Annotated in this window: 51 protein-coding genes, 2 tRNA genes and 1 pseudogene (2 of these 54 cut by a window edge); 25 read left to right on the plus strand and 29 right to left on the minus strand. The window is 61.8% G+C overall.

The genetic code is table 11. The features are described from left to right. The 8 genes from DJFAAGMI_RS14765 to DJFAAGMI_RS14800 form a co-directional block, all read right to left on the minus strand. Positions 1–995: the 5' portion of a high affinity choline transporter 1 gene (locus tag DJFAAGMI_RS14765; RefSeq protein WP_211457698.1), read on the minus strand. The gene continues 457 nt to the left of window position 1, outside the view; the window shows 995 of its 1452 coding nt (coding positions 1–995); the start codon lies at positions 993–995; its stop codon lies beyond the left edge, outside the window. Between the two features lie 35 nt (positions 996–1030). Beyond that, positions 1031–2599 (minus strand): ubiquinone biosynthesis regulatory protein kinase UbiB, encoded by a 1569-nt coding sequence (ubiB, locus tag DJFAAGMI_RS14770; RefSeq protein WP_211457699.1) that lies wholly within the window; start codon positions 2597–2599, stop codon positions 1031–1033. Further along, the gene (locus DJFAAGMI_RS14775) at positions 2596–3207 is read right to left on the minus strand and encodes a ubiquinone biosynthesis accessory factor UbiJ (RefSeq protein WP_003058478.1); all 612 of its coding nucleotides are present in this window, start codon (positions 3205–3207) and stop codon (positions 2596–2598) included. Before DJFAAGMI_RS14775 ends, ubiB begins: the two co-directional genes overlap by 4 nt. A 147-nt stretch (positions 3208–3354) precedes the next feature. After that, positions 3355–4353: a Tim44 domain-containing protein gene (locus tag DJFAAGMI_RS14780; RefSeq protein WP_211457700.1), complete on the minus strand. Its 999-nt coding sequence runs from the start codon at positions 4351–4353 to the stop codon at positions 3355–3357. A gap of 51 nt (positions 4354–4404) precedes the next feature. After that, positions 4405–5136, minus strand: coding sequence for a bifunctional demethylmenaquinone methyltransferase/2-methoxy-6-polyprenyl-1,4-benzoquinol methylase UbiE (gene ubiE / locus DJFAAGMI_RS14785; protein ID WP_043003481.1), 732 nt, complete (start codon positions 5134–5136; stop codon positions 4405–4407). 243 nt (positions 5137–5379) lie between these two features. Continuing rightward, the gene (locus tag DJFAAGMI_RS14790) at positions 5380–5799 is read right to left on the minus strand and encodes a gamma-butyrobetaine hydroxylase family protein (protein WP_211457701.1); all 420 of its coding nucleotides are present in this window, start codon (positions 5797–5799) and stop codon (positions 5380–5382) included. Positions 5800–5872: 73 nt separating this feature from the next. Further along, positions 5873–6310 carry an HIT family protein gene (locus DJFAAGMI_RS14795; RefSeq protein WP_211457702.1) on the minus strand — a complete coding sequence of 146 codons (438 nt, stop codon included), beginning with the start codon at positions 6308–6310 and terminating at the stop codon, positions 5873–5875. Between the two features lie 139 nt (positions 6311–6449). Then, on the minus strand, positions 6450–10367 hold the full coding sequence (locus tag DJFAAGMI_RS14800; RefSeq protein WP_211457703.1) for a DUF3683 domain-containing protein: 3918 nt from the start codon (positions 10365–10367) through the stop codon (positions 6450–6452). Between the two features lie 495 nt (positions 10368–10862). Here DJFAAGMI_RS14800 and ugpB point away from each other — a divergent pair, with 495 nt between their 5' ends. The 5 genes from ugpB (at position 10863) to ugpQ (ending at position 15975) form a co-directional block, all read left to right on the plus strand. Beyond that, complete coding sequence (ugpB, locus tag DJFAAGMI_RS14805; protein ID WP_003058490.1) at positions 10863–12176, plus strand: sn-glycerol-3-phosphate ABC transporter substrate-binding protein UgpB; 1314 nt, start codon at positions 10863–10865, stop codon at positions 12174–12176. 117 nt (positions 12177–12293) lie between these two features. Then, positions 12294–13175, plus strand: a complete 882-nt coding sequence (gene ugpA, locus DJFAAGMI_RS14810) for a sn-glycerol-3-phosphate ABC transporter permease UgpA (protein ID WP_043003485.1) — start codon at positions 12294–12296, stop codon at positions 13173–13175. A 2-nt stretch (positions 13176–13177) separates the two neighbouring features. Then, positions 13178–14029 carry a sn-glycerol-3-phosphate ABC transporter permease UgpE gene (ugpE, locus tag DJFAAGMI_RS14815; protein ID WP_003058493.1) on the plus strand — a complete coding sequence of 284 codons (852 nt, stop codon included), beginning with the start codon at positions 13178–13180 and terminating at the stop codon, positions 14027–14029. 65 nt (positions 14030–14094) lie between these two features. Next, complete coding sequence (locus DJFAAGMI_RS14820) at positions 14095–15102, plus strand: sn-glycerol-3-phosphate import ATP-binding protein UgpC (protein WP_167006237.1); 1008 nt, start codon at positions 14095–14097, stop codon at positions 15100–15102. Positions 15103–15198: 96 nt separating this feature from the next. Further along, on the plus strand, positions 15199–15975 hold the full coding sequence (gene ugpQ, locus DJFAAGMI_RS14825; protein WP_211457704.1) for a glycerophosphodiester phosphodiesterase: 777 nt from the start codon (positions 15199–15201) through the stop codon (positions 15973–15975). A 303-nt stretch (positions 15976–16278) separates the two neighbouring features. On the opposite strand, the gene DJFAAGMI_RS14830 is transcribed toward ugpQ, so the two are convergent. From DJFAAGMI_RS14830 to DJFAAGMI_RS14845, 4 genes are all read right to left on the minus strand, one after another. Next, entirely contained in the window at positions 16279–17262 is a 984-nt protein-coding gene (locus tag DJFAAGMI_RS14830) for a Bug family tripartite tricarboxylate transporter substrate binding protein (protein WP_230629883.1), read from the minus strand. A 181-nt stretch (positions 17263–17443) separates the two neighbouring features. Continuing rightward, complete coding sequence (locus tag DJFAAGMI_RS14835) at positions 17444–19072, minus strand: SEL1-like repeat protein (protein ID WP_211457705.1); 1629 nt, start codon at positions 19070–19072, stop codon at positions 17444–17446. A gap of 190 nt (positions 19073–19262) precedes the next feature. Then, positions 19263–20156, minus strand: a complete 894-nt coding sequence (locus tag DJFAAGMI_RS14840) for an N-formylglutamate amidohydrolase (RefSeq protein WP_211457706.1) — start codon at positions 20154–20156, stop codon at positions 19263–19265. An 11-nt stretch (positions 20157–20167) separates the two neighbouring features. Then, on the minus strand, positions 20168–21157 hold the full coding sequence (locus DJFAAGMI_RS14845) for a tripartite tricarboxylate transporter substrate binding protein BugE (protein WP_211457707.1): 990 nt from the start codon (positions 21155–21157) through the stop codon (positions 20168–20170). Between the two features lie 146 nt (positions 21158–21303). Between DJFAAGMI_RS14845 and DJFAAGMI_RS14850 the strand changes: the two genes are divergently transcribed. Next, a complete protein-coding gene (locus DJFAAGMI_RS14850; protein ID WP_211457708.1) occupies positions 21304–22209 on the plus strand; it encodes a LysR substrate-binding domain-containing protein in 906 nt (301 codons plus the stop codon). Positions 22210–22298: 89 nt separating this feature from the next. Here DJFAAGMI_RS14850 and DJFAAGMI_RS14855 read toward each other — a convergent pair whose 3' ends face one another. Continuing rightward, entirely contained in the window at positions 22299–22574 is a 276-nt protein-coding gene (locus DJFAAGMI_RS14855; RefSeq protein WP_211457709.1) for a hypothetical protein, read from the minus strand. Between the two features lie 72 nt (positions 22575–22646). Between DJFAAGMI_RS14855 and hemA the strand changes: the two genes are divergently transcribed. The 8 genes and pseudogenes from hemA (at position 22647) to paeA (ending at position 31069) form a co-directional block, all read left to right on the plus strand. Then, complete coding sequence (gene hemA / locus DJFAAGMI_RS14860) at positions 22647–23951, plus strand: glutamyl-tRNA reductase (protein ID WP_034364512.1); 1305 nt, start codon at positions 22647–22649, stop codon at positions 23949–23951. Between the two features lie 126 nt (positions 23952–24077). Beyond that, positions 24078–25157: a peptide chain release factor 1 gene (gene prfA, locus DJFAAGMI_RS14865; protein ID WP_003058512.1), complete on the plus strand. Its 1080-nt coding sequence runs from the start codon at positions 24078–24080 to the stop codon at positions 25155–25157. Positions 25158–25238: 81 nt separating this feature from the next. Further along, entirely contained in the window at positions 25239–27215 is a 1977-nt protein-coding gene (locus tag DJFAAGMI_RS14870) for a PEP/pyruvate-binding domain-containing protein (RefSeq protein ID WP_211457710.1), read from the plus strand. Between the two features lie 9 nt (positions 27216–27224). Continuing rightward, positions 27225–27602: pseudogene (locus DJFAAGMI_RS14875) on the plus strand (SUKH-3 domain-containing protein); the annotation flags it as partial. A 171-nt stretch (positions 27603–27773) separates the two neighbouring features. Then, a complete protein-coding gene (gene prmC, locus DJFAAGMI_RS14880; protein WP_211457711.1) occupies positions 27774–28649 on the plus strand; it encodes a peptide chain release factor N(5)-glutamine methyltransferase in 876 nt (291 codons plus the stop codon). 127 nt (positions 28650–28776) lie between these two features. Continuing rightward, positions 28777–29097, plus strand: a complete 321-nt coding sequence (gene grxD / locus DJFAAGMI_RS14885; protein ID WP_003058519.1) for a Grx4 family monothiol glutaredoxin — start codon at positions 28777–28779, stop codon at positions 29095–29097. A gap of 33 nt (positions 29098–29130) precedes the next feature. Next, a complete protein-coding gene (locus tag DJFAAGMI_RS14890) occupies positions 29131–29589 on the plus strand; it encodes a ribonuclease HI family protein (protein WP_211457712.1) in 459 nt (152 codons plus the stop codon). Positions 29590–29686: 97 nt separating this feature from the next. Then, complete coding sequence (paeA, locus tag DJFAAGMI_RS14895; RefSeq protein WP_211457713.1) at positions 29687–31069, plus strand: polyamine export protein PaeA; 1383 nt, start codon at positions 29687–29689, stop codon at positions 31067–31069. Positions 31070–31174: 105 nt separating this feature from the next. Here paeA and DJFAAGMI_RS14900 read toward each other — a convergent pair whose 3' ends face one another. Then, positions 31175–31828 carry a lytic transglycosylase domain-containing protein gene (locus DJFAAGMI_RS14900; protein WP_211457714.1) on the minus strand — a complete coding sequence of 218 codons (654 nt, stop codon included), beginning with the start codon at positions 31826–31828 and terminating at the stop codon, positions 31175–31177. A 12-nt stretch (positions 31829–31840) separates the two neighbouring features. Beyond that, on the minus strand, positions 31841–33583 hold the full coding sequence (locus DJFAAGMI_RS14905; protein WP_211457715.1) for a proline--tRNA ligase: 1743 nt from the start codon (positions 33581–33583) through the stop codon (positions 31841–31843). Positions 33584–33677: 94 nt separating this feature from the next. Between DJFAAGMI_RS14905 and DJFAAGMI_RS14910 the strand changes: the two genes are divergently transcribed. Then, positions 33678–34382 (plus strand): RNA pyrophosphohydrolase, encoded by a 705-nt coding sequence (locus DJFAAGMI_RS14910; protein ID WP_211457716.1) that lies wholly within the window; start codon positions 33678–33680, stop codon positions 34380–34382. 52 nt (positions 34383–34434) lie between these two features. On the opposite strand, the gene proB is transcribed toward DJFAAGMI_RS14910, so the two are convergent. The 4 genes from proB to rplU all read right to left on the minus strand — a co-directional run bounded on the left by proB (position 34435) and on the right by rplU (position 37542). Continuing rightward, positions 34435–35574 (minus strand): glutamate 5-kinase, encoded by a 1140-nt coding sequence (gene proB / locus DJFAAGMI_RS14915; RefSeq protein ID WP_167006277.1) that lies wholly within the window; start codon positions 35572–35574, stop codon positions 34435–34437. A gap of 110 nt (positions 35575–35684) precedes the next feature. Beyond that, positions 35685–36800 carry an Obg family GTPase CgtA gene (cgtA, locus tag DJFAAGMI_RS14920; protein WP_043003501.1) on the minus strand — a complete coding sequence of 372 codons (1116 nt, stop codon included), beginning with the start codon at positions 36798–36800 and terminating at the stop codon, positions 35685–35687. A 156-nt stretch (positions 36801–36956) separates the two neighbouring features. After that, a complete protein-coding gene (gene rpmA, locus DJFAAGMI_RS14925; protein ID WP_003058534.1) occupies positions 36957–37214 on the minus strand; it encodes a 50S ribosomal protein L27 in 258 nt (85 codons plus the stop codon). 16 nt (positions 37215–37230) lie between these two features. Beyond that, positions 37231–37542, minus strand: a complete 312-nt coding sequence (gene rplU / locus DJFAAGMI_RS14930) for a 50S ribosomal protein L21 (protein ID WP_003058536.1) — start codon at positions 37540–37542, stop codon at positions 37231–37233. A 342-nt stretch (positions 37543–37884) separates the two neighbouring features. Here rplU and DJFAAGMI_RS14935 point away from each other — a divergent pair, with 342 nt between their 5' ends. The 8 genes from DJFAAGMI_RS14935 (at position 37885) to DJFAAGMI_RS14970 (ending at position 44710) form a co-directional block, all read left to right on the plus strand. After that, the gene (locus tag DJFAAGMI_RS14935; RefSeq protein ID WP_211457717.1) at positions 37885–38814 is read left to right on the plus strand and encodes a polyprenyl synthetase family protein; all 930 of its coding nucleotides are present in this window, start codon (positions 37885–37887) and stop codon (positions 38812–38814) included. Positions 38815–38853: 39 nt separating this feature from the next. Continuing rightward, positions 38854–38930: transfer RNA gene (locus DJFAAGMI_RS14940), tRNA-Pro, on the plus strand. A gap of 138 nt (positions 38931–39068) precedes the next feature. Then, entirely contained in the window at positions 39069–40811 is a 1743-nt protein-coding gene (gene pilB, locus DJFAAGMI_RS14945) for a type IV-A pilus assembly ATPase PilB (protein WP_211457718.1), read from the plus strand. Positions 40812–40835: 24 nt separating this feature from the next. Beyond that, positions 40836–42053, plus strand: coding sequence for a type II secretion system F family protein (locus tag DJFAAGMI_RS14950; protein WP_167006283.1), 1218 nt, complete (start codon positions 40836–40838; stop codon positions 42051–42053). After that, the gene (locus DJFAAGMI_RS14955) at positions 42053–42928 is read left to right on the plus strand and encodes a prepilin peptidase (protein ID WP_211457719.1); all 876 of its coding nucleotides are present in this window, start codon (positions 42053–42055) and stop codon (positions 42926–42928) included. Before DJFAAGMI_RS14950 ends, DJFAAGMI_RS14955 begins: the two co-directional genes overlap by 1 nt. Positions 42929–42931: 3 nt before the next feature. Further along, the gene (gene coaE, locus DJFAAGMI_RS14960; RefSeq protein WP_211457720.1) at positions 42932–43558 is read left to right on the plus strand and encodes a dephospho-CoA kinase; all 627 of its coding nucleotides are present in this window, start codon (positions 42932–42934) and stop codon (positions 43556–43558) included. 87 nt (positions 43559–43645) lie between these two features. Then, positions 43646–44401, plus strand: coding sequence for a cell division protein ZapD (zapD, locus tag DJFAAGMI_RS14965; RefSeq protein ID WP_211457721.1), 756 nt, complete (start codon positions 43646–43648; stop codon positions 44399–44401). Between the two features lie 99 nt (positions 44402–44500). Continuing rightward, positions 44501–44710: a DNA gyrase inhibitor YacG gene (locus tag DJFAAGMI_RS14970; protein ID WP_034357520.1), complete on the plus strand. Its 210-nt coding sequence runs from the start codon at positions 44501–44503 to the stop codon at positions 44708–44710. Between the two features lie 117 nt (positions 44711–44827). Here the strand turns inward: DJFAAGMI_RS14970 and DJFAAGMI_RS14975 are convergent, their stop codons facing one another. From DJFAAGMI_RS14975 to secA, 4 genes are all read right to left on the minus strand, one after another. Next, complete coding sequence (locus tag DJFAAGMI_RS14975; RefSeq protein ID WP_052084630.1) at positions 44828–45298, minus strand: NUDIX domain-containing protein; 471 nt, start codon at positions 45296–45298, stop codon at positions 44828–44830. A gap of 12 nt (positions 45299–45310) precedes the next feature. Then, on the minus strand, positions 45311–46246 hold the full coding sequence (locus tag DJFAAGMI_RS14980) for an ATP-binding protein (protein ID WP_034348267.1): 936 nt from the start codon (positions 46244–46246) through the stop codon (positions 45311–45313). 294 nt (positions 46247–46540) lie between these two features. Then, the gene (gene argJ / locus DJFAAGMI_RS14985; RefSeq protein ID WP_211457722.1) at positions 46541–47770 is read right to left on the minus strand and encodes a bifunctional glutamate N-acetyltransferase/amino-acid acetyltransferase ArgJ; all 1230 of its coding nucleotides are present in this window, start codon (positions 47768–47770) and stop codon (positions 46541–46543) included. 346 nt (positions 47771–48116) lie between these two features. Beyond that, positions 48117–50876, minus strand: a complete 2760-nt coding sequence (secA, locus tag DJFAAGMI_RS14990; protein WP_211457723.1) for a preprotein translocase subunit SecA — start codon at positions 50874–50876, stop codon at positions 48117–48119. 329 nt (positions 50877–51205) lie between these two features. Between secA and DJFAAGMI_RS14995 the strand changes: the two genes are divergently transcribed. After that, on the plus strand, positions 51206–51511 hold the full coding sequence (locus DJFAAGMI_RS14995) for a hypothetical protein (RefSeq protein WP_043003510.1): 306 nt from the start codon (positions 51206–51208) through the stop codon (positions 51509–51511). A gap of 55 nt (positions 51512–51566) precedes the next feature. Here the strand turns inward: DJFAAGMI_RS14995 and DJFAAGMI_RS15000 are convergent. From DJFAAGMI_RS15000 to petA, 6 genes are all read right to left on the minus strand, one after another. After that, positions 51567–51642: transfer RNA gene (locus tag DJFAAGMI_RS15000), tRNA-Thr, on the minus strand. 97 nt (positions 51643–51739) lie between these two features. Further along, the gene (locus DJFAAGMI_RS15005; RefSeq protein WP_211457724.1) at positions 51740–52258 is read right to left on the minus strand and encodes a ClpXP protease specificity-enhancing factor; all 519 of its coding nucleotides are present in this window, start codon (positions 52256–52258) and stop codon (positions 51740–51742) included. 99 nt (positions 52259–52357) lie between these two features. After that, positions 52358–52969 (minus strand): glutathione S-transferase N-terminal domain-containing protein, encoded by a 612-nt coding sequence (locus DJFAAGMI_RS15010; RefSeq protein WP_003058564.1) that lies wholly within the window; start codon positions 52967–52969, stop codon positions 52358–52360. A 100-nt stretch (positions 52970–53069) separates the two neighbouring features. Next, entirely contained in the window at positions 53070–53825 is a 756-nt protein-coding gene (locus DJFAAGMI_RS15015) for a cytochrome c1 (protein WP_003058566.1), read from the minus strand. 17 nt (positions 53826–53842) lie between these two features. Continuing rightward, positions 53843–55258: a cytochrome b gene (locus DJFAAGMI_RS15020; protein WP_003074023.1), complete on the minus strand. Its 1416-nt coding sequence runs from the start codon at positions 55256–55258 to the stop codon at positions 53843–53845. Between the two features lie 14 nt (positions 55259–55272). Then, positions 55273–55875, minus strand: coding sequence for a ubiquinol-cytochrome c reductase iron-sulfur subunit (gene petA, locus DJFAAGMI_RS15025; RefSeq protein ID WP_034364476.1), 603 nt, complete (start codon positions 55873–55875; stop codon positions 55273–55275). A gap of 149 nt (positions 55876–56024) precedes the next feature. On the opposite strand from petA, the gene mscL reads away from it, so the two are divergent. Further along, positions 56025–56350 carry the 5' portion of a large conductance mechanosensitive channel protein MscL gene (gene mscL / locus DJFAAGMI_RS15030; protein ID WP_003058572.1) on the plus strand. It continues 109 nt past the right edge of the window, so only the first 326 of its 435 coding nucleotides appear in the window; its start codon is at positions 56025–56027; its stop codon lies beyond the right edge, outside the window.

The raw sequence follows: 56350 nt of genomic DNA on the forward strand, positions 1-56350 counted from the left end.
GCGCAGGACTTGATGGCCGAGAGCAGCGCACCGAAGAACAGCACCTGCATGGCAAACGGCATCTTGTCCATCACCAGGGTGGGCAGCACCTTCTGCGGATCATCGGCCAGCAGGGCCGTGGCTTCGGTGGGCATGATGATGAGCGCACTGGCCACCAGAAACATGGGCACGAAGGCAAAAATCACATAGCAGGCACCGCCGATGATGGTGCCGCGCACGGCCGACTTCTCGGTGTCTGCCGACATCACGCGCTGAAAGATGTCCTGCTGTGGAATCGAGCCCAGCATCATGGTCACGGCAGCGCCGATGAAGAAAACGATTTCGTGCAGCGAAGGCTCGGGCAGAAACTTGAAGAGATCGCGGCTGGTGGCCAGATCGACCACCTTGCCCGCACCGCCCGCCATGTCACCGGCAAAAAATGCCAGGATCAGCAGGCCGGCGACCAGAATGATCATCTGCACGAAATCTGTCACGGCCACCGACCACATGCCGCCGAACAGGGTGTAGACCAGCACGGAGAGCACGCCGATCGTCATGCCCATGGGAATGCTGACGACACCGCCCGAGAGCAGGTTGAAGACCAGACCCAGCGCCGTGACCTGGGCCGAGACCCAGCCCAGATAGCTGAGCATGATGATCAGCGAGCAGACCACCTCGATAGCCCGGCCATAGCGCGAGCGGTAGTAGTCGCTGATGGTCAGCAGATTCATGCGGTAGAGCTTGGCCGCAAAGAACACGCCCACCAGGATCAGGCACATGCCCGCGCCAAATGGATCTTCCACCAGCGCATGCAGTCCGCCTTCGATGAACTTGGCAGGCACGCCCAGCACCAGCTCGGACCCGAACCAGGTCGCAAAGGTGGTGGTGATGATCATGTAGAGCGGCAGATGACGGCCGGCAATGGCGAAATCCGCCGTGTTCTTCACGCGTCTGGCGGCCCACAGACCAATGCCGATGGTCACTAACAGGTAGACGATCACCAATGAGAGCAGCACGCTGGCACTCCTCGAACTCTAAAGAAGGGGAAAGCTCAGAAGCGGATGCGCAGCAGAACCTGCAGCACCACCAGACCGATGACGAAACCAATACCGCCGCAGAGGATAGCCTGCAGCAGACGGTTGGTCGTTTTCTGCTGCTGCAGCAGTTCCTTGAGCAGGGTCTCGCTGTCATTGCCGGAGCCATGCCTGGACAGATACTGGTGCAGCACCCGTGGAATGTCGGGCAGGATCTTGGCGTAGCGCGGGGCCTGAGCCTGCAGCTCATGCCACAGACGCTGCGGCCCCATCTGATCCAGCATCCATTTCTCGAGGAACGGCTTGGCCGTGCTCCAGAGGTCGAGGTTGGGGTCGAGCTGGCGCCCCAGGCCTTCGATATTGAGCAAGGTCTTTTGCAGCAGCACCAGTTGGGGCTGGATCTCGACCTGGAAACGGCGCGAGGTCTGGAACAGGCGCATCAGCACCATGCCCAGCGAGATTTCAGCGAGAGGCCGGTCGAAATAAGGCTCGCAGACGGCGCGGATGGCCGCCTCCAGCTCCTCAACGCGTGTCGTGGCCGGCACCCAGCCGCTTTCCACGTGCAGGGCGGCAACGCGCTTGTAGTCGCGGCGGAAGAAGGCCAGGAAGTTCTGCGCCAGATATTCCTTGTCGAACTCGGTCAGCGTGCCGACGATGCCGAAGTCCAGCGAGATGTAGCGTCCGAAGGTATCGGGCTCCAGGCTGACCATGATGTTGCCCGGGTGCATGTCGGCATGGAAGAAACCGTCACGGAACACCTGGGTAAAGAAGATGGTCACGCCGTCGCGCGCCAGCTTGGGGATGTCCACGCCGGCCTCGCGCAGGCGCTCGACCTGGCTGATGGGTACGCCCTTCATGCGCTCCATCACCATCACGTCGGTATGGCAGTAATCCCAGTGGATCTCGGGGATCAGCACCAGATCCAGCCCCTCCATATTGCGGCGCAGCTGCGCGGCATTGGAGGCTTCGCGGATCAGATCCAGCTCGTCGTGCAGATAGTTGTCGAACTCGGCAACCACTTCCTTGGGCTTGAGACGCTTGCCGTCGTGGGAGAGCTTTTCCAGCCAGCTCGCCATCATGTGCATCAGCGCCAGATCCTTGTCGATCACGGACTTCATGCCCGGGCGCAGCACCTTGACGGCGACGTCGTGCTCGATGCCGTCCTTGTCGCGGATCCGGGCAAAGTGCACCTGGGCAATCGATGCGCTGGCCACGGGCTCGCGCTCGAAGCTGATGAAGATCTGCTCCAGCGGCTTGCGAAAGGAACGCTCGATAGTGTCCACCGCGATCTGGGAATCGAACGGTGGCACGCGATCCTGCAGCTTGGCCAGTTCCTCGGCCACATCGGGCGGCATCAGGTCGCTGCGTGTGGATAGCACCTGACCGAACTTCACGAAGATCGGGCCCAGCTCTTCCAGCGCTTCGCGCAGGCGTACGCCACGTGGCTTGTCCAGCTTGCGGCCGAAGGTCAGCACGCCACGCAGGCTACGCAGTCGCGGATGCGGGATCCCGGAGAGCACCAGCTCGTCGAGCCCATAACGAAACACCACCCAGAGGATGGCCCAGCCTCGCAGAAAACGGCTCATGGCTGTGTGTAATCGGCGCCTGGCATGGCTGCCACGGGGGCCGTGCTGGCAGGATGAGCCGCATCGGCAGCAGAGGCGGACTTGCCGCCCATGCGTGCGCCGACGAACTGACGCAGCCCCTGAGCAGCGGTACGAGCCACCTTGGCGATGGTGTGGGCCGGCACGTCACCGATCAGGCGGGCCAGGTCTTCCTCCACATCCCACTTGACGTTATCCACCAGCCAGTTGATTTCGGCGGCAAACTGCACGTCGCCTTCGATGCGAATGCTGGGCTTGTCGCCACGCAAGGCCGTCTGGGCCAGCGACAGTGGAGAGGTTTCCGTGACTTCCAGCATCAGATCGGGCGCCGCCTCCGCAGGAGCCAGATCGAACAGGCCGGCAGGGGTGACCAGCAATGCGACCGAGTACTGGCGCCATTGCACGCGCGCAATACGGCCTTTCTGGCGCACGAGGCGATCCCTGGCCTCTTTTTCCTGCATCAGCACATGGTTGAGGAAAAGCACCAGACGCTGATGCATTTCACTCACCAGCCATTCGGGAGCTTGGGGGCCGGCCATCACGCGTTCGACGAGACCGCCCAGAAAAGAAAAAGGGGACTGTGTTGCCATAGTCCCCGATTATTCATGAAATTGATTCCCCCCTGTGGCGCTTTGCGCCTTCGCCCTGAGGGGACGGCGGCTTCGCTGCGAGGCGAAGGGCCGGCCAGGCTCTCGCTGGGTGTCCCGGGTCGGGACATGCCAGTTCGAGCCATGGCTTTATTGCAGCGCCTGCACGCCTGCCACCAGCCAGCCGCTGGTGCCGCTCTTGGGCTTGGTCATGTTCCAGACTTCGCGGAAGGGGCTGGGGCCTGCCGAGGCCTCTTCGCGGATCATGCCGGAGAACTCGACGCTGGCCATGTAGCCATTGCCCAGGTCCTCGATGCCCAGCAACTGCGCATCGATCATCAGCACATCGGTGTGGTTGGGTTCACCGGCACGCTGGCTCTCGCGTTCGGACAGCTGGCTGCGGATTTCCGAGAGCATCTCGTCGGTCATCATCGAGCGCAGGGTTGTGATGTCGGACTTGTCCCAGGCCGATTGCAGCGTCACGAAGTTACGCTTGGCTGCAGTGAGAAAGCCTTCGGCATCGAAGTCTGCGGGCACGCCCCAGTTCTGCGAACCCGACAATGCAGAGCCGATCATGGAGCCACCGGCTGCTGCTGCGGCTTCGGGAATATGGTTCTGTTCCCAGGGACGAGCCGACGCATCGTTGCCCACTTTTTCAGGGTTGTACTGGCGAGCCTGGGGAGCGTTGGCATCACCGCCCAGATTGCCTGCGCCCTGAAAGGCGAAGGGGCTGTGATTGCTCTGCATGGCAGGCGCGGGCTTGCGACGGCGCATGATCATGCCGACCACCACCATGATCACCATGGCCAGCAGACCGAACATCAGCATATTGGCAAAGGCTTCGCCCATGCCCAGCGAGTTGGCCAGCCAGGCCAGGCCCAGGCCTGCGGCCAGGCCGCCCAACATGGCGCCCCAGGGCTTCTTGGGTGCAGCGGCCGGAGTTGCGGGCGGAGCCGCGCGGTTTTGCTGCGCCGCGTTCTGCTGCCCAGCCTGCTGGGGATTCTGAGCGGGAGCACGAGAAGCTTCACGCTGAGTGACGTTGCCCGACTGTTTGCCGAGCGATGAGCCGCCGCCCATGCGCTTGGCGTCGGCCTGACCATGTGCCACCACCAGCATTGCCACCAAGGCGATTGACCAAAGTTTCTTCATCTCATCTCCCTTCTTCTAGAAAGTCGCTACAAATCTGCGCACCAGGCGCACTTAACACTTGATTCCCACATGCAAGGCACAGACGCCTCCCGTCATGTTGTGATAGTCCACATGACCAAAGCCGCATTGCTGCATCAAGGCCTTGAGCTCCTTCTGCCCCGGATGCATGCGAATGGATTCGGCCAGATAGCGATAGCTTTCGGCATCGCCGGCAATCATCTTGCCCATGGCCGGCAAAACCTTGAACGAATACCAGTCATAGGCCTTCTCCAGAGGCTTGGCCACCTTGGAGAATTCCAGCACCAGCAGCTTGCCGCCAGGACGCAGCACGCGGTTCATTTCCTTGAGCGCGGCATCCTTGTGCGTCATATTGCGCAGGCCGAAGGCCACGCTGACCAGATCGAAATAGTTGTCGGGAAAGGGCAGCTTTTCCGCATCGCAGACCAGCGTGGGCAGGATCACGCCCTTATCGGTCAGACGGTCGCGCCCCACACGCAGCATGGCTTCGTTGATGTCGGTGTGCACCACCTGACCGCTGGCCCCGACCTTCTTGGAAAAAGCCAGGGACAGATCCCCTGTGCCGCCCGCGATGTCCAGCGCCTTGTCGCCTTCCTTGAGGTTGGCCACCATCAGCGCGTAAGCCTTCCAGGCACGGTGCAGACCGCCCGACATCACGTCGTTCATGACGTCGTACTTGGAAGCCACGGAGTCGAACACACCGCGTACGCGCGATGCCTTCTCGCTTTCATCAACAGTCTGGAATCCGAAGTGTGTGGAGCTCATAACAAAGAATGCTAAGCAGGCAGTGCTTGCGCGTACAGCGACAACCCCGTATAGCTACAGGCTTTGAAGCACTATGGTTTTTGGAAAGAATTCGCCTTGAGCGCTTATTTCACATGCGCTGCCAGCTATTGGAAATATAGCACCAGCCTCAATAACCCTGTGCTGCACGCATGGGCGCTGTGGCGTGTGTGGGACGTTGCTGCCGGCTTTTTGGCCGACATGCAAGCCCCAGGGAGTCAAAGCTCAATGCACGCTGCAGCCATGGCCGCCGGCACCTTTCTCGGGCATGGGCGTGTCGCGCTCCAGTCCGGCCTCCTGCAGACGCTGCAGATATTGCTGCCACAGAGCATCCTGCTGGCTACCCAGCTGGTAGAGGTATTCCCAGGTGTAGAGGCCGCTTTCGTGCCCGTCGCTGAAGAAGGGCTTGATGGCGTAGTTACCCACCGGCTCGACGGTGTTGATGCCCACATTGCGCTTACCGGTCTGCAGCACTTCCTGGCCAGGGCCATGACCTTGCACCTCGGCCGAGGGCGAGTACACGCGCAGCAGCTCGAACGGAATGCGGAAAGTCTTGCCGTCCGAATAAGAGACCTCCAGCACGCGCGATGCACCATGCACGGTCAGCGACTGAGGGGTGGGAGTGTTGGCTTGCAGTCCTGCCATGGTTTTCTCCTAATCAATGCATAAAAGGGCAGCCTGGAGCTGCCCTTTGAATCTCCCGATGGAGACGAAAACATCACGCAGCCCAGAGGGTCAGTGCCTTTTGCAGCATCTCGTCCACCTGCGGCAGCTGGCGGGCAATCGCAGCTTCTCGGGCTTCATCGCGCTCGCGCTGGGCTCCAGCCCAGACCGAAGCGGGAAAGTGGCTATCCCATTCATAGCGCGCAATCACATGCCAGTGCAGATGCGCCACCATATTACCGAGCGCCGCCAGATTGATCTTGGTCGGAGCCAGCTGCTCGCGCAGCACGCGCTCCACCAGGGCCACCGCATCCATGCAGACAATGCGATCCACCGCGCTCAGATCCGAGAACTCGGCCGCATGATCATTCCAGACCACGCGATAAAAGGCCGGAAAGCCCTGCTCGGCGGCCCGGATCACACGCAGCTTGTCGCCGCGCCAGACCAGCGTACCGCCGTCGGCAGTGCACAGAGGACAATTTTCAACCAACATCTGAAATCTCCATTGGAATGCTTCTTGCCCACATCACTGCGATGTAACCCCAGCGCAGGCCGGAGACACCGAGGAAGGGCCTATGCGGCCCTGCCGCCCCGCGCCAAGGGTGGTAAGGCGCGAAGCGACTCAGGGGACATCACACCAGCACGCGTTCAATACCGCCCTGGTTGGCGCGATTCACATACTCGGCCATCCAGTTCTCGCCCAAAATGTCCTTCGCCATCTCGACCACGATGTAGTCGGCTTCGAGCAGACCGTTGTTCAGGTCGTTGCCGTAGCGGCTCAGGCCCTGCAGGCAGCTGGGGCAGCTGGTCAGGATCTTGACGTTGTCCTGGGCGCCGAGCTGACCGTTGTCGCGCAGCGCGGCCTCGCCCTTGCGGATCTCTTCGGTCTTGCGGAAGCGGATCTGCGTGGAGATGTCGGGACGCGTCACCCCCAGCGTGCCGGACTCGCCGCAGCAGCGCTCGCTCTTGAGCACGTTGTCGCCCATCAAGGCCTTGACGGTCTTCATCGGGTCCTGCTGCTTCATGGGCGTGTGGCAGGGGTCGTGGTACAGGTACGAGCCCTTGTTCTGCAACGTAATGCCTTTTTCGAGCAGATATTCGTGGATGTCGATGATGCGGCAGCCGGGGAAGATCTTGTCGAACTGGTAGCCCTGCAGCTGGTCATAGCAGGTACCACAGCTCACCACCACGGTCTTGATGTCCAGATAGTTGAGCGTGGTCGCCACACGGTGGAAGAGCACACGGTTGTCCGTGATCATCTTCTCGGCTTTGTCGAACTGGCCCGAGCCGCGCTGGGGATAGCCGCAGCACAGATAGCCGGGCGGCAGCACGGTCTGCACGCCGGCATGCCAGAGCATGGCCTGCGTGGCCAGACCCACCTGGCTGAACAGGCGCTCGGAGCCGCAACCTGGGAAGTAGAACACCGCCTCGGTGTCCGACTTGGTGGCCTGCGGGTCGCGGATGATGGGCACGTAATCCTTGTCCTCGATGTCCAGCAAGGCGCGCGCCGTCTTGGTCGGCAGACCGCCGGGCAGCTTCTTGTTGATGAAGTGGATCACCTGCTCCTTGATGGGAGCCGTGCCCACCGATGCGGGCGGGTGCGCGGTCTGCTTCTTGGCAACCGCTCCCAGCACGTCGGCCGCCAGGCGCTGGGCCTTGAAGCCCACGCCCACCATGGCCGTGCGCATGAACTTGATGGTGTCGGGGTTTGTGGCATTGAGCATGGCCATAGCCAGCTTGTTGCCGGGGCGGAAGCTCTTCTTGTCCATCTTGCGCAGCAGATTGCGCATATTCATGGTCACGTCGCCGAAGTCGATCTTGACCGGGCAGGGGTTGAAGCACTTGTGGCAGACCGTGCAGTGGTCGGCCACGTCCTCGAATTCCTGCCAGTGCTTGATGGACACGCCACGGCGTGTCTGCTCTTCGTAGAGGAAGGCCTCCACCAGCAGCGAGGTGGCCAGAATCTTGTTGCGTGGCGAGTACAGCAGATTGGCGCGCGGCACATGGGTGGCGCACACGGGCTTGCACTTGCCGCAGCGCAGGCAGTCCTTGACGGAATTGGCGATGGCGCCGATGTCCGACTGCTGCATGATGATGGATTCGTAACCCATCAGACCAAAGCTGGGCGTATAGGCATTGGTCAGGTCGGCAAACATCAGCGACTCGCGCGGCGAGCGGCCGTCGTGACTCTGGTGCGCCAGGGCATCCCACTCTTCGTTGCGGATCAGCTTGCCCTTGTTGAAGCGGCCTTCGGGGTCCACACGCTTCTTGTAATCGGCAAACGGCGCCAGCTCGGCATCCGAGAGGAATTCCAGCTTGGTGATGCCGATGCCGTGCTCGCCCGAGATCACGCCGTCCAGACTGCGCGCCAGCTCCATGATGCGGGCCACGGCTTCGTGCGCGGTCTGCAGCATTTCATAGTCATCGGAGTTGACGGGAATATTGGTGTGCACATTGCCGTCGCCGGCGTGCATGTGCAGCGCCACCCAGACACGGCCCTTGAGCACCTTCTGGTGAATCTCGTTGACGGACTCGCGCAGCGGCTGGAAGGCAGCGCCCGCGAAAATCTTGGACAGCGGCTCCTTGAGCTGGGTCTTCCAGCTCGCACGCAGGCGGTGATCCTGCAGCTCGGGGAACAGCGTGGCCACACCGTCCAGCCAGCCTTGCCAGAGCTCGCGCACCTCGGCCACCAGCGCCAGAGCCTGCTGCACGCGGTCTTCCAGCAGCTCGGCACTGGGAATGTCGCCGGCATCGTCGCTCTTGCCCAGGGGCAGGTCGGAATGCTTGAAAAAGCCGCTCAGCTCGTCGCAGAGCTTGAGCTTGTTGCGCAGCGACAGCTCGATATTGATGCGCTCGATGCCATCGGTGTACTCGGCCATGCGCGGCAGAGGAATCACCACGTCTTCATTGATCTTGAAGGCGTTGGTATGGCGCGAGATCGCTGCCGTGCGCTTGCGGTCCAGCCAGAACTTCTTGCGCGCCTCGGCGCTGACGGCGGTAAAGCCTTCGCCGTTGCGCGAATTGGCGATGCGCACCACCTCGGCCGCCACGCGGGCCACTTCGTCGGCGTCGTCACCGGCGATATCGCCCAGCAGCACCATCTTGGGCAGACGACCGTTGCCCTTCTTGCTCTTGGTCGCGTAGCCCACGGCCTTGAGGTAGCGGTCATCCAGGTGTTCGAGACCAGCCAGCAGCACGCCCGAGCGCTTTTGCTCGGCGAACATGTAGTCCTTGATCTCGACGATGGAGGGCACGGCATCCTTGGCATTGCCGAAGAACTCCATGCACACGGTACGCGTGTGCGCCGGCATGCGGTGCACCACCCAGCGTGCGCTGGTGATCAGGCCGTCCGTGCCTTCCTTCTGAATGCCGGGCAGACCCGAGAGGAATTTGTCGGTCACGTCCTTGCCCAGGCCTTCCTTGCGGAAGGTGTGGCCGGGAATGTCCAGGCGCTCGGTGCGCACAGGGGTCTTGCCGTCCGCCTCGAAGTACTTCAGCTCGAAGCAGGCCATCTCGGCGTCGTGAATCTTGCCGAGGTTGTGGTCCAGGCGCGTGACTTCCAGCCACTGCGCATCCGGGGTGACCATGCGCCAGGACACCAGATTGTCCAGGGCCGTGCCCCAGAGCACCGCCTTTTTGCCGCCCGCGTTCATGGCGATATTGCCGCCGATGCAGGATGCCTCGATGGAGGTCGGGTCCACGGCAAACACAAAGCCGCCGCGCTCGGCCGCATCGGCCACGCGCTGGGTCACCACACCGGCTTCGGAGTAGATGGTGGGAACTTCGTGGTCCACGCCGGGAATCATGCGCATCTCGACTTCGGTCAGCGCCTCCAGCTTTTCGGTGTTGATGACCACCGAACGCCATGTCAAAGGAATGGCACCACCCGTATAGCCGGTACCGCCTCCGCGCGGAATGATCGTCAGGCCCAGTTCGATACAGCCCTTGACCAGGCCGGCCATCTCGGCTTCGGTATCGGGCGTCAGCACCACAAACGGGTACTCGACGCGCCAGTCGGTCGCGTCGGTCACATGGGCCACGCGCGACAGGCCGTCAAACTTGATGTTGTCCTTGGCGGTATAGCGGCGCAGTGTCTTCTGCGCGCGACGGCGCAGCTGCTCGGCTTCGACAAACGTGGCATTGAATTCATGCACTGCGCGATGGGCAGCCTCCACCAGCTGACCCACCAGCTGATCGCGCACGGCATCCTCGTTGGGCTCGCGGCGCTTGTCGATCTCGGCCAGACGATGCTCCAGCGCCTCGACCAGTGACTTGCGGCGGTCGGGGTTGTGGATCAGATCGTCCTGAAGATAGGGATTGCGCTGCACAACCCAGATATCCCCCAGCACTTCGTAGAGCATGCGGGCGGATCGGCCGGTGCGGCGTTCCTGACGCAGCTGATTGAGCACATCCCACATGGATGAGCCCAGCAGACGAATCACGATCTCACGGTCAGAGAACGATGTGTAGTTATAGGGAATCTCGCGCAGTCGTGCGGGTTCGGCAGCCTGGGCCTGGAGGGCGGCAGCCAACGCAATCGGTACATTCATGGGGTAGACCGTATCGGGCGCCCTCTGTGTGGCGCCCCTAAGCCAGTGGGATGGCGATTTTAAGCGACGGCGGCTCAGCCATGCTTTGCTATGGGTTCTGAGTGGTCAGCCCTGCTATCGCCAAAGCAGCAGCAAGCCCCGGGCAGCTTCGCTGCATGACACAACACCGCGCGGCACTGCGAATTCGTTCACGGCACGCGCCTCCCAATCATCGATGAATCTTCCATAGGCTATTTAGACAAAAATCATACATTTCCGAATCAAAAACAACTCAATACGAAAGACTACCAACAACAAACGAAATGCCGTTGACCTAGAATGGCGCAGCTTCGCGCACCATCAATTGTCACCAGATCGTCATGCAACGGCTTTTGACTGCGGGTTCTGCCCATGGTGAAGCGCACAAGCCCATGCAAACAATGACATCCATATGTCATACGAATGACTTAATGTGCATCACCGCATATTTCGTCAACGAAAGTTAGAGGAGCCTTCATGCAATTCAAGCAACTGGCCATGGCCGCCGCCGTCGCCGCAACTGCCTTCTCGGCACAAGCCACCACCGAAATCCAATGGTGGCACTCGATGACTGCCGTGAACAACGAGTGGGTCAATGACCTGGCCAAGCAGTTCAACGAGAGCCAGAAGGACTTCAAGATCGTCCCCACCTACAAGGGTGCCTACGACGAGTCCATGACAGCCGCGATTGCAGCCTTCCGCTCGGGCAATGCACCGGACATCCTGCAGGTGTTCGAAGTGGGCACTGCCACCATGATGGCTTCCAAGGGCGCGACCGTGCCCGTGGGCAAGGTGATGCAGGACGCCGGTGTCGCTTTCGACCCCAAGGCCTACATCCCCGCCGTGGCCGGTTACTACACCGCCCCCAACGGCCAGATGCTGAGCTTCCCCTTCAACAGCTCGACAACCATCTTCTATTACAACAAGGACGCCTTCAAGAAGGCCGGCCTGAACCCCGACAAGGCCCCCACCACCTGGCCCGAAGTCTTTGCTGCCGCCAAGAAGCTCAAGGAAAGCGGCCACAGCTGCCCCATGACCCTGGCCTGGCAAGGCTGGACCCAGCTGGAATCCTTCTCCACCTGGCACAACGTTGAGTTCGCCACCGAGCAGAACGGCCTGAGCGCCAACGGCTACAAGGCACGCATGAAGGTGAACTCGCCTCTGCACGTCAAGCACATCGACAATCTGGCCGCAGCTGCCAAGGCTGGCGAATTTGTCTACAAGGGCCGCGGCTCCATTCCCCAGGCTTCGTTCACCGCCGGTGAATGCGCCATGATCCAGACTTCGTCCGGCTTCTACGGCGATGTGGCCAAGAACGCCAAGTTCGCCTACGGCCTGGCTGCCCTGCCCTACTACCCCGATGTCAAGGGCGCTCCCCAGAACACCGTGATCGGTGGCGCTTCGCTGTGGGTGATGTCCGGCAAGAATGCCGAGCACTACAAGGGCGTGGCCAAGTTCTTCGAATTCCTGTCGCAGACCAAGGTGCAGGCCGCTTCGCACCAGCGCACCGGCTACCTGCCCGTGACCATGGCCGCCTATGACCTGACCGACAAGTCCGGCTTCTACGCCAAGAACCCCGGCACCGACACCGCTGTGACGCAGATGATCCGCAAGGTGACCAACAACTCGCGCGGTATCCGTCTGGGCAACTATGTGCAGATCCGTACCATCGAGGACGAAGAACTCGAACAGGTGTGGGCTGGCAAGAAGACCGGCAAGCAGGCTCTGGACGCTATCGTGACCCGTGGCGACGAGCTGCTGGCCCGTTTCGAGCGTTCCTACAAGAAGTAATCCTGAGGGTGCCGCAGGGCACCCCCAGGCCCGCTGTGCCTTCACCCAAGGCACAGCCCTTTGAATGCCACGTTGACTGAACCCAGGCTCCGGTGGTTTTTTTATTTGTGACTCCTCATGGAAAAACGCGTTCTTTTCCGATCCAGGTGGCTGCCCTGGGTGCTTATCGCACCCCAGCTCCTCATCATCGGCATCTTCTTTTTCTGGCCCGCTGGTCAGGCGGTACTCCAGTCATTCCAGATGGAAGACGCGTTCGGCATGAGCACCGAATGGGTGGGCCTGGACAACTTCCGCCAGTTGTTCGCCGACCCCACCTATCTGGACTCCTTCTACCGCACCGCGCTGTTCTCGGTGCTGGTGGCGGGCGTAGGCATTGCCACATCGCTGGCCCTGGCCATTTTTGCGGACCGCATCGTGCGCTTCGCCATGGTCTACAAGACCCTACTGATCATTCCCTATGCCGTGGCACCCGTGATTGCCGGCGTGCTGTGGATTTTCATGTTCTCGCCGTCCATCGGCGTGGTGGCTTATTTCCTGGGCAAGCTCGGCTATGACTGGAACCACCTGATGAACGAGAACCAGGCCATGGCACTGATTGTTCTGGCCGCCGTGTGGAAGCAGATTTCCTACAACTTCCTGTTCTTCCTCGCCGGACTGCAGTCCATCCCCAAGGCCCTGATCGAAGCGGCCTCGATTGATGGTGCCGGCCCCTGGCGCCGCTTCTGGAACATCCAGCTGCCGCTGCTCTCGCCCACCACCTTCTTCCTGCTGGTGATCAATATCGTTTACGCCTTCTTCGACACCTTCGGCATCATCGATGCGGCCACCCACGGTGGTCCCGGCCAGTCCACGTCGATCCTGGTCTATAAGGTGTATCTGGACGGCTTCAAGGCGCTGGACCTGGGCGGCTCGGCTGCGCAGTCCGTGATCCTGATGCTGATTGTTGTTGTGCTGACTGTGATCCAGTTCCGCTATGTTGAAAAGAAAGTGCAGTACTGATCATGGTTGACCGCAACCCCTGGCTCAATTTCTTCTCGCACCTGGTGCTTGTCGTCGGCGTGGCCATCGTGGCCTTCCCGCTGTATCTGGCACTGGTGGCCTCCACCCACACGGCCAGCGAGATCGTGCAGGCGCCCATGCCTCTGCTGCCCGGCACCCACCTGTGGGAAAACTACAAGGAAGCACTGCTGGGCTCCGGCAAGCTGGGCTCCAACACCAGCGTCGTCCACATGATGTGGGTGAGCTTTGTCGTGGCCATGATCATCACCGTGGGCAAGATCGCCATCTCGCTGCTGTCGGCCTTCGCCATCGTGTACTTCCGCTTCCCGTTCAAGATGATCTGCTTCTGGGCGATTTTCCTGACCCTGATGCTGCCCGTGGAAGTGCGCATTCTGCCCACCTACAAGGTCGTGGCCGAACTGGGCCTGCTGAACAGCTACGCCGGTCTGTCGCTGCCCCTGATTGCCTCGGCAACCGCCACCTTCCTGTTCCGCCAGTTCTTCCTGACGGTGCCCGATGAGCTGGTGGAAGCCGCCCGCATCGACGGCGCCGGCGCCATGCGCTTTTTCAAGGACATCCTGGTGCCCTTGTCCAAGACCTCGATTGCTGCGCTGTTCGTGATCCAGTTCATCTACGGCTGGAACCAGTACCTCTGGCCCCTGCTGATGACCACCTCGGAAGACATGTATCCCGTGGTCGTGGGCATCAAGCGGATGGTCGCTGGCGGTGGCGAAGCCGCCATCGACTGGAACATCGTGATGGCGACCGCCATCCTGGCCATGCTGCCACCCACACTGGTGGTCATGCTGATGCAAAAGTGGTTTGTCAAAGGCCTGGTGGATACCGAGAAGTAATGCTCTCGACCACTACCTCCACCACCTTCTTTTGACCCATTGAACGAATACCTGGAATACCTCCCATGGCATCCATCTCCCTGAAGAACATCGTCAAGCGCTATGGCACGGGCAAGTCCGCCGTGCCCGTCATTCACGGCATCAACGTCGAGATCAACGACGGCGAATTCATCGTGCTGGTCGGCCCCTCGGGCTGCGGCAAGTCCACCCTGCTGCGCATGATCGCCGGCCTGGAAGAAATCACCGATGGCGACCTGCTGATCGGCTCCAACAAGGTCAACGACCTGGAGCCCGCCAAGCGCAATATCGCCATGGTGTTCCAGAACTATGCGCTCTACCCCCACATGAGCAACTACGAGAACATGGCCTATGGCCTGAAGCTCGCCAAGGTGCCCGAAGACGAGATCAAGCGTCGTGTGGACAAGGCCGCCAAGATTCTGGAACTGAGCCATCTGCTGGATCGCAAGCCGCGCCAGCTGTCGGGCGGCCAGCGTCAGCGCGTGGCCATGGGCCGCGCCATCGTGCGTCAGCCCCAGGTGTTCCTGTTTGACGAACCCCTGTCCAATCTGGACGCCAAGCTGCGCGGCCAGACCCGTCTGGAAATCCAGAAGCTGCATGCCGAGCTGGGCATCACCAGCCTGTTCGTGACCCACGACCAGGTCGAGGCCATGACCCTGGCCCAACGCATGGTCGTGATGAACGGCGGCAATGTGGAGCAGTTCGGCACACCCGAAGAGGTCTACCACACACCGGCCTCCACCTTTGTGGCGGGCTTCATCGGCTCCCCTCCCATGAACCTGCTCAAGCACTCGCCCAATGGCAAGCCCGGCCTGATCCTGGGCATCCGCCCCGAGCACATCGACCTGGTGGAAGCCGGTGGCGTGGAGTTCAAGGTACAGACCGTGGAATTGCTGGGCGCCGAACGCCTGCTGCACGGCAAGGTGGGCGATGAAGACGTCACCGTGCGCGTGGAAGAAGGCAAGCCCTATCCCAAGCCCGGCGAAACCGCCCGCATCTCGGCGCGCGAAGACCGCCTGCACTGGTTCAACGCCGAAACCGGCAAACGTGCCTGAGCCGGCACAGAGGTCGCACTAGACTGACGACTTTTCAGAGAGCACCCCAAGCCCCGCTTGCGGTGCTCTTGTCACGTAAAGGCTACGAAGAAAGTTATGACAACTGCATTGAAACCCTGGCCCTACCCACGTTGGGTCGCCCACCGCGGCGCCGGCAAGCTGGCACCGGAGAACACCATGAGCGCCTTCCGCCTGGGCGCGCAGCATGGCTACCGATTCTTTGAATGCGATGCCAAGCTCAGCCAGGACGGCGTGCTGTTTCTGATGCATGACGCCACGCTGGAGCGCACCACCAACGGCCACGGCATTGGCGGCGAACTCGGCATGGGCGAGATCGCCCAGCTCGACGCCGGCAGCTGGCACTCTCGCGCCTATGCGGGCGAGGCCCTGCCCACGCTGGAAGCCCTGGCGCGCTGGTGCCTGGCCAACCATCTGCATCTGAATGTGGAAATCAAGCCGACCCCGGGCCAGGAACTGGAAACCGGCCGTGCCTGCGGCGAGCTGATGAACCGCATCTGGCCGAAGACCGAGGTGCAGCCGCTGTTCACCTCGTTCAAGCCCGACTCGCTCAAGGGCGCCCGCGAGACCGCAGCCCATATTCCACGCGGACTGCTGGTGGACAAGCTGGCCGACGGCAACGGTGATGCCGACCTGAAGCTGGCCCTGGAGCTGGACTGCAGCGCCATGGTGCTCAACCACGCCCTGTGGACGCCCGAGCTGGTGGCCAAGGTGCATGGCGCAGGCCTGCGCTGCAGCAGCTACACCGTCAACGACCAATGGGCCGCACAACGCCTGATCGACCTGGGTACGGACGGCATCATCACCGACCGCGTGGATATGTTCAGCCCGGCACAGAGCGGCGAGCACCTCTAAAACATGAGCTGCTAACGAACGCTCACAAAGGATTTCAGCATCAATCAATGCTGAAATCCTTTCAAATCAGGCGCAAACAGCTTCTATATCAATAGCAAGACAAAAGCCCGGCCACTACAAAGTGACCGGGCTTTTTTGCGTTCACCACCTCCAATACTGGCACTGACAAATCAGGGCAGCCGCGCAAGGGCCTAGGCGGCCCCGCCGCCCCGCCGCGCTGGCTGCGTCCCCTGCCCGCAGTGTGCAGCACTGCGAGAGCGAGGGAAGGCGCAGGGCCGCCTAGGCACTGCGCCTCAGGGGGTGTCAATCCAGTTTGGTGCCCGAGGCCTTGACGGCTGCCGCCCAGCGCGGCGTCTCGCCGGCCAGGAACTTGCCGAAGGCTTCGGAGCCGAGGAAGGCCGGATCGGCGCCCTGCTCCACCATGCGGCTCTTCACGTCGGGCATGTTCATCACCTGCTGGAAGGCATTGCTGAGCTTGGCCGTCACCTCCTTGGGCAGACCGGCAGGCGCCAGGAAGCCATAGAAGCCCACCACCTCGAAGCCCTTGAGGCCGGACTCGATGGCGGTCGGCACTTCGGGCAGCGCGGGGTTGCGCTCCTTGCTGGTCACGGCCAGGGCGCGCACCTTGCCCTGCTTGTGATAGGCGGCCGCCTGAGGAATGCTCTCGGCCATGAACTGCACCTGGCCGCCGATCAGATCGGTGAACGCAGGCGCGCTGCCCTTGTAGGGAATGTGCACCAGATCCACGCCTGCAGCGCTCTTGAACATTTCGGGCACCAGATGGCTGATGCCGCCGTTGCCGGCCGAGCCGAAGTTGATCTTGCCGGGGTTGGCCTTGGCATAGGTCGTGAACTCGGTCAGCGTCTTGGCCGGCACCTTGTTGTTGACCAGCAGCGCCAGCGGCTGCATGGCGGTGCGGGCAATCGGCGTGAAGTCCTTGAGCGTGTTGTAGGGCAGCTTGCTGTAGAGCGCAGGGTTGATGACCATCACGCCGGTATTGGCCAGCATCAGCGTGTAGCCGTCCGCGGGCGAGCGCATCACGTCCTGCGCTCCCACCGAGCCGCCCGCTCCGGGCTTGTAATCCACCACCAGCGGCTGACCGAGCACGCCCTGCAGCTTGTCGGTCAGCAGACGAGCATGCTGGTCCAGCGGGCCGCCGGCAGGGAAGCCCAGCACGATGCGGATGGGCTTGGTCGGAAAGGCGTCCTGAGCCTGTGCGCCCGCGGACAAAAGCAGGCCTGCGCCAGCCATCAGGCCGGCCAGCATATTCATTGAAATCTTGTTCATTGTTGTCTCCTTGGTTTTAAAAATCGTCGGCAGCGCCAGGTACGGCCCAGGCAAACCCGGCTCGGCCAGCCTGCACCGGGCAGCGGCATTCGAGCCTTGCTCTGAACCATGACGGGAACCAGCCGGCATAAAAAAGCGCTTCTCGAGGGAAGCGCTTGCTTGCCAGAGTGCCAGGCGGCAATCAGCGCTTGGGCTGCCAGGCCAAGGCCTTGTTCTGCTGCTCGGCCACCTGGGCAATGGTGAGCTTGTTGGCCGTTTCGTCGCGGCGCTTGGCGGCGTCGCCACCCAGCTCCATGGCTGCCAGGTTGTACCAGAAGTAGGCCCTGGCATTGTCACGCGCCACACCCTGGCCCTGTGCATAGACCATGCCCAGGTTGTACTGGGCGGCGGCATCACCCTGTTCGGCCGCACGCTGATACCACTGCACGGCCTTGCCGTAGTCGCGCGCAGCGCCCTGACCTTCGGCGTACATCACGCCCAGGCGATTCTGCGCACCGGAATGACCTTGCTCGGCTGCCGCGGCATACCACTTCATCGCCTGAGCAGGGCTTGCGGCACCGCCCTGGCCATCGGCATACAGACGCGCCAGGTTGAACTGTGCCGAGGCATCGCCCTTGTCGGCCGCGCGGCGGAACCACTGCATGGCCGTCGCATAGTTCTGCGGCACGCCACGGCCTTCGGCGTACAAGGTGCCCACGTTGTTGATGGCGGCCGCATGGCCTTGCTCGGCCGCCTTCTGATACCACTGCAGGGCCGTGCCGTAGTTCTGGGGCGTGCCCAGACCTTCGGCATAGATGGTGCCCAGGTTGTACTGGGCATCGGCATGATTCTGGTCGGCCGCGCGCTGGAACCATTGCGCCGCATAGGCAGGGCTTTGCTCCACACCCAGACCGTAGAGATACAGACGACCCAGATGGTTCTGGCCGTCGGCATTCCATTGCTCGGCGCTCTTCTGGAACCAGGAAGCCGCCAGCTTGTAGTCGCGCGGGACGCCCACGCCATCCATATACATGCGACCCAGGCTGTTCTGGGCCCTGGCGTCGCCCTGCTCGGCAGCGCGCTGCAGCCACTGGGCAGCCTGCACGGGATCCAGCTTCACGCCCACACCGTCAGACAGCATGGAGCCCAGCTGGTTCTGCGCTTCCGCATGGCCTTGATCGGCCGCCTTCTTGAACCAGTCGGCGGCCGTCATGTAGTTCACGGCCACGCCATTGCCCTTGAGGTAGCGCTGGCCGAGCTCGAACTGGGCCGTCACATGGCCTTGCGCAGCGGATTTCTCCAGCCACTGGGCTGCGGTGCTGAAGCTCTGGGGCACGCCCAGACCTTCCTGATAGAGGTGGGACAGGTTGTACTGCGCCACGGCATTGTTCTGTTGCGCCGCGCGGCCGTACCACTGGGCAGCCTCGCGGTAGTTCTGCGGCAGGCCCTGGCCGTTGGCGTACAGCGCACCCAGACTGTTCTGGGCACCCGCATGTCCCTGGGCCGCGGCCTTGCGGAACCATTGCGCGGCCGTGGCGGCATTCTGGGGCACGCCCTGACCGTGCACATACATTTCGCCCAGCTGGTTCTGTGCCTTGGCATCGCCGCGCTCGGCCGCCTGCAGCGGACCGGCCGTGGAGGCCACACGCGAGCCTGCAATCGGCAGCGGGCCATATTGCAGACGACTGAATTCAAACTGGGGACCCGATGTGGCGGCTCTGGAATCGCGCAAAAAATTCATGCGACCTTCCGCACCGGTTTGCGCTGATGCGCTCTGGGCAAAGGCCGCCAGACTCGACATGACCAGCGCTGCGATGGGAGTGAACTTCATTCCGGTACGATTCCTAGACGCGTGTTGTTACATCAGACATACGATGACACCAACCTGCGAGCGTAACTGATTCTGATAGCAGCTTCGATAAGGAATCCCTCAATCGCGGCATCCTCGCCACAGTTTTTTGACATTTGGCCGTGACATGAAAAAAGCCCGGCAATGCCGGGCCTCGCAGGACGCAAAGGTTTCAGCCCCTGCTCATCTGCTGGCGCACATAGTCCGCCAGCACCTGCATGAGCTCGGCAAAATGCGCGCGCAGCGGCTCGAAGCCGGCATTCGGTTCACGCGTGTCCTCGTCCATATAGACGGGACGACGGATCTCGATCTGCATGGAGTGGCGATTGAGCTGCGGCTGGCCGATGCGCCCGATCAGTTCCACACCTTTGTAGGGCTCGTTATAGGCCACGCTGTAGCCAAAGCCCTTGAGCGTATCGCCCACCAGATGGATGAACTCGGGCGAGCAGGTCGTGCCGTCGCGGTCGCCCAGCACGAAGTCGGCCAGCGGCGGCGCATCGCTGCGTCCCAGTCGCTGGTACACATCGTTGGGCATGGAGTGCAGATTCAGATGCCACACGGCCCCGAAGCGGGACACGCTGTCGTCGATGGCCTGCGCCAGCGCCGCGTGATAGGGGCGCCAGTAGCGGGCGATACGGTGCTGGACCTCGGCCACGGTGCGCTTGCGCTCATACAGGGGAGTGGCCACGCCGGCTTTGCTGATGCGCTGCCAGATCAGGCCCAGCCCCTGCTGGGTCTTGATGCTGGGCGACAGTGGCACCGGCCATTCGCCCTCGATCTGCGCGGGGTCCAGATCGGACTCGTTGCGGTTCGGATCGACATAAGTGCGCGGGAAAGTCGCTTCCAGCAATGTGGCGCCGAACTCGGGCCAACGGTCCCAGAGCGCTGCCACATGCGTGTCCTCGCCGCGGCGCAGCAGGCTCATGGGCAAGACGGCGCCGAAATCCTCGGGATAGGCCGTGCCGCTGTGCGGCGAGTCGCAGACTATGGGCAGAACCTCGCCCCGGGCCGGGTGCACCAGCACCGGCTCGGCCGGTCTGGCTTGCAGAAAATCAGGCACAGACATTGAAGCCTTCATCAGTCCAGCTTGATATTGGCGCGCTTGGCCACGGCCGTGTAGCGCTCGATCGCAGTCTTGATCTGCTTGGCAAACTGCTCGGGCGTGTTGCCCATGGACTCGCCGGAGATGGACTTCTGCTTTTCCAGATAGTCGGACGAAGCCATGACCTTGTGGGCCGCAGCATTGAGCTTGTCGATGATGGGCTTGGGTGTGCCCGCAGGCGCCACCAGGCCAAACCAGCCGCCGTCACCCATCTGGGGGTAACCCAGCTCGGTATAGGTGGGCACATCGGGCAGCACATCGCTGCGCTTGAGGGCCAGCACGGCCAGGGGACGCAGCTGGCCGGCCTTGATATGCGGCAGGGTCGAAGGCAGGTTGTCCGTCATGGCATTGACCTGTCCGCCCAGTGCATCGGTAATGGCCTGGCCCGCACCCTTGTAAGGAATGTGCAGCAGCTGGATACCAGCCAGATTCATGAAGTTCTCGATATTGGCATGACCCAGCGAACCCGTGCCCGGCGAGGCAAAGGTGTACTTGTCGGGGTTGGCCTTGGCCAGCGCGATGAATTCCTTCATGGTCTTGGCAGGCACGCTGGCGTTCACGACGAACACGCTGGGCACGCTCATCACATTGGTGATGGGAGCAAAGTCCTTGATCGCGTCATAGGGCAGCTTACGGAAGATGGCCGGGTTGGAGCCATGGGTGGACACCGTGGCCATGCCGATGGTGTACCCGTCGGGAGCGGCCTTGGCGATTTCCGAAGCGCCGATGGAGCCGCCGGCTCCGCCACGGTTGTCCACCACCACGGCCTTGCCCAGTATCTGGCCCATCTTGTCGGCCAGCAGGCGCGCCACCATGTCGGTGGAGCCACCGGCACCAAAGGGCACGATCAGGCGGATGGGGCGATTGGGGTAGTCTGCTGCTGCATTCGCAGCGAACGCAGGGGACAGCGCAGCGGCTGCGGCGCAGGCGGCAATGGATGACAGAACGGTACGACGAATAGCCATGCGGCTTCTCCTTGACTGGTTATGAGTCGATCGAAGGGCGCAGGACCTGGCACTCCAACCTTTTTTTCATTCTGTGCCGCGGGCCGCGCCACGAAAAGCGACAAGACGGCACGCAAGTATTACCAGCCGTCATAATTCAAGCCGTCATGCGCATGCACTCCCCGTCCCTGTCCGAACTTCACGCCTTTGCCGCAGCCGCCCGCCTGGGCAGTTACTCGCTCGCCGCCCAGGAGCTGTATGTGACGCAGGGCGGCATCAGCCGGGCCATTGCCAGGCTTGAGGAGCATCTGGGCTTTGCCCTGTTCGAGCGCCTGGGCAGACGCAACGCGCTCACTGCGGCAGGACAGGACTATCTGCAGGCGATTGAGCCCGCCGTGATGGCGATCGAATCCGCATCGGCCGCCGCACGCAGGCGCCGCCATGGGCCCCAGCTGCGCCTGTCGGTCATTCCCACGCTGTTCAGCCACTGGCTGATTCCGCGTCTGCCCGACTTCAACCGCCGTCACCCTCAAATCATGCTCTCCTTCGCGCCCTACCGGCGTGACGATCCGCTCAATGCGCCGGAGATCGATGCCTGGATTCGCGTCGGCAGCCAGCAATGGCCGGCGGGCGTGGAAGCCGAGTATGTGATCGGCCGCGACCTCATCCCCATCTGCCACCCGCGTGAGCTGCAGGGGCCGAACCCCATCCGCAGCGAGCAGGATTTGCTGAACCGCCCGCTGCTGTTCCACACCAACTACCCGGGCAACTGGGCCAGCTGGATGCAGGCCCGGGACCTGAGCCAGCCTTGTCCCGCCCCGGTCGCGGACTTTGAGACCGTGGCCCTGCTGGTGCAGGCCGTGGCAGCCGGCATGGGTGTGGCCATGGTGCAGCGTTGCCTGGTGGAAGAGGATCTGGCATCGGGCCGCGTGGCTCTGGCGCTGGATGCGCCGGTGCATATCGAGCGCGGCTACTTTCTGTGCCAGCAAGGCAACCGGCCTCCCACGGAGGCCCTAAGGCAGTTTCGCAGCTGGATACTGGAGCAGGCCGAACCCCGGGCCGTCAGTGACTGAGGCGAGGCCGGACACTGGCGCGAATACAACAAACACTCTTGAGTCAGATCAAGATTTCACGCAAAACAGCTTTCCAGCCAATGCGCCAATCAGCGCCAGGCTCTGGAAAGCACCCACTGGCAGCAGGCACTTGCGCAGACCAGCGCGGCATAGCCGAGCATCTTGCCATCGCGTGAAAACAGCCAGAGACTGGCCAGCAAAACCGCTACACCCAATATGAAATTGATAGCTACTTGCGCAGTGAAGGATTGCGCTCCAGCCTTGTTTTGCTTGAACCATCGAGCGCAGATCGCCAGGCCCAGAGCGAGAAAAAAAGCCGGGGCGACGAAGTTGAGTAAATGATTAACGCTCGCAACAAGATCCATGGCAACAATCGATTCCAAGGCTTTGAGACCGGGGGGTGCCCAATCCGGTTCTAAATTTTATAATCCCCTGTTATGGCAGTCTGGGCTTTAGGTATCAATCACCACACGGCTCCGCTCGATATGCGGGGCCGTTTTGCGTTCGCGCTCGATCAGATCGCGCCGACGCTGCAAGGCCTGCGCGCATCCCTGTCCCACGCGGGCCGGGCTCACAGCGCCGTGGAAACCGCCATCCTCTCCACCTGCAACCGCACCGAGATCTACTGCGCTGCCGACGCCCCCGCCATGGATCACACCATGCACTGGCTGGCCAACAGCGGCGGCGTGGCGCCTGAGCTGCTGCGCCAGCACTCGTATCTGCTGCAGGATGGCTCGGTCGCCCGCCACGCCTTCCGCGTGGCCTCGGGGCTGGACTCCATGGTGCTGGGTGAAGCACAGATCCTCGGCCAGATGAAGAACGCCGTGCGTGCGGCCGAGACTGCAGGTGCCCTGGGCACCACGCTCAACCAGCTGTTTCAACGCAGCTTTGCCGTGGCCAAGGAGGTGCGCAGCTCCACCGAGATCGGTGCGCACAGCATCTCCATGGCTGCCGCTGCCGTGCGTCTGGCCGGCCAGCTGTTCGAAGACCTGAGCAAGATTCGCGTGCTGTTCGTGGGCGCGGGCGAGATGATCGAGCTGGTCTCCACCCACTTTGCTGCCCGCAATCCCAGGCAGATCACCATCGCCAATCGCACCATGGAGCGTGGCGAGAAGCTGGCGGCCCAGTTCGGCGCCGGCACCATGCGTCTGGCCGACCTGCCCGAGCATCTGCACGAATACGACGCCATCATCAGCTGCACGGCATCCACCCTGCCCATCATCGGCCTGGGTGCCGTGGAGTCCGCTCTCAAGAAGCGCAAGCGCCGCCCCATCTTCATGGTGGACCTGGCCGTTCCGCGCGATATCGAATCCGAGGTCAAGAACCTCAACGACGTCTATCTCTATACCGTGGATGATCTGGCAACCGTCGTGCGCACCGGTCAGGCCCAGCGTCAGGCCGCCGTGCAACAGGCCGAGGTCATCATCGACACCGGCGTGCAAAGCTTTATGCAGTGGATGGACCAGCGCAACCCCGTGGGCGGCGCGGTCTCGCTGATCCAGCAGGTCAACGCCCAGGCCGACGAATGGCGCGCGCTGGAGATTGCCCGTGCCAAAAAGCTGCTGGCCAAGGGTGAAGACATCGACACCGTGCTGGAAGCGCTCTCGCGCGGTCTCACACAGAAAATGCTGCACGGCACCATGGCCGAGCTGCACAAGGGCGACGCCGAAGAACGCGCCCAGACCGCAGACACCGTCTCCCGTCTGTTCCTGCGCGCCAGCCGCAACCCCAGCAAGCTTTAGCGGCGCTCGCCCGCTTCGGCGCTGCCCTCCTCGTGCAGCGCATGGCCCGACCGTGGCCCGCCCTCCCTCTTCTCTGACTCCACAAAGGTGAGCACCCTCACCTTTTCCAAGCCTTAGCGACCCCCTATGCAAGACTTTTTGCGCAACCAGCTCGAACGCTATGCCCAACGCCTGCAGGAGCTGGATTTCCTGCTCTCGCGCGAAGACATCATGGGCGACATGAAGCAGTACCGCACCATCTCGCGCGAACATGCCGATGTGACGGCCATTGCAAGCCGCTACACGCGCTACCTGCAGACCGAAGCCGACATTGCCGCCGCGCGTGAAATGCTGGACGACCCCGACATGGCCGAAATGGCGCAGGAAGAGATCGGCAGCGGCGAAGCCGAGCTGATCAAACTCGAGGACGAGCTGCAGCGCCTGCTGCTGCCCAAGGACCCCGACGATGCCCGCCCCGCCTTTGTCGAAATCCGCGCCGGCACGGGCGGCGACGAATCGGCCCTGTTTGCCGGCGACCTGACCCGCATGTACACCCGCTACGCCGCCAACGTGGGCTGGAAGGTGGAAGTGATGAGCGCCAGTGAAAACGAAATCGGCGGCTACAAGGAAGTGGTGCTGCGCATCGAGGGCGACAATGTGTACGGCGCGCTGCGCTTCGAGTCGGGCGGCCACCGCGTCCAGCGTGTGCCCGCCACCGAAACCCAGGGGCGCATCCACACCAGCGCCTGCACCGTGGCCGTGATGCCCGAGCCCGACGAGGCCGAGGCCATCACGCTCAATCCTGCCGATCTGCGCATCGACACTTTTCGCGCCAGCGGCGCCGGCGGCCAGCACATCAACAAGACCGACTCCGCCGTGCGCGTGGTCCACCTGCCCACGGGCATCGTGGCCGAGTGCCAGGACGGCCGCAGCCAGCACAGCAACAAGGCCAAGGCCCTGCAAGTGCTGCAGGCCCGCATCCAGGAAAAGGAACGCAGCGAACGGGCTGCCAAGGAAGCGGCCATGCGCAAGGGCCTGATCGGCTCGGGCGACCGCAGCGATCGCATCCGCACCTACAACTTCCCCCAGGGCCGTCTCACCGACCACCGCATCAACCTCACGCTGTACAAGCTGCTGGCCGTGATGGAAGGCGATCTGGGCGACGTGATCCAGGCCCTGCAACATGCGCGCGAGGCCGAGCTGCTGGCGGAGCTGGCCGCTTCCTGAGTCCGCAGACACCGGCCAGGCTGCAGTCGGCTCGAACCGGGTCCGTTCGAACGCTCCACCAGAAATGGGGACAATCTCAAGATGACACAGCGCTTATTGCCGGTTCTGGCTTCGGCCCTGCTCTCCAGTCTTTTGCTCGCATCGACCGCGGCCCAGGCTCAGGCCTTGCGCAAGCCGTCGGCCTATGACTCGGGCGCAGGCCGTCCGGTCGATGCGGCGGGCAGCCGCAACACGCCCGCCAGCCTGCCCGTGCTGGCCGGCCGCGCCGATTTCGATCGCGTGGCCCGCATCTTCGACCCGGCCAGCGCCATGCCCCATGTGCTGTTTGTGATCGACCGCCACAGCAAGAGCGCACCGCTGCATTTCATCAACACGCCGCGCTACGCGTTTCACGAAGATTTTCTGCGCGCCAAAGGCCTGCTGCAGGGCGGAAAGCCTGCGCTCAACCGCAATTACCGCGAGCCGGGCCGTCGCTTCATTCTCGGCACGCTGAGCTGGCAGCCCGCGCTCAAGGACTACAGCTACGAGTTCTGGGAGGGCGACCAGCTCACGCCCGAGTTGCTGCAGACCACAGCCACCGCGCTGAAAACCGGCTTCTTCGCCCCTGTGCGCTTCAAGGCCAACTCCACGCAGCAGGAAGCCGTGGCCCAGCAGGCCGGTGTTGCAGCGGTCACCCAGGCCCAGCTGCTGGGTGCCCAGACCTATCTGCCGCTGAACCAGGGCCAGGCCGTGGGCCGGCTGCGCATCCTGAACCAGGCCGAAGGGGTGAATGACCTACAGCCCAGGGACATCGTGCTGTTGCGCGAAGTACCCATCAGCCTGCCGCCCGTGGCCGGTGTGGTGACGGAGCGCCCCTCCACGGTGCTGTCCCATGTCAATCTGCTGGCGCGCGGCTGGGGCATACCCAATGCCTATGTGCAAAAAGCCGCCGAGCAATACGCGGGCTTCGACGGTCGCTGGGTGCATATCGACGTACAGCCCGCCAGCTTTGCGCTGCGCGCCGCCACTGCTGCCGAACAGCAGAACGCGGAACAGCAGGCACTGCGCCAGCCCGCCAAGGGCAGCAAGGTCATGCTGCAGCCCGATCTGCGTCGCAGCGAACTGGTGCCCCTGGCCAGCCTGCGCAGCGCGGATCGCCGCCGATGCGGTGCCAAGGCCGCCAATCTGGGCGAGATCCAGTCCGCTCGCCTGGCGGACGTCAGCGTACCCGATGGCTTTTGCATTCCGTTTGCCGCCTATGCCGACTTCATGCGCGCCAACGGCCTGACCGAGCGCATTGCCCGCATGCGCCAGCAGCCCGGTTTTGCGACGGATGCAGGCCTTCGAAAACAGGCCCTGTCCGCGCTGCAGGCCGAAATCGAGCAATGGCCCATCAGCCCGGCCGTGACCGATGGCTGGGCACAGCGCTGGTCCGGCCAGCTGGGCAGCCAGGGCGTGTTCGTACGCAGCTCTTCCAGCTCCGAGGACCTGCCCAACTTCAGCGGAGCAGGCCTCTACACCACCGTTCCCAATGTGCGCAGCGACACGGATCTGGTCGCCGCCGTGCGCAAGGTCTGGGCCTCGGTCTACAACTTCGAGGCCTGGGAAGCCAGACAGGCAGCGGGCATAGACGATGCGCAGGTGATGATGTCGGTGTTTGTGCAAAAAGCCGTGGACTCCTCCGCCTCTGGCGTGATGATCACCCGCGACCCCTTCGACGCCTCGCACCGCCACATGAGCTATATCGCCGCCAAGCGCGGCATAGGCATCCGCGTGGTCGAGGGCCGGCGGGTCGCAGAGCAAATCCTCTACTCCAGCCGCAGCAAGGCCGTGCAGGTGCTCAACCGTTCCCAGGACGATGTAGCGCTGCAGCTGGATGCCAGGGGCGGCGTGCGTGAAGTGGCGGTGACTGCCGGCCGCGCCGTGCTCAGCGACGCACTGGTGCAGCGACTGGCCCGCGCCGGAGCCGGCATCAAGCAACGCTTTGGCGGCCGGGACCAGGACATCGAGTGGGCCATGCAGGGCGACCAGCTGATCATCCTGCAGGCGCGCCCCTTCATCTCGGCGCCCGGGCGTTGAAAATCCGCCATGCTGAATTTCGAGTCGCCTGTCGTCATCGAGCTGCTGCAAGCCCGGGGCTGGACCCCGCAGCGAGAGGTCGCCATTCCCGTGCCTGTGCAAAGCGCTCTGGACCAACAGCCCGGTCTGACCAGCCACCCCGCCGTGGCGGCACTGCAGAGCCTGGCGGGCTTGCACATAGGCCAGGTGGGCAAGGGCCGGGAATGCGCCAGCAGCGATATAGAGTTTGACTGGCTTGAAGCGTATTTCACCGGGGAAGATGCAGACGACGCCCTGCTCTCCTGGGAACAGCGCCTGCACACCCGGCTGATAGCAGTTGCCGACGTTCACCATGCCCACGGCCAGCTGCTGATGACAGGCGATGGACGCTGCTTTTCCTGGTCCTTTGTAGGCATGAGCTTCGAGGGCGAGAATATCCAGCAGGCGCTGGAGCATCTGTTGCTGGGAATACGTTCGCGCCCCATGCTGGAGAGCCCGGCCAGTCGTCGACCCAGCTGTACGGCACGCTCTACAAGGCGGGCGACCCCGAGATATACCCTTGCTGAATTTCCGAAGAAGATGGCCGCCGGCCAAGCCATGACCGAACCCTCGCCCCCCACTTTCTCCGTCGCTCAAGCCCTGCAGCAAGCCGCCCGCCAAGGCCTGGCGCGTGTCGATGCACAGATGCTGCTGCTGCACTTGATGCAGCAGCCAGCGCATGCCCGCGCCTGGCTCATCACGCATGACTGCGATGCCCTGAGTCAGGCGCAGCAGCAGCGCTGGGACCAGCTGTGCACCCTGCGCCAGCAAGGCACGCCTGTCGCCTACCTGACCGGAAACAAGGAGTTCTACGGCCTGGATCTCGCCGTGGACAGCAGGGTGCTGGACCCTCGCCCCGATACCGAGACCCTGGTGGACTGGGCGCTGGAGCTCATGCCCGAAGGGCAGCCGGTTAGCGTTATAGACCTGGGCACCGGCAGCGGCGCCATCGCCCTGGCCCTGCAAAGCCAGCGCCCCTCAGCCCTGGTCATCGCCGTGGACGCCAGCGCCGATGCCCTGGCCGTGGCCCGCAGCAACGCCGCCCGGCTCCAACTGCCCGTACAGTTCGCCCATGGCAGCTGGCTAGAGCCTCTGGACGGGCTGGAACCCGTCGATCTGATCGTCAGCAATCCGCCCTATATCCGCGCCGACGACCCGCACCTGGCGGCGCTGACCCACGAACCGCTGTCGGCCCTGGCCAGCGGCGCCGATGGGCTGGAGGACATCCGCAGCATCATCAAACAGGCTCCGGTCCGCCTGAAAGACGGCGGCTGGCTGCTCTTCGAGCATGGCTGGGATCAGGCCGAAGACGTGGCGCGGCTCATGCAGGCGGCCGGCTTTGAACAGGTCCAGCACCGCCACGACCTGGCCGGCATTGCGCGCTGCACGGGCGGCTGCCGGAGCGGCAAGACTTGATTTCCAGACCTCCATCCCAAAATATCCTGTCAGCAAGATTTCCTCACAGCATCGCATTTCTTGCGGTCGGTGAAATAATTGCAGACATCGCGGCTGGTACCGCCATTTCCAAAATCCGGAGCCCACTATGAGCAACACTCAACAACGCATCGACGACCTGGTCAAGAACAACGACATCCTGCTGTTCATGAAGGGCAACGCCAGCTTCCCTCAGTGCGGCTTCTCCGGCCGTGCCATCCAGATCCTCAAGGCGTGCGGCGTGGATGCCAAGTCCATCGCTACCGTGAACGTGCTGGAAGACCAGGAAATCCGCCAGGGCATCAAGGACTACAGCCAGTGGCCCACGATTCCCCAGCTCTACATCAAGGGCGAATTCATCGGTGGCTCGGACATCATGATGGAGATGTACGAATCGGGCGAACTGCAGCAAGTGCTGGCCGCCAAGTAAGCCTCATCCCGCCTGCAAGCCACCGGCACCCCGGTGGCTTTTTTCATGCCGCCTCCCAGACCCGCCCCCCCTCACCACTGCTGCATCCATATCGATGGCAGCGCCCTGCCCAACCCCGGCCCCATGAGCCTGGGCGTGTTGCTGCAGCTGCCCGACGGCAGCCGCCATACGCTGTCGCAGAATCTGCACCGCAGCGGCTGCAACAACGAAGCCGAGCTGCGCGCCCTGATGGCCGCCCTGAAGCTGGCACGCGATCTCGGCGCGCGCAGCCTGACCGTGCGCACCGATTCCCAGGTGCTGCTGGAGCAGCTCGGCCCGCCGACAGCCAAGCCGGCGCGGCCCATCGCCCGACTCAGCGCGCTGTTCGAGGCCGCCCGTGCACAGATGCAGGACTTTGACGAGCTGGTTCTGCAATGGGTGCCCAGACACCGCAATACCGAGGCCGATGCGCTGGCACGCATGGCCCATTCGGCAGCCGCGCTTCAGTCCTGAAGCCAGTACAGCTGCCTGCCACAGGCTTTATGTGGTCGAATAGAGACTCCTTGATAACCGGCCGCAGGCACTTCGACGTGCCGCAGCAGCCCTGCCTATGAGTGTGTCCCAAAGCCTTGCGGTGATTGTTCTGCTGATTCTGCTCAGCGCCTTTTTCTCTGTGGCGGAGATTTCTCTGGCCGCCTCGCGTCGCCTGCGCCTGCGCCAGATGGCCGACGATGGCAATGAGGGAGCCGAGCATGCCCTGCGCGTACAGGAGCAGCCGGGCGAATATTTCACCGTGGTGCAAGTGGGACAGAATGCCGTCGCCATCCTCGGCGGCATCGTCGGCGAGGGTGCGTTCAGCCCCGCATTGACCGAGTTTTTCTCGATCTGGTTCTCGCCCAGCCTCTCGGCGACCCTCGGGTTCCTGCTCTCGTTTTTCATAGTCACCTCGGCCTTCATCCTGCTGGCCGACCTGTTGCCGCGTCGCATCAGCATGAACGAGCCCGAGCGCTATGTGGTGCGCGTACTCGCGCCCATGCGCTGGTTTGTGGTGATCTTCAAGCCCGTCATCTGGTTCTACAACCTCGCCACCGACACCCTGTTTCGCCTGCTGGGCCTGCCGGCCACGCGCGACGAGCGCATCACCAGCGACGACATCCTGGCCATGACCGAAGCGGGCACCAAAGCCGGCGTGCTGGCCGCCCGCGAGCAGCAGGTGATTGCCAATGTGTTCGAGCTGGACTCGCGCACCGTGGCCTCTGCCATGACCCAGCGCGACAGCGTGGCCTTCTTCTACCGCGACGACAGCGACGCCATCATCCGCGCCCGCATTGCCGAGGAGCCCTTCTCCACCTACCCGGTCTGCGACGGCGATATCGACCATGTCATCGGCTATGTGGATGCCAAGGATCTGTTCCAGCGCGCGCTCAACAACCAGCCGCTGTCGCTCACCGACGACAGCCTGATCCGCAAGGTGCTCATCGTGCCCGACCGCCTGACGCTGGCCGAGGTGCTGGAGCAGTTCCGCATGGTGCACGAGGACTTTGCCGTCATCGTCAACGAATACAGCCTGGTCGTGGGCGTGGTGACGCTCAATGACGTGATGAGCACGGTGATGGGCGATCTGGTCGGGCCGACCGACGAGGAGCAGATCATCCGCCGCGACGAGCACTCCTGGCTGATCGACGGCATCACGCCCATCGAGGACGTGATGCGTGTGCTGCATCTGGACGATATGCCGCATGACGACGAGTACGAGACACTGGCCGGCTTTCTCATGGTCATGCTGCGCCGGGTGCCGCGCCGCACCGATACCGTCACCTGGGGCGGCTTCAAGTTCGAGGTGCTGGACGTGGACAGCTACCGCATCGACCAGGTCATGGTGACCCACCTTCCCGAGCCGGCGGCGGAATCTGCCGCACCTTCGGCAGCCGCTGCGGCCAAGGTACAGGGCAGCGCGGCCCAGTCCCAGGCCAGCAAAAGCAGCCACTCCTGAATCAGGAGCTTCTTGCGCCTATCCTCAAAAGATTTCAAGTACTTTTCTTGCTGAAACCAATAAAAAGAGAGCGCCAGGCGCTCTCTTTTTTATCTCGCCACGGAATCAGATCGACTGCGGCTCTTCCACCAGCCAGCGCCGCTGGGCGCCGAACACGGCATTCGGATACTGGGGCTGGCCCCGGCTGCCGTTGTAGCGGCCCAGTGCCATATAGGCATCGCCTTTTTCGCGGTCCATGTAGTGGCGCAGGATCACGCAGCCGAAGCGCAGATTGGTCTGCATGTGGAACAGCTTGCCGATATCGCCGTCGCCGATCAGCCGCATCCAGAACGGCATGATCTGCATATAGCCACGCGCGCCCACGCTGGAGATGGCGTATTTGCGATAGCCGCTCTCCACCTGGATCAGACCCATGACCATGGACACATCGAGGCCCGCGCGCGTGGACTCGTACCAGACGGTTTGCAGGAACTCGCGCCGCGCCTGCAGGTCGGGCTTGCGCTTGGCCAGCTTGTCGCTGCTGGCCACCAGCCAGCGCAGATAGCTCATGCGCGCCGCTGTGGAGGCGAACTCCAGCTCGGGCGGCGCGCCCGAACCCGCCACGGCCGCGCTGAGCGCTGTGCGCACGGAGTCGGCCAGCGGCTCTTCGAGCTGCCCGCCGGCCCAGGCCGCCTGCGGCCACAGCCAGCCAGCCGCCGGAGCGGCCAGCGCAGCGGCAGTCGTCAGGCAGTGGCGTCGGCTCAGCAGGGTTTCGGGCATGGAAACAGCAGCTTACAAGCCCAGGCGGCTCTTGAGGTGACCCAGCACCTCATTCGTGGCCAGCTTTGTAGCTTCCGTGTCACGGCGCTGCTGGTACTCGACCACGCCCTCCTTCAGGCCGCGGTCGCCCAGCACCACGCGGTGGGGCACGCCGATCAGCTCCCAGTCGGCCAGCATGGCACCGGGGCGCTCATCGCGGTCGTCCAGGATCACGTCCACGCCCAGTGCCAGCAGCTCGCCATAGAGCTTCTCGGCTTCGGTCTTCACGGCCTCGCTGCGACCCATGCCGATGGGGCAGATCACCACCGTGAACGGTGCAATCGCATCGGGCCAGATCATGCCGCGCTCGTCGTGGTTCTGCTCCACGGCAGCGGCGGGCAGGCGGGTCACGCCAATGCCGTAGCAGCCCATCTCGAAGTGCTGGGGCTTGCCGTTGTCGCCGAGGAAAGTGGCTTCCATGGCCTTGGAGTACTTGGTGCCCAGGTAGAACACATGACCGATTTCAATGCCGCGCTCGATTGCCAGCTCGCCCGCACCGTCGGGTGAGCGGTCGCCAGCCACCACATTGCGCAGATCCGCCACCACGGCGGGCTCGGGCAGGTCTCGGCCGAAGTTCACGCCGGTGATGTGGAAGTCTTCCTCGTTGGCACCGCAGACCCAGTCGGCCATCACGGCCACATCGCGGTCCACCACGATGTTCACGGGCTTCTTCAGGCCGATGGGGCCCAGATAGCCGGGCTTGGCACCGAAATGCTCCTCGATCTCGCCCACGGTCGCGAAACGGAAGCCAGCCAGGCCTTCGACCTTGCCGACCTTGATCTCGTTCATCTCGTGGTCGCCGCGCAGCAGCAGCAGCCAAACCTGCGTCTTGACGATCAGGCCCTTGTCGTCGAGCTCGTCCGTGGCCAACACCAGCGACTTCACGGTCTGCGCCAGGGGCAGGCCCAGCTGCTCGGCCACGGCTTCGCAGGTGCTGTTGCCGGGAGTGGCGACCTTTTGCATGGCCTGGGCGGCGGCAGGACGGGCCTGGGTGGGCGCCAGGCTCTCGGCCTTCTCGATATTGGCCGCGTAGTCGCTGTTCGGGCAGTAGACGATGGCGTCCTCGCCCGTGGAGGCGATGACCTGGAACTCTTCGCTCAGATCGCCGCCGATGGCGCCCGAGTCGGCACGCACGGCGCGGTACTGCAGGCCGAAGCGGTCGAAGATGCGCTTATAGGCTTCGCGCATGGTCTGGTAGCTGATCTGGGCCGCATCGCGGTCCTTGTCGAAGGAATAGGCGTCCTTCATGATGAACTCGCGACCGCGCATCAGACCGAAGCGCGGACGGCGCTCGTCGCGGAACTTGGTCTGGATCTGGTAGAGGTTCTTGGGCAGTTGCTTGTAGCTCTTGAACTCCTGGCGCGCGATATCGGTGACCACTTCTTCGGAAGTGGGCTGGATCACGAAATCACGGCCATGGCGGTCCTGGATGCGCAGCAGCTCTGGGCCCATCTTCTCGAAGCGGTCGGTTTCCTGCCACAGTTCGGCAGGCTGGACCACGGGCATCGTGGTTTCGATGGCGCCGGCGCGGTTCATTTCCTCGCGCACGATGGCCTCGACCTTGCGGATCACGCGCAGGCCCATGGGCATGTAGTTGTAAATGCCAGCACCCAGCTTTTTGATCATGCCAGCCCGCATCATGAGCTTGTGGCTGACCACTTCGGCGTCGGCCGGAGCTTCTTTCAGGGTGGAGATGAGAAATTGGGTGGCTTTCATGGAACTGGCAATTCAGTGGAAATAGGCATGGCCCGCTTGTCGATCACAAGGGGCCATGCATAATGAACACAATTCAAAAATTTGGGGTTTGATTATGCTTGACCGGGACGGATTTCGCCCGAACGTCGGCATCATCCTGCTCAACCAAAGAAACCAGGTGTTCTGGGGAAAACGCATTCGCACCCACAGCTGGCAGTTTCCGCAAGGTGGCATTGATCGGGGTGAGACACCCGAGCAAGCCATGTTCCGCGAGCTGCACGAGGAAGTGGGGCTGAAGCCCAATCACGTTCGCGTGGTTGCCCGCACCAGGGACTGGTTGCGCTACGAGGTGCCAGACAGGTACATCCGCCGCGACGCGCGCGGGCATTACAAAGGCCAGAAGCAGATATGGTTTTTGCTTCAACTGGTCGGGCATGACTGGGACTTGAACCTGCGTGCCACCGATCACCCTGAGTTCGATGCCTGGCGCTGGAATGACTACTGGGTTCCCCTGGATGTGGTGGTCGAATTCAAACGCGGCGTCTATGAAATGGCGTTGACCGAGCTGGCGCGCTTTCTGCCGCGCGGCGAGCAGCAGCGCAACCGCTATCTGCGCAGTGGCATGCGGCCACGCGAACAGGAAGCAGGCCAGCCCACTGGCGGCACTGCGCATCTGGCGCAGCACCACCAGGTCATGTACCCGGCCCGTACAGGAAGCTTTCGCATCAACCCTGGCATAGAGCTGCCGCCCGGAGCCAGTTTCGACCCGGACCCGCAGACCGGCATAGACAATCCGCCCGATCACAAGCCTCTGCAATGAACAAAGCCGTAATGCCTCGCAGCATTACGGCTTTTTTGATGACCGCCGGTACTCAGTGTCCGGCCACCACCATATTGTCGCGGTGCATCATTTCGGGACCGGCCGAGTAGCCCAGCAGCGATTCGATCTCCGAGGAGCTCTTGCGGCACAGCAGTCGCGCCTCGGCGCTGGCATAGCTGGCCAGGCCACGGGCGATCTCGGCGCCGTCCTCATCGCGCACGGCAATCACTTCGCCGCGCGAGAAATCGCCCTCCACGGCGATCATGCCGATGGGCAGCAGGCTTTTGCCCTCATCACGCAGCTTGGAGACGGCACCCGCATCCACTGTCACCGAACCACGCAGTTGCAGATGGTCGGCAATCCACTGCTTGCGCGCCTGCATCTTGTGCGTGTTGGCAACCAGCAGCGTGCCAATGGACTCGCCACGCGTCAGGCGCAACAGCACGTCTTTCTCGCGCCCCCAGGCGATCACGGTAGAGGCGCCGGAGCCCGCCGCACGCTTGGCCGCCAGGATCTTGGTGATCATGCCGCCCGTACCGATGGACAGACCTGCACCACCGGCCATGGCTTCCAGCTCAGGGTTGCCGGCTTCGGCCACGTCGATGAACCTGGCATCGGGGTTCTTGCGCGGGTCGGCACTGTAGAGGCCGCGCTGATCGGTCAGGATGACCAGCGCATCGGCCTCGACCAGGTTGGCCACCAGCGCACCCAGGGTGTCGTTGTCGCCAAAGCGGATCTCGTCGATCACCACCGTGTCGTTCTCATTGATGACGGGCACCACACCCAGCTGCAGCAGCGTCAGCAGCGTGGTGCGGGCGTTCAGATAGCGCTCGCGATCGGCCAGATCCGCATGGGTCAGCAGCACCTGGGCGCTGGGCACGCCTTCGCCGCGCAGCTTGGTCTCGTACATCTGGGCGAGCCCCATCTGACCGACGGCGGCTGCGGCCTGCAGCTCATGCACCTCTGTCGGCCGCGTGGCCCAGCCCAGTCGCTTCATGCCTTCGGCGATGGCGCCGCTGGAGACCATGATGACTTCGCGCTTGACGCCGTCCTCACCATTCACCAATGCCGCCAGCTGGCGGCTCCACTCTTCAATGGCGGCCTCATCCAGACCGCGACCTTCATTCGTAACCAGGCTGGAGCCGACTTTGACGACGATGCGACGGGCATCACGCAGCACATTGGAAGACATGAGAATTTACAGTGTTTTAAGCCTCTAATGCTTATAGGTAAAGCGCAAGAAGCTATTAAATTCAAAGCAAAACAGCGCACCAAGTGCGCTGCTGGGTTATACCCTCTAGCTTATTCCGGATCGTAGGAGGCAAAACGCGGATCGGTCATATCCAGACCAGAATCCTCACCTCCCGCAAAACGGGGGTCCACTTCCTTGGGCGCCTGTTCCGCCAGCTGCTGGTTGTGCACATGCTCGTAGATCTTGCGGATCAGCGGCTCACAGCCTTCGCGGGTCAGCGCCGAGATCTCATAGACCGGACCCTTCCACTTGAAGCGCTTGACGAAGTCCTTGACCTTGGCGGCACGCTCCTCCGCAGGAACCATGTCCAGCTTGTTGAGCACCAGCCAGCGCGGCTTGTCGTAGAGCTCGGCGTCGTACTTCTTGAGCTCGGCCACAATGGCCCTGGCCTGCTCGACCGGGTCCACGCCCTCGTCAAACGGCGCAATGTCCACGATATGCAGCAGCAGACGCGTACGCTGCAGATGGCGCAGGAACTGGTGACCCAGGCCCGCACCTTCGGAGGCGCCCTCGATCAGACCCGGGATGTCGGCCACCACAAAGCTCTGCTCTGCGGCCACGCGCACCACGCCCAGATTGGGATGCAAGGTGGTGAAGGGATAGTCGGCAATCTTGGGACGGGCGTTGGAGACGGCCGTGATGAAAGTGGACTTGCCGGCATTGGGCATGCCCAGCAGGCCCACATCGGCCAGCACCTTGAGCTCCAGCTTCAGGTTGCGGCGCTCGCCGGGATAGCCGGGAGTCTTCTGGCGCGGCGCCCGATTGATGGCACTCTTGAATCGCAGATTGCCGAAACCGCCGTCACCGCCCTTGGCGATGGTGATGACCTGGCCGGGCTCCAGCAGCTCGAACAGCACTTCGCCAGTATCCGCATCGCTGATGATGGTGCCCACCGGCATGTTCAGCGTGATGTCGTCACCGGCTGCACCGAACATGTCGGAGCCCATGCCGTGCTGGCCGCGCTTGGCCTCGTGGCGGCGCGAATAGCGGTAATCCACCAGCGTGTTCAGATTCACATCGGCCACGGCATACACATGACCGCCACGGCCGCCGTCACCACCGTCGGGGCCGCCAAATTCCTTGTATTTCTCGTGCCGGAAAGACACGCAGCCATTGCCGCCGTCACCAGCTGCAATGTCGATAAAAGCTTCGTCAACGAACTTCATGAGGCATCCAGTCTACAAAATCAGTGTGCACCAGAAGCTCCGGGCCACACTTGAGTGCTCTATTACCATGCCCCATCTGCCAGAAATCTGCTGCCTGGAGCCTTTTCAAACAACAAAGCCCCGACAAGTCGGGGCTTTGTTGGAGTCACAGACGACTTATGCAGCCGTGATGTTGACTGTTTGCTTGGACAGAGCGCCCTTCACACCGAACGACACGTGGCCGTCAACCAGTGCAAACAGGGTGTGATCCTTGCCCACGCCAACGTTCTCACCGGGGTGGAACTTGGTGCCGCGCTGACGCACGATGATGGAACCAGCTGTCACCAGCTCGCCACCAAAGGCCTTCACGCCCAACATTTTTGGCTTGGAATCACGTCCGTTACGCGTAGAGCCGCCGCCTTTTTTCTGTGCCATGACTTAGCTCCTAAAATTAAGCAGCGATTGCCACGATTTGCAGTTCGGTGAACTGCTGACGATGGCCTTGGCGCTTTTGATAGTGCTTACGACGGCGCATCTTGAAGATGTGCACCTTGTCGTGCTTGCCGTGAGCAACCACAGTTGCCTTTACAGATGCACCGGACACCAGGGGAGCACCAACCTTGATTTCAGCGCCGTTGCCGACGGCCAAAACTTGGTCGATCACGATTTCCTGGCCTACGTCCGCAGCAATCTGTTCTACCTTGATCTTTTCGCCAGCTGCAACGCGATACTGCTTGCCGCCGGTTTTTATGACTGCGTACATTGAAAACCTCTAAAGTCTGAGAGTTCCATGAAATGATTTCCACGGAGCCGGTAATTCTAGCACGCATGCATTTTTTCTGCTGCCATACCCCTAGGAAGCGCTTCAGCATCCCCGCACGCCGCGACCGTGGCCGCGCGGGACAGATGTCAGGCACAGGTGCGCGGTGAGGCTTGCACCTTGCGAGCGACAGCAATGTCGCAGCCCTCGTTCACTTGAACGGGCTCTGAGGACACCACGCAAAACTTGGTTGCATCTTTCTATAATCGTGAGTCCACTTGGCGGTTCATCACCTTGACTACAGAAATTTCCACATCCAATCCGCTTGCCTTGATCGCAGATGACATGCGCGAAGTGGATATCGTCATTGCTCAGCGACTGACAACCAGCGTCCCCCTGATCGCACAGATCTCCCAATACATCATTGCCGCAGGCGGCAAACGCCTGCGTCCGGCGCTGCTGCTGCTGATCGCCGGCGCCCTCGGCCACCAGGGCAAGAACAAATACATTCTGGCCGCCGTGGTGGAACTGATCCACACGGCTACCTTGCTGCACGACGATGTGGTGGACGAATCCACACTGCGCCGCGGCAGGGCCACGGCCAACGAAACCTTCGGCAACCCGGCCAGCGTTCTGGTCGGAGACTTTCTGCACACCCGCTCCTTCCAGATGATGGTGGAAGTGGGCAGCATGCGCGTGCTGCAGATTCTGTCCGACGCCACCAATGTGATCGCGGAAGGCGAAGTCCAGCAGCTCATCAACACCCATGATGCATCGCTGAATGAAGCCGGCTATCTGCATGTAATCCGCTCCAAGACCGCCCAGCTCTTCGAGGCCAGCGCACAGCTGGCTGCCGTGCTGGCCGGCGCCTCGCCCGAAATGGAACAGGCCTGCGCCACCTATGGTCAGGCCCTGGGAACGGCTTTCCAGATCATCGACGATGTGCTGGACTACACCGGCAACGCCCAGGAAATGGGCAAGAACCTGGGCGATGACCTGCGCGAAGGCAAATGCACCCTGCCCCTGATCGCAGCCATGCAGCGCGGCAGCGCCGAGCAGGCTGCCATTATCCGCAACGCCATCGAGCAAGGCTCCACCGACCAGCTCGACGCCGTGGTGGACATCGTGCGCAGCACCGGCGCCCTGGACATTGCCAGAGCGGCCGCACATGCGGAAGCCCAGCGCGCCATTGATGCCTTAGCCACACTGCCAAGCAATGCATACACCGCAAGTTTGCTACAATTAGCCTCTCAGCTTTTGGAGCGCCGCACCTGAATCGCCAGGTGCACTTGGGTGCTCGACAAACAAAGCTTGCGGGGTGTAGCTTAGCCTGGTAGAGCGCTACGTTCGGGACGTAGAGGCCGGAGGTTCGAATCCTCTCACCCCGACCAATCTCTTTTTTGTCGCCGTTTCTTGCGCCAGGTTCAATGACGCTGTGTTGACGCAGGCATGCGGGTCTGACAGCATACCGCTGGTAACAACAAGAATGGTAGGATAGGACTCCTCCTACACCTCCCAGACTTGGATACATGGCCGCTGCCGACAATCTGCAAAAGAACGCTCCTGCGCCCATTGCCATCCCCGGTCTAGGCAGAGCCCTGATTTCCGCCGGCAAGGTCTCGCAGCAAGCAGCCGAAAACGCAGCCAAGAAAGCAGCCACAGGCAAGACCCCATTCATCACCGAACTGAGCCAGTCGGGCGAGATCAGCGCGCTGGAAATTGCCGAAACCATCTCCATGATGTTCAGCACACCGCTGCTGGACCTCAACGCCATCGACGCCCAGCAACTGCCACGCGAGCTGCTGGATCCCAAGATCAGCAACGCCTACCGCGTGCTGGCGCTCAGCAAGCGCGGCAACCGGCTCACCATTGCCACGGCAGACCCCACGCAGCAGGAAGCGGCCGAGCAGATCAAGTTCACGACCCAGTTGCTGGTGGACTGGGTGGTTGTCGAGGCCGACAAGCTGCAAAAGCTGGTCGAGCAGACCGGCAAGAGCGTCAGCGAATCCCTGGACTCCTATTCCAACTCAGGAGACTTTGACTTCGACGACGTCAAGATCGAGGATGCCCCCGAGGAAAAAGACAATGCCGTCGGCGCCGAGGTTGAGGATGCGCCGGTCGTCAAGTTTCTGCACAAGATGCTGCTAGACGCCTTCAATATGCGCGCGTCCGACTTGCACTTCGAGCCCTACGAACACAATTACCGCGTGCGCTTTCGTATCGACGGCGAGTTGCGCGAGATCGCCTCGCCCCCGATCGCGATCAAGGACAAGCTGGCTTCCCGCATCAAGGTGATCTCGCGCCTGGACATCTCGGAAAAGCGGGTTCCGCAGGATGGTCGCATGAAGCTCAAGGTCGGCCCCGACCGCGTCATCGACTTTCGTGTCAGCACCTTGCCCACGCTGTTTGGCGAGAAGATCGTGATCCGTATTCTGGACCCGAGCTCGGCCAAGATGGGCATCGACGCCCTGGGCTACGAACCCGAGGAAAAGGAGCGCCTGCTCAAGGCCATCAACCGCCCCTACGGCATGATTCTGGTCACCGGCCCCACGGGCTCGGGCAAGACCGTTTCGCTCTACACCTGCCTGAACCTGCTCAACCAGCCAGGCGTCAACATCGCCACAGCCGAAGACCCCTCCGAAATCAACATGCCTGGCGTCAACCAGGTCAATGTGAACGAGAAGGCCGGCCTGACCTTTGCCGCTGCGCTCAAATCCTTTCTGCGTCAGGACCCGGACATCATCATGGTCGGTGAAATCCGTGACCTGGAAACCGCCGACATCTCGATCAAGGCCGCCCAGACCGGGCACCTGGTGCTGTCCACGCTGCACACCAATGATGCTCCGACCACACTGACGCGCATGCGCAATATGGGTATCGCCCCTTTCAATATTGCCTCCAGCGTGATTCTGATCACCGCCCAGCGTCTGGCACGACGCCTGTGTGCTCAGTGCAAGGAGCCCGCCGACATACCGCACGACGCCCTGATCGAAGCCGGCTACGCTGAAGAGGAGCTCGACGGCAGCTGGGTCAGCTACAAGCCTGTGGGCTGCCCTGCCTGCAACAACGGCTACAAGGGACGTGTCGGCATCTATCAGGTGATGCCCATCAGCGAGGAGATTCAGCGCATCATCCTGCGTGACGGCAGTGCGCTGGAAATTGCCGCACAGGCCAAGGCCGAAGGAGTACGCTCTCTGCGCGGCTCGGGCCTGCATAAAGTCAAGCTGGGTCTGACCTCACTCGAAGAAGTGCTGGCGGTCACCAACGAGTAAAACCAGTATCAGTGAGGGAACGCCATGGCAAGCGCAGCGTCCAAGGGAATCAAGGAATTTCTCTTCGAGTGGGAAGGCAAGGACCGTAACGGCAAGATCGTTCGCGGTGAGACTCGTGCCGGCGGGGAAAACCAGATCCAGGCCATGCTGCGCCGCCAGGGGGTGACTCCGTCAAAGATCAAGAAACGCAGAACCCGCGGCGGCAAGAAGATCAAGCCCAAGGACATTGCGCTCTTCACGCGCCAGCTGGCCACCATGATGAAGGCCGGCGTGCCTCTGCTGCAGTCTTTCGACATCGTGGGTCGCGGCAATACCAATCCTAATGTCACCAAGCTGCTCAACGACATCCGCTCCGATGTGGAGACCGGCACCTCGCTGAGCGCTGCTTTCCGCAAGTTTCCGCTCTATTTCAACAGCCTCTACTGCAACCTGGTGGAGGCCGGCGAGGCCGCAGGTATTCTGGAATCACTACTGGACCGTCTTGCAACCTACATGGAGAAGACGGAAGCCATCAAGTCCAAGATCAAGTCGGCGCTGATGTACCCTACATCGGTCATGATCGTGGCCTTTGTGGTGGTGACCGTGATCATGATCTTCGTGATCCCGGCCTTCAAGGAGGTCTTCACCTCCTTCGGTGCCGACCTGCCCGCTCCCACCTTGCTGGTAATGGGTATCAGCGATTACTTTGTCCAGTACTGGTGGCTGATCTTCGGCGTGCTGGGCGGCGGCATCTACTTCTTCATGCAGGCCTGGAAACGCAACGAGCGCGTGCAGCAGTTCATGGACCGCACCGTGCTCAAGCTGCCCATCTTCGGCGTGCTGATCGAGAAATCCTGCGTGGCTCGCTGGACGCGCACGCTGTCCACCATGTTTGCCGCCGGCGTGCCGCTGGTCGAGGCGCTGGACTCCGTGGGCGGCGCCTCGGGCAACTACCTCTACAAAAACGCCACCGACAGGATTCAGTCGGAGGTTTCCACGGGCACCAGCCTCACGGTTGCCATGGCCAATGCCAATATCTTCCCTTCCATGGTGCTACAGATGTGCGCCATCGGCGAGGAATCGGGCGCCATCGACCATATGCTGGGCAAGGCCGCTGACTTCTATGAAAGTGAAGTGGACGAAATGGTGGCGGGTCTGTCCAGCCTGATGGAGCCCATCATCATCGTCTTCCTGGGCACCTTGATCGGCGGCATCGTGGTGTCCATGTATCTACCTATCTTTAAGTTGGGTCAAGTGGTCTGATGATTTCCGAACTGGTGTTGAATGCCGCTGCCGGCGGCGTCCTGGGCTTGCTGATCGGCAGCTTTCTGAATGTGGTGATCCACCGCCTGCCGCTGATGATGGAGCAGGAATGGCATGCCGAAGGTGTGCAATGGGCCGAGGAACAGAAGGAGAAGGACAAGGGCGCCAGGATCGAGCTGCCACCCGCCAAGCCTGCCGTCACGCTGAGCCAGCCCAGATCGCGCTGCCCGCATTGCGGCCATCAGATTGCCTGGTACGAGAACATTCCCGTGCTCAGCTATCTGTTTCTGCGTGGCCGCTGCACCGAGTGCAAAAAGCCCATCAGCCTGCGCTATCCCTTGGTCGAACTGGTTTGCGCCGCACTGTTTGCCTTCTGTCTGGGTCGTGACGGCCTGACCGCCACCGGCTTTGCCTGGTGCGGCTTCAGCGCGGCGCTGCTGACGCTTGCCTTGATCGACTGGGACACCACATTCCTGCCGGATTCCATCACTCTGCCACTGCTCTGGGCCGGACTGATCGCCTCCGCCCTGCAATGGACCCAGGTGCCATTGCAGCAGTCGCTGTGGGGCGCCGTCGCAGGCTATCTGTCGCTGTGGCTGATCTTCTGGGCCTTCAAGCTGGCAACGGGCAAGGAAGGCATGGGCTATGGCGACTTCAAGCTCTTTGCCGCGCTTGGCGCCTGGTTCGGCTGGCAGGCACTGGTGCCCATCATTCTCATGGCCTCGGTCGTGGGTGCCGTCATCGGCATTGCGCTCAAGATCAACAGCCAGCTGCGCGAAGGTGGCTATGTACCCTTCGGTCCTTTTCTCGCGGGCGGCGGTTTTGTCAGCCTGATCTGGGGCCCCCAGGCCGTGCTCGGCTTTGTGGGTCTTTAAGCCATGCAATCCTTGCCCGAGCGCTCACCATTCAGACTGGGACTGACGGGTGGCATTGGCAGCGGCAAGAGCACGGTTGCGGCCAGGCTGCAGGCCTGCGGCGCAACGCTGATCGATGCCGACCATATCTCGCGCAGCCTGACGGCAGCTGGAGGCATGGCCCTGCCTCTTATCGCCCAGGCTTTTGGCGCCGGCCTGATCGACACGCAGGGCGCCCTCAACCGCGCCCGCATGCGCGAGCTGGTCTTTGCCGATCCCAGCGCGCGGCAGCGCCTGGAAGCCATACTCCACCCTCTGATCGCCGAGCAGACCCGGCAGCAGCATGAAGCAGCCGTGGCGGCCGGCAGCAAGCTCATCGTGCACGACATCCCGCTGCTGGTCGAGTCCGGCCACTGGCGAGCCAGGCTGGATGGGGTACTAGTCGTGGACTGCCGCGAGAGCACGCAGACGGAGCGCGTCATGGCGCGCAGCGCTCTGAGCCGCGAGGCCGTTCAGGCCATCATCGACGCCCAGGCCACGCGCGCGCAGCGCCTGGCAGCGGCCGACTGGGTCGTCTACAACGATGACGGGGTCACAATCGAAACTCTCCACGCATATACCGATCAAATCGCTGCATGGTTCGGGCTATGATGCAGGCCATGGCTTGGCCTGTGCGTGTGATCGCCGCATGTGCACGTTGACCGCTGATTCCTGTGCGCCCCGAGGAGCCCAGCAAACGTGATCCTGTACGAATATCCTTTTAACGAGCGTCTGAGAACTTATCTGCGCCTTGAGCAGCTGTATCGCCGTCTGCGCGAGCTGCTGACCCGCGCACATTCGGTCGATCATCACTTCGCCCTGATCACCATCTTCGAGATCATGGATGTGGCCTCGCGCAGCGATCTGCGGGCCGACGTCATCAAGGATCTGGAGCGCCAGAAGCACCTGCTGGACGTGCTGCGCGACAACCCCGATATTTCCCAGCACATGCTGCACCAGGTGGCGCGCCAGGTGGAAGGCTGCTTTGCCACCATCAATGCACAGACCGGCAAGACCGGCCAGGCGCTGACCGAGAACGAATGGCTGATGTCCATCCGCAGCCGCGTGGGCATACCCGGAGGCACCTGCAGCTTTGACCTGCCGGCCTATCACGCCTGGCAGAACCTCGATCCGCGCTACCGCCAGCGCGACCTCGAAGACTGGGCCGGCGAGCTGACCCCGCTGGGTCAGGCGCTGGAGCTGATTCTGCAGCTGCTGCGCGAGACCGGCATTCCCCAGCGCGTGGTGGCCGAGCATGGCCTGTTCCAGCAGGCCATGCCGGCCGGCCGCAGCTTCCAGCTGCTGCGCCTGCGCATAGACCCGCATCTGAATCTGGTGCCGGAGATCAGCGGCAACCGCCTGCTGGTATCGGTGCGCCTGCTCAAGCTGGCCCATGGCGGCAAGCCCCAGCCCAGCAATGACGACGCTTCTTTCGAGCTGACGCTCTGCGCATAAGTCCCCGGCAGTCTTCTCGTCCCGATTGAGCCGCAGATTGCGGCTCAATGGCTTTCAGGGTCGGCCACCCGTGTTTTCCAGCTGTGATACATCTACGCCATGAGCACTGACAAGCAATCCCCCACCATGGTGAAATGCCCGACCTGCGGCGGCCCCAGCGTTTTTTTGCCCAGCAACAAGTTCCGCCCCTTCTGCAGCGAGCGTTGCCGCAATATCGATCTGGGCGCCTGGGGCAATGAAGAGTTCCGCGTTCCGGCTCAGACGCCTCCCGAAGATGCGCCGTTTGGCGATCCGCGCACGGAAAACTAAGCAAGACAGCAAAAACAAGAGCGCCTTTCGTACAGTATTTCTTGATTTCAGCTTGATTACCCAAGTAAATCCAGACTCACCGTACTCAAGGCGCTCTCCATTCAGGAGCGAAACGCTTCAATCCACGGGTTGCTGCGCCTCGTAATGGCTTTGATCAAAAACCAGGCCGCGCTCCTCGCTCAGCCATTGCAGCACAGGATAGGCTCCTGGCAGGACTGGGTGCACATCAAGCGGCAGCTGCTGCCAGGCCATCTGCTGGCCCTCGCGCATCTCGAACTCGCCCGTCCATTGCGTCACCTTGCACCAGTGCAGACGCACCAGCGCATGCGGGTAATCATGCTCGGTCACCTTCCAGGCATGGGCCTGGCCGATGGTCACGCCCAGCTCTTCGATCAGCTCGCGGCGCAAAGCCTGTTCCACGCTTTCACCGGCCTCCAGCTTGCCGCCAGGAAACTCCCAGTAGCCCGCATAAGGCTTGCCTGCAGGGCGGCTTGAAATCAGCAGCGCCCCATCGGATTCGCGCAACAGCACGCCCACGGCCACTTCCGTGTGCTTGCGCTGCGCCTGTGTTTCAGCAGTCACTTCCACAACACTCTTTCTTCATTCCAGGTCTGCTTCTTCAGCCAGACCGTCCACATCTTCAATGCGCTTCTTGACCGTCACGGGACGCTCGTTGCGGCCTGCGTAGTCGCGCGCGAACTGGTGGGCCACACGACCGCTGCGCGAGCCGCGCTCCAGCGCCCAGACCAGGGCTTCGGGCCTGGCCGCCTCGATGGTGGCCTGGTCCATGCCCAGCGCAGACAGCCACTGCGCCACCACGCGCAGATACTCGTCCTGGCTGAAGGGGTAGAAGCTCACCCAGAGACCGAAGCGCTCGGACAGGGAAATCTTTTCCTCCACCACCTCGCCGGGATGGATCTCGCCGTTCTCGCTTTTTTGCTGCGCCAGGTTGTCCGTCATGTACTCGGGCAGCAGATGGCGGCGGTTGCTGGTGGCATAGACCAGCACATTGGGCGTAGCTGCGGAAACCGAGCCATCCAGCATGGACTTCATGGCCTTGTAGCCGGGCTCGCCCTCTTCGAAGCTCAGATCGTCGCAATAGATGATGAACTTCTCGCTGCGGCCAGCGACTACGTCGACGATGTCGGGCAGATCGGTCAGATCGGCCTTGTCCACCTCGATCAGACGCAGGCCCTGGGGCGCATAGCTGTGCAGACAGGCGCGGATCAGCGAGGACTTGCCCGTGCCGCGCGCGCCCGTCAGCAACACGTTGTTCGCCGTGCGACCGCTGACGAACTGCTCGGTATTGCGGGCAATCTTTTCCTTTTGCACGTCAATGTTCTGCAGATCGGACAGCTGCATGGCGCCCACATGGCGCACCGGCTCCAGCACGCCGCAGCCGTTCGCGCGCTTGCGGTAGCGCCAGGCAATCGCCGCATCCCAGTCGGCGGGCGCCTGCAGGGGCTGGGGCAGCACGGACTCGATGCGCTGCATCAATTGCTCGGCACGCTCGACCAAGCGCTCCAAAGGGTTCATCACATCTTGCACGATCGAATCTCCATCTGTTTTTATAGCTGCTAGCGTTTGATACTGCTTGATTTCAATGAGAAAAATAACTGAAATCCACTAAATACAAGCGATAACAGCTTCTTAATTCATAGCGCCATCACTTTAAAACTGGCGCACCCAAAACCAGAGACAGCGAGCAAGCGCCGCCGCGCAGCGAGGCTGTCGTCCCTCTCCCATAGCGCGCAGCACGTAGAGAGAGGGGGGGAAGGCGCGTTGCCCAGGCGGAACCGCCTAGGCAAAGCGCCTCAGGGGGTGAGTCAATTACGACCGGTAATCCGCATTGATGGTCACATATTCGTGACTCAGATCGCAGGTCCACACCGTCTGCGCGGCATCGCCACGACCCAGCAGCACGCGCACCACGATCTCCTGCTGCTTCATCACGCGCTGACCGTCTTCTTCCTTGTAGGAAGGATTGCGACCGCCATCGACCACCACATGCACATCGTCCAGGTACAGATCGATTTTGGTCTGATCCAGATCGGCAATGCCGGCATAGCCCACAGCGGCCAGGATGCGACCCAGGTTGGGGTCGGAAGCAAAAAAGGCTGTCTTGACCAGGGGCGAGTGGGCAATGGAGTACGCGACCAGACGGCACTCTTCCTCATTCCTGCCGCCCTCGACCTTGACGCTGATGAACTTGGTGGCGCCCTCGCCATCGCGAACGATCGCTTGGGCGAGCTTTTGTGCCACTTCCAGCAATGCTGCCTTGAGCTGCTCGCCCTCGGCACTGGAGAGCGCCGTGATCTGGGCATTGCCGGCCTTGTGGGTGGCGATCAGCACGAACGAGTCATTGGTGGAAGTGTCGCCATCAATGGTCACGCGGTTGAAAGAGCCGTCGGCCAACTCCTTGACCAGAGGCTGCAGCAGCTCGGGGGCAATCGCCGCGTCCGTGGCCAGAAAGCCCAGCATGGTCGCCATATTGGGGCGGATCATGCCCGCGCCCTTGCTGATGCCGGTGATGGAAACCGTCTTGCCGCCAATGCTGACGCTGCGGCTGAAGGCCTTGGGCAAGGTGTCGGTGGTCATGATGCCTTCGGCAGCCGTGGCCCAGTTGTCAGCCTTGGCGGCAGCGATGGCCTTGGGCATGCCCGCCACGATACGGTCAACGGGCAGCTCTTCCATGATCACGCCGGTGGAAAAAGGCAGGATCTGGCCTGCGCTCAGGTCCAGCTCCTTGGCCAGAGCCGCACAGGTGGCGCGGGCATTGGCCAGACCGGCGGCGCCGGTGCCGGCATTGGCATTGCCGGTGTTGACGACCATGGCACGGATGCCGATGCCGGCCGCCAGATGCTCGCGGCAGATCTGCACGGGAGCGGCGCAGAAACGGTTCTGGGTGAACACGCCGGCCACAGAGGCACCTTCGTCGAGCAGGAACACCGTCAGGTCCTTGCGATTGGCCTTGCGCACGCCGGCTTCGGTAACACCAATGCGAACGCCATTGATCGCCAGCAGATCAGCGGCGACGGGAGCGGAAAGATTCACGGACATTTCTGTATGTTCCTGAGAGAGGCCTCCCCCTGTGCCGCTGCGCGGCTTCCCCCGAGGGGGACGACATCTTCGCCGCGAGGCGGCTCTTGCTCGATGTCTCTGGCCAAGAGCGCGCCCCGTGCAGCAGCCTAGGGGTCGAAAGTTAAAACGTTCCCCATTATCGGAACAAACGGAGGCCTGATCGGACTTGCCGGATTTTGTTGCGCAAAAAGCTGCGCCCCAATGCAAACACGGGCCGCAGCCCGTGTTGTTCGATAACGCATGCTCAAGTCAGAGACGGCCAGCAAGAGGCGCCCCACAGCAATGAGCCCCGTCAATGGGGGAAGGCGCAAAGCGCCTCAGGGGGTCAGGACAGCTTGCCGTGGCAAAGCTTGAACTTCTTGCCGCTGCCGCAGGGGCAGGGATCGTTGCGACCCACATGCACGCCCTCGGGCATGGCCAGCGGTTCGGCCAGCGTCACGTCGTCCTCGATGCTCATGCCTTCGGTATCCGAGGGCGAGGCATAGCTCATGTGCTCCAGGCTCTGGGCGCCGCGCTCGTTCATGGCGACGGCAGCTTCGTCCATCTCTTCGCGTGAGCGGACCTGGACCGTCATCAGCACGCGGGTGACTTCGGTCTTGACCTGGTCGATCAGCTGGCGGAACAGTTCGAACGCCTCGCGCTTGTACTCCTGCTTGGGCTGCTTCTGGGCATAGCCGCGCAGGTGAATGCCCTGGCGCAGATAGTCCAGCGCGGCCAGGTGGTCGCGCCAGTTGGTGTCGAAGCTCTGCAGCAGCACGGCACGCTGGAATTGCGTGAAGTTCTCCTGACCGATCAGGGCCACCTTGGCATCGAACAGATCGTGGGCAGCCTTGACGACCTTTTCCAGAATCTCTTCGTCGGTGATGGATTCCGAACCCGCCACGTCCTGCTGCAAGGGCAGGTCGATCTGCCATTCGCTGGCCAGCGCCTTTTCCAGGCCGGGCACGTCCCACTGCTCTTCCATGGACTCGGCCGGCACATACTGGCGCACCAGGTCGGTAATCACGTCCTCGCGCATGGCGGCCAGCATGCCGTTCAGATCGGTCGAATCCAGAATGTCGTTGCGCTGCTGGTAGATCACCTTGCGCTGGTCGTTGGCCACGTCGTCATATTCGAGCAGCTGCTTGCGCATGTCGAAGTTGCGGGCTTCCACCTTGCGCTGTGCAGACTCGATGGAGCGGGTCACGATGCCGGCCTCGATGGCTTCGCCTTCGGGCATCTTCAGGCGGTCCATGATGGCCTTGACACGGTCACCCGCGAAGATGCGCATCAACTGGTCGTCCAGGCTCAGATAGAAGCGCGAGGAACCGGGATCGCCCTGACGGCCCGAACGGCCGCGCAGCTGGTTGTCGATACGGCGCGACTCGTGACGCTCGGTGGCGATGATGCGCAGACCGCCCAGGGCCACGATCTTGTCGTGGGCCACCTGCCAGTCGGCACGCAACTGCTCGATCTGCTGGTTGCGCTCGGTCTCGCTGAGCGCCTCGTTGCTCTCGATGGCCTTGAGCTGCTTGTCGATATTGCCACCCAGCACGATGTCGGTACCACGGCCGGCCATATTGGTGGCGATGGTGATCATGCCTTCGCTGCCCGCCTGGGCAATGATGTCGGCCTCGCGCTCATGCTGCTTGGCGTTGAGCACCTGATGAGGCAGCTTCTCGCGGGTCAGCAGCTGGTCGATGATTTCGGAGTTCTCGATCGAGGTCGTACCGACCAGCACGGGCTGGCCGCGCTCGTAGCACTCGCGGATATCCTTGATCGCCGCATCGTACTTTTCCTTGGTGGTCTTGTAGACGCGATCGAGCTGATCCTGGCGCTTGCTGGGCTTGTTGGGCGGCACCACCACGGTCTCCAGGCCATAGATTTCCTGGAATTCGTAGGCTTCGGTGTCGGCCGTGCCGGTCATGCCCGACAGCTTCTTGTACAGACGGAAGTAGTTCTGGAAGGTGATCGAGGCCATGGTCTGGTTCTCGGCCTGAATGGCCACACCTTCCTTGGCCTCCACGGCCTGGTGCAGGCCATCGCTCCAGCGGCGGCCTGCCATCAGGCGGCCGGTGAACTCGTCCACGATCACGATTTCGTCGTTCTGCACCACATAGTGCTGATCGCGGAAGTACAGCTGGTTGGCACGCAGCGCGGCGTACAGATGGTGCACCAGAGAGATATTGGAGGGATCGTAGAGCGACGAGCCTTCGGTGATCAGGCCGGCATGGCTCAGCAGGCGCTCGGCCGCTTCATAGCCCTGGTCGGTCAGATAGACCTGATGGGATTTCTCATCGACCGTGAAGTCGCCGGGCTTGGTCACGCCTTCGCCCGTGCGCGGATCGGCTTCGCCTTCCTGACGCACCAGATTCGGCACGATCTGATTCATGGCCACATACATGGCCGTGTGATCCTCGGCCGGACCGGAGATGATCAGCGGAGTGCGCGCCTCGTCGATCAGAATCGAGTCCACCTCGTCGACGATGGCGTAGTTCAGCACGCGCTGCACACGGTCGCCGGGCTCATACACCATGTTGTCACGCAGGTAGTCGAAGCCGTACTCGTTGTTCGTACCGTAGGTGATGTCGGAGTTGTAGGCTTGCTGCTTTTGCTCGCGCGACAGATTGGGCAGGTTGATGCCCACCGACAGGCCGAGGAAGTTGTAGAGGCGAGCCATGGTCATGGCATCGCGGTTGGCCAGGTAATCGTTGACAGTCACCACATGCACGCCCTCGCCCGACAGGGCATTGAGGTACACGGGCAGCGTCGCGGTCAGCGTCTTGCCTTCACCGGTGCGCATTTCGGCAATCTTGCCGTCATGCAGCGCCATGGCGCCCAGCATCTGCACGTCAAAGTGACGCATCTTCATGACGCGCTTGGAGCCTTCGCGCACCACGGCAAAGGCTTCGGGCAACAGCTCGTCCAGCGCCTCGCCCTTGGCAACGCGATCCTTGAACTCCTGCGTCTTGGCGCGCAATGCCTCATCGCTGAGCTTTTCGTACTCAGGCTCCATCGCATTGATGCGAGCGACTGTCTTACGGTATTGCTTGAGCAACCGGTCATTGCGGCTGCCGAACAGTTTGGTGAGGAAATTGGTGGCCATGCGTGCGAAGGCACATCGCTTTTTTGCCGGTTGCGCAAAGCAATGTGTCCAGAATTCCTTGATTGTTGGTCTTCAGATGGGGCCGTCCCCGGGGCCGTCAAGAGCCACACCCAAAATAGGTGAAAACCTCCTGGCGCCTCCAAAACAGGAACAGGACCAAAAAATCATTCTAACCGCGCAAGCCTGCCCTGGTTTTGCGCTGCTTCAGAGTACGTACGGGATTGCGTCGCAAGCGCAGGCACATCAACGCAAACGACCCGCACTGCCGCATTCATTGCCGACTGCGCTAAGCTTGGGCTTCGCCCCTCACCCAACCGCCCGCCCTTCGCATGACCATTGTTCGCCGTCATCACGCAGTTACCGCCATCAGTGCCATGGAGTCTTCTCCCACATTGGCGCGCCTGGCAGCGCTGACGCAGGACTCAAGCAACCGGCTCAAGGCTGTCCTGCCGCTGGTGCCGCCCATGCTGCGCGCCAGCCTGCAGGCCGGGCCCATTGATGAAGACGGCTGGTGCCTGATCGTAAAAAACAACGCAGCTGCCGCCAAAGTGCGCCAACTGCTGCCCGCCATGGCGGCCCATCTGCGCACCAAAGGTTGGGCCGTCACCAGCATACGCATCAAGGTTCAGGCCTGATAAGGCTTTTTAGGCACTGAAAAACAAAAAAGGCCTCCGAAGAGACCTATTTGTTTGGTGCCGGTTGTCGGATTCGAACTGACGACCTACCGCTTACAAGGCGGGTGCTCTACCAACTGAGCTAAACCGGCGAAGACTGAATTCTAACGTAGAAAAACAGCCCCAAAAGAAGAAACCCGAAATTTCTTGGCTTGCCCTCGGGCATCCGGTTTCAGGATGTCTCCCCGCTTATTTCACACGCTTGAGCGCCGGACGGCCACCTGCAGGTGGTGGCGTACGAGGAGCATCATCTTCACCGGAAGCCTCTGCTTCTGCCTTGACGGGAACCAGCTGCACCACACGCTCGGCCGAGGATTCGTCATCCGACTCCATCTCGGGCTCGCCATCATCCATCAATAACACATCGCCATCCTCGGAGACTTCGTCCTCCTCGGGCGGGAAGGCCATGCCCTGGCCGGTTTCGCGGGCATAGATGGCCATGACGTTCGCCACGGGAACCATGATTTCCCGAGGCTGGCCACCAAAGCGTGCCTTGAATTCCACGTACTCGTTGCCGATCAGCAGGCCGCTGGTCGCGTCGTAGCTGATGTTGAGCACGATCTGGCCATCGCGCACAAACTCCATGGGCACCTGGGTGCTGCGATCCACACGCACGGCGATATGCGGCGTCAAGCCATTGTCGGTACACCATTCAAACAAAGCCCGCAGCAGATACGGACGGGTTGAAGTCGTTTCAGGGGCTGTCATCTCGTTTCCTGACGAATCAAATCCAGAAGATTGCAAAGACAAAAAAGCGGGCAGATGAAGGAAATCCCTTCAGCATGCCCGCTCTGCGCTCATGTGCAATTACTTGCGCATGACCTTTTCGGAAGGCGTCAGCGCTTCAATGTAAGCCGGACGCGAGAAGATGCGCTCGGCATACTTGAGCAAAGGAGCGGCATTCTTGGACAGCTCGATGCCGTAGTAGTCCAGGCGCCACAGCAGCGGAGCAATGGCCACGTCCAGCATGGAGAAGTTCTCGCCCATGATGTACTTGTTCTTCAGGAAGATGGGAGCCATCTGGGTCAGGCGATCACGGATATGGGCACGGGCCTTTTCCAGAGCCTTTTCATTGCCCTTGACGTTGCGCTCTTCGAGTGCGCTCACATGCACGAACAGTTCCTTCTCGAAGTTCAGCAGGAACAGGCGCACACGGGCACGATCCACGGGGTCGCCAGGCATCAGCTGGGGATGGGGAAAGCGCTCATCGATGTACTCGTTGATGATATTGGACTCGTACAGGATCAGGTCGCGCTCGACCAGGATTGGCACTTGACCATAGGGGTTCATCACGGCGATCTCTTCGGGCTTGCTGAACAAGTCCACATCGCGGATCTCGAAATCCATGCCTTTTTCAAACAGCACAAAGCGGCAGCGGTGTGAGAAGGGGCAAGTCGTTCCCGAATAAAGCACCATCATGGTGGAGACTCCTAAAAATCAAAAAGAGTGGGTTGCCCACGGCACCCCACTCTGCACTAACACGGTTTGGCTGCAGACAACTGCTGCACGGCGGCAAAGCTTATTTCACGTCTTTCCAGAACGCGGCATTCAGGCGCCAGGCGATAAAGATGAAGATACCCAGGAAAATCAAAACGCCCACACCGATACGGGTTCGAGTGTTCTGAGCCGGCTCCCCCATCCATTGCAGGTAATTCACCAGATCGCCAACTGCCTGATCGTACTGCACTGCGCTCATCTTGCCAGGAGACACCTGCTCCCAACCCTTGAAGACCTGGGTCTTAGTTCCGTGGTCGTCATGCTCTTCGAAGATGGCGCGACGCTCGCCCTGCAGCTCCCACAGCGCATGCGGCATGCCTACGCTGGGAAAGGCGAGATTATTCCAGCCTGTGGCCTTGGTGTCATCCCTGTAGAAAGTACGCAAGAAGGTATACAGGTAATCGGCACCAGAGCCACCCGAGCCGGCACGTGAGCGCGCAATCACCGTCAGATCGGGAGGATTGGCACCGAACCACTCCTTGGCCTCCTTAGGATTGATGGCGGCCTTCATGGTCTCACCCACCTTGTCGGTGGAAAACAGCAGATTGTCCTTGATGTCCTGCTCGGTCAGACCGATGTCCTTCAAGCGGTTGAAACGCATGAAGGCAGCGGAGTGGCAGCTCAGGCAGTAGTTGACAAAAATCTTGGCACCATTTTGCAGAGATGCCGTATTGCTGGTGTTGACCGGCGCCTTGTCCCAGTGGATGCCGCCTTCGGAGGCTTGCGCAGCACCGGCGATACCCAGGGCCGCAACCAGGGTCAGAATCAGTTTCTTCATTCTTGTTCTCTCCTGCTTCAGTGAGGCTTGAAGGTCACACGCTCGGGCACGGGCTTGGTCTCGCCCAAGCGACTCCACCAGGGCATGAGCAGGAAGAAGCCGAAGTAGAACAGCGTGCCGACCTGAGACACCTTCTCGCCAATCGGCGACGGAGGCTGCACACCCAGATAGGCCAGGACGACGAAATTCACCACAAACACGGCATACACATACTTGTGCCAGCTGGGGCGATAGCGAATCGACTTGACCGGGCTGCAATCGAGCCAGGGCAAGGCAAAGAGGATGATCACCGCACCACCCATCACGACCACACCCCAGAACTTGGCGTCGATGGACAGCATCATGGCGATGGCACCCAGCGCCACGATGGCCACTGCACCCTTGGCAAAACCGGGCAGGCGCGACTTGAGAATGCCGTAGCCGGCACCCAGCACCACGCAGGCGATCAGCACATACATCATCTCGCCGGTGATGGCACGCAGCATCGAATAGAAGGGCGTGAAGTACCAGACGGGAGCAATGTGATTGGGCGTCTTGAGCGGGTCGGCGGGGATGAAGTTGTTGTACTCCAGGAAGTAGCCGCCAAACTCGGGCGCAAAGAACACCACGGCCGAGAACAGGAACAGGAACACCGTCACGCCGAAGATGTCATGCACCGTGTAGTAAGGGTGGAAGGGAACGCCATCCAGAGGGCGACCCTTTTCATCCTTGGGTGCATTCGGACCCTTGATTTCGATACCGTCGGGATTGTTGGAGCCCACATCGTGCAGCGCCAGCAAATGCGCCACGACCAGACCCAGCAGCACCAGGGGCACGGCAATCACGTGGAAGCTGAAGAAGCGGTTCAGCGTTGCATCGCCCACCACATAGTCGCCGCGGATCAGCAAGGCCAGATCGGGGCCGACAAAGGGGATGGCGGAGAACAGGTTCACGATCACCTGGGCGCCCCAGTACGACATCTGGCCCCAGGGCAGCAGATAGCCCATGAAGGCTTCGGCCATCAGCACCAGGAAGATGGCGCAACCGAAGATCCAGACCAGTTCGCGCGGTTTGCGGTAAGAACCGTACAGAAGACCGCGAAACATATGCAGATAGACCACCACAAAGAACGCCGAGGCGCCCGTGGAGTGCATATAGCGGATCAGCCAGCCCCAGGGCACATCACGCATGATGTATTCCACCGAAGCAAACGCCTTTTCGGCGTCGGGCTTGTAGTGCATCACCAGGAAGATGCCGGTGACGATCTGGATCACCAGCACCAGCAGCGCCAGCGAGCCGAAGATGTACCAGAAGTTGAAATTCTTGGGAGCGTAGTACTCCGACATATGGACGCGGTACGCATCGAATGCCGTCGGAAACCGGTTCTCCAGCCAGTTCATGGCCTTCGCTCCGGTCGTGGAGTTCGGGTCGATTTGCTTGAATTCGTGGGCCATTGTTCTTGTCTCCCTCAGGCTGCCTTGGTGTCTTCACCAATCAGCAGCTTGGTGTCGGACAGATACATATGTGGCGGCACCTGCAGGTTGTCCGGCGCTGGCTTGTTCTTGAACACCCGGCCGGCCATGTCAAAGGTGGAGCCATGGCATGGGCACAGGAAACCGCCCTTCCAGTCTGCGGGCAGCGAAGGCTGAGGCCCGGCAACGAACTTGTCGGTGGGCGAGCAGCCCAGGTGGGTGCAGATGCCCACGACCACGAGGATTTCAGGCTTGATGGAGCGCGCTTCATTTTGCGCATAGGGCGGCGTGAACTCTTCGGGGTGACGCACCGATTTCGGGTCCGCCAGTTCGCCATCGAGGCCAGGCAAGTCCTTGAGCTGCTCGGGTGTGCGCTTGATGATCCACACCGGCTTGCCACGCCACTCGACGGTGAGCTTCTCACCATCCTTGAGATTGGAGATATCCACCTCTACCGCAGCACCTGCTGCTTTGGCTTTTTCAGAAGGCTGGAAGGAGCTCACAAAAGGGACGGCCGTTGCCACACCGCCCACGGCACCAGCACATGCTGACGTGATGATCCACGTGCGCTTGCTGGAGTCGACTGGAGAGTCACTCATGGATTTCCTCGAAGTACATCGCTTGATTTGGGGTCAACTGCAAATTCTAGCGGTGGGGTTATGGTTATTCCAGCCCCAGTCCGACGTTGACAACCGCCAAAGTCACGCAATACTGCGCTATCTCAAACTCTTAGTGACTGGAACTGCTTATGGGCATGATGCAAGAATTCCGTGAGTTCGCAATCAAGGGAAACGTCATGGATCTTGCCGTGGGCGTGATCATCGGCGGCGCGTTCGGGAAAATCGTTGATTCCGTGGTCAACGACCTGATCATGCCTCTGGTGGGTCTGTTCTTTGGCAAGCTGGATTTCTCCAACCTGTTCGTCGTTCTGGGCACCATGCCCGAGGGAGTTCCACGCACACTGGATGCGCTGAAAAAAGCAGGCATTCCTGTATTTGCCTATGGCAACTTCATCACCGTTGCAGTGAATTTCGTAATTCTGGCCTTCATCATTTTCATGATGGTCAAGCAGAT

The organism is Comamonas brasiliensis (genome assembly GCF_018292285.1).
In the GTDB taxonomy this organism is placed as follows: Bacteria; Pseudomonadota; Gammaproteobacteria; order Burkholderiales; family Burkholderiaceae_C; genus Comamonas; species Comamonas brasiliensis.

Bases quoted from the DNA above. Each gene is read 5' to 3' on its own strand.
- DJFAAGMI_RS14845 (WP_211457707.1), bottom strand. From the start codon at position 21,157: ATGGCTATTCGTCGTACCGTTCTGTCATCCATTGCCGCCTGCGCCGCA.
- rplU (WP_003058536.1), bottom strand. From the start codon at position 37,542: ATGTACGCAGTCATAAAAACCGGCGGCAAGCAGTATCGCGTTGCAGCT.
- DJFAAGMI_RS15005 (WP_211457724.1), bottom strand. From the start codon at position 52,258: ATGACAGCCCCTGAAACGACTTCAACCCGTCCGTATCTGCTGCGGGCT.
- ubiE (WP_043003481.1), bottom strand. From the start codon at position 5,136: ATGAGCTCCACACACTTCGGATTCCAGACTGTTGATGAAAGCGAGAAG.
- argJ (WP_211457722.1), bottom strand. From the start codon at position 47,770: ATGTCCGTGAATCTTTCCGCTCCCGTCGCCGCTGATCTGCTGGCGATC.
- cgtA (WP_043003501.1), bottom strand. From the start codon at position 36,800: ATGAAGTTCGTTGACGAAGCTTTTATCGACATTGCAGCTGGTGACGGC.
- prfA (WP_003058512.1), top strand. From the start codon at position 24,078: ATGCAAGACTTTTTGCGCAACCAGCTCGAACGCTATGCCCAACGCCTG.
- grxD (WP_003058519.1), top strand. From the start codon at position 28,777: ATGAGCAACACTCAACAACGCATCGACGACCTGGTCAAGAACAACGAC.
- DJFAAGMI_RS14955 (WP_211457719.1), top strand. From the start codon at position 42,053: ATGATTTCCGAACTGGTGTTGAATGCCGCTGCCGGCGGCGTCCTGGGC.
- DJFAAGMI_RS14910 (WP_211457716.1), top strand. From the start codon at position 33,678: ATGCTTGACCGGGACGGATTTCGCCCGAACGTCGGCATCATCCTGCTC.
- DJFAAGMI_RS14800 (WP_211457703.1), bottom strand. From the start codon at position 10,367: ATGAATGTACCGATTGCGTTGGCTGCCGCCCTCCAGGCCCAGGCTGCC.
- ugpA (WP_043003485.1), top strand. From the start codon at position 12,294: ATGGAAAAACGCGTTCTTTTCCGATCCAGGTGGCTGCCCTGGGTGCTT.
- secA (WP_211457723.1), bottom strand. From the start codon at position 50,876: ATGGCCACCAATTTCCTCACCAAACTGTTCGGCAGCCGCAATGACCGG.
- hemA (WP_034364512.1), top strand. From the start codon at position 22,647: ATGGCAGTCTGGGCTTTAGGTATCAATCACCACACGGCTCCGCTCGAT.
- DJFAAGMI_RS14775 (WP_003058478.1), bottom strand. From the start codon at position 3,207: ATGGCAACACAGTCCCCTTTTTCTTTTCTGGGCGGTCTCGTCGAACGC.
- DJFAAGMI_RS14840 (WP_211457706.1), bottom strand. From the start codon at position 20,156: ATGTCTGTGCCTGATTTTCTGCAAGCCAGACCGGCCGAGCCGGTGCTG.
- coaE (WP_211457720.1), top strand. From the start codon at position 42,932: ATGCAATCCTTGCCCGAGCGCTCACCATTCAGACTGGGACTGACGGGT.
- DJFAAGMI_RS15010 (WP_003058564.1), bottom strand. From the start codon at position 52,969: ATGATGGTGCTTTATTCGGGAACGACTTGCCCCTTCTCACACCGCTGC.
- prmC (WP_211457711.1), top strand. From the start codon at position 27,774: ATGGCCGCCGGCCAAGCCATGACCGAACCCTCGCCCCCCACTTTCTCC.
- ugpB (WP_003058490.1), top strand. From the start codon at position 10,863: ATGCAATTCAAGCAACTGGCCATGGCCGCCGCCGTCGCCGCAACTGCC.
- rpmA (WP_003058534.1), bottom strand. From the start codon at position 37,214: ATGGCACAGAAAAAAGGCGGCGGCTCTACGCGTAACGGACGTGATTCC.
- proB (WP_167006277.1), bottom strand. From the start codon at position 35,574: ATGTCTTCCAATGTGCTGCGTGATGCCCGTCGCATCGTCGTCAAAGTC.
- DJFAAGMI_RS14995 (WP_043003510.1), top strand. From the start codon at position 51,206: ATGACCATTGTTCGCCGTCATCACGCAGTTACCGCCATCAGTGCCATG.
- DJFAAGMI_RS14905 (WP_211457715.1), bottom strand. From the start codon at position 33,583: ATGAAAGCCACCCAATTTCTCATCTCCACCCTGAAAGAAGCTCCGGCC.
- DJFAAGMI_RS14850 (WP_211457708.1), top strand. From the start codon at position 21,304: ATGCGCATGCACTCCCCGTCCCTGTCCGAACTTCACGCCTTTGCCGCA.
- DJFAAGMI_RS14835 (WP_211457705.1), bottom strand. From the start codon at position 19,072: ATGAAGTTCACTCCCATCGCAGCGCTGGTCATGTCGAGTCTGGCGGCC.
- DJFAAGMI_RS14795 (WP_211457702.1), bottom strand. From the start codon at position 6,310: ATGTTGGTTGAAAATTGTCCTCTGTGCACTGCCGACGGCGGTACGCTG.
- DJFAAGMI_RS15015 (WP_003058566.1), bottom strand. From the start codon at position 53,825: ATGAAGAAACTGATTCTGACCCTGGTTGCGGCCCTGGGTATCGCCGGT.
- DJFAAGMI_RS14820 (WP_167006237.1), top strand. From the start codon at position 14,095: ATGGCATCCATCTCCCTGAAGAACATCGTCAAGCGCTATGGCACGGGC.
- DJFAAGMI_RS14790 (WP_211457701.1), bottom strand. From the start codon at position 5,799: ATGGCAGGACTGCAAGCCAACACTCCCACCCCTCAGTCGCTGACCGTG.
- DJFAAGMI_RS14935 (WP_211457717.1), top strand. From the start codon at position 37,885: ATGCGCGAAGTGGATATCGTCATTGCTCAGCGACTGACAACCAGCGTC.
- DJFAAGMI_RS14855 (WP_211457709.1), bottom strand. From the start codon at position 22,574: ATGGATCTTGTTGCGAGCGTTAATCATTTACTCAACTTCGTCGCCCCG.
- DJFAAGMI_RS14830 (WP_230629883.1), bottom strand. From the start codon at position 17,262: ATGAACAAGATTTCAATGAATATGCTGGCCGGCCTGATGGCTGGCGCA.
- ubiB (WP_211457699.1), bottom strand. From the start codon at position 2,599: ATGAGCCGTTTTCTGCGAGGCTGGGCCATCCTCTGGGTGGTGTTTCGT.
- DJFAAGMI_RS14900 (WP_211457714.1), bottom strand. From the start codon at position 31,828: ATGCCCGAAACCCTGCTGAGCCGACGCCACTGCCTGACGACTGCCGCT.
- DJFAAGMI_RS14980 (WP_034348267.1), bottom strand. From the start codon at position 46,246: ATGAACCCTTTGGAGCGCTTGGTCGAGCGTGCCGAGCAATTGATGCAG.
- pilB (WP_211457718.1), top strand. From the start codon at position 39,069: ATGGCCGCTGCCGACAATCTGCAAAAGAACGCTCCTGCGCCCATTGCC.
- DJFAAGMI_RS14970 (WP_034357520.1), top strand. From the start codon at position 44,501: ATGAGCACTGACAAGCAATCCCCCACCATGGTGAAATGCCCGACCTGC.
- petA (WP_034364476.1), bottom strand. From the start codon at position 55,875: ATGAGTGACTCTCCAGTCGACTCCAGCAAGCGCACGTGGATCATCACG.
- ugpE (WP_003058493.1), top strand. From the start codon at position 13,178: ATGGTTGACCGCAACCCCTGGCTCAATTTCTTCTCGCACCTGGTGCTT.
- DJFAAGMI_RS14870 (WP_211457710.1), top strand. From the start codon at position 25,239: ATGACACAGCGCTTATTGCCGGTTCTGGCTTCGGCCCTGCTCTCCAGT.
- DJFAAGMI_RS14780 (WP_211457700.1), bottom strand. From the start codon at position 4,353: ATGAAGAAACTTTGGTCAATCGCCTTGGTGGCAATGCTGGTGGTGGCA.
- ugpQ (WP_211457704.1), top strand. From the start codon at position 15,199: ATGACAACTGCATTGAAACCCTGGCCCTACCCACGTTGGGTCGCCCAC.
- paeA (WP_211457713.1), top strand. From the start codon at position 29,687: ATGAGTGTGTCCCAAAGCCTTGCGGTGATTGTTCTGCTGATTCTGCTC.
- DJFAAGMI_RS15020 (WP_003074023.1), bottom strand. From the start codon at position 55,258: ATGGCCCACGAATTCAAGCAAATCGACCCGAACTCCACGACCGGAGCG.
- DJFAAGMI_RS14950 (WP_167006283.1), top strand. From the start codon at position 40,836: ATGGCAAGCGCAGCGTCCAAGGGAATCAAGGAATTTCTCTTCGAGTGG.